This window comes from Microbacterium esteraromaticum (genome assembly GCF_900163815.1).
GTDB classification, from domain to species: Bacteria; Actinomycetota; Actinomycetes; order Actinomycetales; family Microbacteriaceae; genus Microbacterium; species Microbacterium esteraromaticum_B.
In genome coordinates this window covers 1-57,671 of sequence record NZ_FUKO01000023.1, presented here as the reverse complement: position 1 = coordinate 57,671, position 57,671 = coordinate 1, and the positions used below count along the sequence as shown (strand labels likewise).

Sequence of the window (57,671 nt, the reverse complement as noted above, 5' to 3'; positions counted from 1 at the left end):
CTCGCTGCACACCGTGCACACCTTCTTCTGGCGTGCGCCGGCGGCGCTTGCCCCCTTCGCACCGCTGGTCTCGCGGGTGCACAGCACGCTGACCGGCATCCGCGGCGGCAACCGGAGCACCGACAGCCACCCGATGAACAACGCGCTGCGCACGATGACCCTGCGCATTGCACAGCGGGCTGACATCGTGCTGTCTCCGTCGCAGCACCAGGCCGAAGCACTGCGCCGTGCGGGCGCCGGCCGGGTCGAAGCCTTCTCGAATGTCGCGCAGCCGCTGCAGCTGTCCGCCCCGCGTGACGGGGGTGGCCGGCTGCACCTGCTCTGGGTGGCGCGCTTCGCGCCCGAGAAGAGGCTCGCTGTCGCGCTCGACGCGATGCGCCTCGTCGCCGAACGGATCGGACCGGACCGCGTGCACCTCGATGTCGCAGGCGGCACCCACCGACCGGTTCCGGGCGTGACGTTCCACGGCCCGGTTTCGGGCGAGCGGGTCGGCGAGTTGATGGATGCCGCAGACGCGGCGCTCATCACGTCTCTCGGCTTCGACAATCAGCCGATGGTGGCCCTGGAGGCGTTCGCTCACGGCCGCCCGGTGATCGTCAGCGACCCGGTGCTGGCGACGGAATTCGCGGATGCTGCGATCGGCTCGCCGACTCCGGATGCCGAGGGGCTCGCCGAACTGGTCATTCAGCTGGAAGCCGATCGCGCACTGCTGGCGGGGCCCCGCGACGGCGCGGTGGCCTACGCGCGCGAGCGACAGCCTGCCGCACACGTCGCCCGGCTGCAGGAGCTCATCGCGTCGGTGCAGCGCTGAGCGGCGGGCTCAGAACAGCGGTACCTCGGGCACGTACGCCCTCGCATCGGCACCCGGGTCGGCCGACAGCTCGGCGATCGTCGCGGGCTGCCACTTCGGCTGCCGATCCTTGTCGACCAGTTGCGCGCGAATGCCCTCGACCAGGTCGGGGTGGTGGTTCCCGAACCACATGACGCGGCGGTACTCGCCCTCGAGTGCGGGGCGGATACCGGTCATCTCGCGTGCTTCACGCACGGCGTCGAGGGTGACGGCCAGTCCCGTGGGTGCCAGTTCCCGCAGGGTGGCGAGGGTGGCTGCCGCATCCGGAGCATCCGATTCCTCCAATCGCTGCACGATCTCGCCGAGGGATGCCGCTGAGAACACGTCATCGATCCATGCGCGCGCTTCGGGCAGAGTCGATGGGTCGGGTGTCTCATCGAACAGCAGCGTCATCTCGTTCGGGGTCGCCGGATCCGCCCGGTACGCGAGCGCCTCGCGCAGTGCGTCGAGGTTCTCCGACGGCACGAAGTGGTCGGCGAAGCCGAGGTAGATGGCATCCGCTCCGTTCATGCTCTGACCGGTGAGCCCGAAGTACTCGCCCAGCCGACCAGGTGCGCGCCCGAGCAGCCAGGTGCCGCCGACATCGGGGGTGAAGCCGATGCGCGTCTCGGGCATCGCGAGCCGCGAGCGCTCAGTGACGATGCGCACCGCGGCGTGGCCGGCGAGGCCGATGCCGCCGCCCATCGTGATGCCGTCCGCGAAGACGACGATCGGCTTCGGGTACTCGGCGATGAGGGCGTTCATCGCGTACTCAGCGCGGAAGAAGTCGCTGATCTGCTCCGGCCGCCCCGCGGTGATCTCGTCGTACAACGCGCGCACATCACCGCCCGCGCACAGGCCGCGATCGCCCTCGCCGTCGATGAGCACGGTCTGAATATCGCTGTCGTCGACCCAGGCGGTGAGCGCGGCGATGACCTGCTCGATCATGCTGAGATCGAGTGCATTGATCGCCCGCGGGCGGTTCAACGTGATGCGTCCGAGCGAGTTCTCGGTACGGACAAGGACGGTGGCAGCTTCGACATCGGTCACGCTGGCCAGGCTACTCTGCTTCGCGACCGGGCATGTCACACCCGATTTCCGCACGAGGATCCCGTTTTTCGGCAGGTGAAGCCAGGATTCCGGCGGATTTCCGGGAAGATGGTAGGAACTGCCCCGAACAGGAGAGGTCGCCATGCCTAAAGGACAGGTGCTCGAGTTCAGCCGGGTCACGAAGCGCTTCGGCGCCGTGACCGCGGTCTCTGATCTCTCCGTGCGCGTCGAGCCAGGAGTCGTCACCGGCTTTCTCGGCCCGAACGGCGCCGGCAAGACCACAACTCTGCGGATGCTGCTCGGCCAGATCCGCCCCTCATCGGGAACCGCCACGATCGGCGGCGTCAGCTACGCCGAACTGCGCAACCCGCTGCGCACCATCGGCGCCGTGCTCGAAGAGGTCTCGTACCGCCCCCGCCGATCCGCTGCCCGCCAGCTGCTGATCGCGGCGAAGGCGAACGGCATCCCCACTGAGCGCGTCGATGAGGTGCTGCGCCTGGTGGGCCTGCACGGCGACGCCGACACGCGTATCGGCGGCTACTCGCTCGGCATGCGGCAGCGGCTCAGCGTCGCCACAGCGCTTCTCGGAGACCCGGGTGCGGTCGTTCTCGATGAGCCCGCCAATGGTCTCGATCCCGAGGGCATCCGCTGGATGCGCATGCTCATGCGGCGCCTCGCCGATGAAGGCCGCACTGTTCTCGTCTCGTCGCACGTGCTCAGCGAGATCGAGCAGGTCGCCGACAACGTCGTGGTGCTCTCGAAGGGCCGCGCGGTATATTCCGGGAGCATCGATGACCTCGCCGACCCGACGGGCGGCGCGGTGGTGGTGGATGCCGACGATCGCGACGCCCTCGCAAACGCGCTGACCGCGGCGGGACTCTCGTTCGATCTGCTGCGCTCCGGCGTGACGGTACGGGGTTCGGATGCTGCCTCTGTCGGTGCGATCGCCGCCGCGGCCGGTATCGCGCTGACCATGCTGCAGCAGCGCAGCCCCAGCCTCGAAGAGGTCTTCCTCGATCTCGTCTACGGTCGTCGTTCGGACAGCCCTCGGCTCGACCAGGTCGCGAACCCGGTGGCGCACGCGCCGCTGAGTCAGGCGACGGATGGAACCGCCGAAGATGCCGAGCTCGTTGCCGGCACCGTCGCGCTGACCGGCGCGATAGCCGTCATCAGCGACGGCGGTCCGGTCGCAGCCGCCACCGGTGCTGCTGCCGCTGGTGCCGCCGCGGTGGACGTGGATACTGCGGATGCGGTCGGCACGGACGCTGAGGGCACGGATGTCGGTGCGAGCGCGAACGATGCTGACGCCGACGCTGCACCGGAGGACTCGAATGCCGCACAGGCAGATACCGACAGTGCTGATACCGACAGTGCTGACACCGAGGCTGCCCCCGCGGAGCCTGACGCCCCGCAGGCAGATGTCGACGGTGCGGATGCTGACGAGACAGATGCTGGCGCGACAGCTGCCGATGACACGGTCGCCACGGCAGGAGACCCGGATGCGGCGCACGCAGAAACCGAAGAGGCGAACGCCGAACCTCTGAACGCTGACGACGCTGATATCACTGACGACGCCGGAGAGGTCGAGGCCGCAGAGATTCCGCAGACGGAGCCGGCCGAGCCCGTCGCGGACGCGGCTGATTCGGATCTGGGCTCTGAATCCGACGAAATTTCCGCCGCTGGCCTGTGGGCGCCACGTCGCGCTGAGTCCCTGGCTCCCGACGGTGACGAACAATCAGACTCTTACGAGCAGTCCGACTCGGAGGATTCCGACTCTGAGGAATCCGACTCCGACTCCGAACAGCCGGGTGGCAGCGATGAGGCTGAAGTCGAAGCCCGCATCCTGCCGCTGGCGACCGAGGCCGTGTCACTCCCGACAACGATCGATCACACGAGCTTCACCGCGCTGATCACCGGCATCCCGGCAGTGAACCCGATCGATCCCACCGATGATTCCTCTCCGGCGACCGAGGCGATCCCGGTCTTCTCGCCGAAGTTCGCACACGACGACGATGACGATTCTGCTGTCGACGACGACGAGGACCCGCGCCTGGCGGCGATGCGCACGTCGCTTTCCAGCGCGGCGAGCCGGTTCTTCGACGGGCCCGCTCCGGACTACCCGTATGGCACGCTCTCTTCGAGCGCGCTCCGCGGCGACATTCGCCGGGGTGACGACGCCGCAGCCGCCGGTGACGCCACGGAGGACGACGAAAACGCTGAGCCCGCCGACGCCGCTGGTCACGACGACACGGCTGAGGCGAGCGACACTGCTGAGGCGAGCGAGAACACCGAACACGAGAACACCGAGCACGACGACAATCACCAGGGCTGACCCGCCGATCGCTCCGAACCGTCCGGACAACCCCGAACGGGGTTACTGGCGGGGCGTCAGGCGGGGCGCGGGCGAATAACCGGGCGGGAACGGGGCTTCTGCACGGGGATAGGTGCGGTCGACGCGATGTCGACGACATCGGCCGGCCGGTCCGAGACCTCCAGTCGCAGTGCCTGCGTGAGCGAGAGACCGTGCCGCGTGGTGAGAATCAGCCGCTGATACTGCTCGTCGCCGTCGAGGTCGATGACCACGCTCGGCCGCCGTCGGCGGATCAGCACGAAATCGGTGGTGCCAGCACCCTTCCACGTACCTGCGGCGAGAACGCCGGGAATGTACGTGCCCGGCCCCGGAACACCGCGCAGCCATGTCCAGGCATCGTCGGTGAGCTGCACCTTCGTGATGTGCTTGCGCACGATGCGAAGGTTCCTGCGATGGAACGTCGACGCCCGCTCGATCGGCGACAGCACGATCTCGAGCTGCGTCTGATCCAGCAGGAGCGTCACCATGCACCTAGTCTGCCAGCGCACCCCTGCAAGATGCCTGCGACTTGCTCACAGGACCACAACGATCCTTCTGTTCAGCCTCCACAACACCGCGGAGTCATGCCGTGACGGATGCGGATGCTGCCGCAGCAGCGGCCAGCGGAAGCGCCGCCTCGATCGCGGAAAGCTCTTCATCGCCATGCGCTGCGGTGAGGAACCAGGCCTCGAACACACTCGGGGGCAGCGCGATCCCCTGCTCGCGCATGGCGTGGAAGAACGGCGCGTAGCGGAGCGATTCCTGCGCCTGAGCGGCCGCATAGTCGCGCGGGGTCTCAGGTGCGAAGACGACGCCGAACAGGCTGCCCGCTCTGGGCACGGCGTGCACGACGCCGGCGTCGGTCAGGGCAGCATCCAGCGCATCCGCCAGGCGGTCGGCGGCAGCATCCACCCGCGCGTAGACCTCAGGCGTCGCGAGCCGCAGCGTCGCGATGCCCGCGGCGACCGACAGCGGGTTTCCCGACAGCGTGCCCGCTTGATAGACCGGGCCGAGCGGGGCGAGCTGGTCCATGATCTCGGCGCGACCGCCGAGGGCTGCCAGCGGCATGCCGCCGCCGATGACCTTGCCGAAAGTGATGATGTCGGGCAGGTACTGCTCGCCTGCCTCCTGCTGCAGGCCCCAGAACCCGGCAGCATGCACGCGGAACCCCGTCAGCACCTCGTCGAGGATCATCAGCGCGCCATGCGCGTGCGCGGTCTCGGCGATGAGCCTGTTGAAGCCGGGCAGCGGCGGCACGACGCCCATGTTCGCGGATGCCGCCTCGACAATGACCGCCGCGATGCGATCACCGTGCTCGGCGAAGACCGCCGCGAGAGCGTCCGGGTCGTTGTAGTCGATCACGAGCGTCTGAGCGGCGATCGGAGCAGGCACGCCGGCCGAACCGGGCAGCGCGAGCGTCGCAACACCCGAGCCTGCCGCGGCCAGCAGCCCGTCGGAGTGCCCGTGGTAGTGACCGGCGAACTTGACGAGCAGATCACGGCCCGTGGCGCCGCGAGCGAGCCGGATCGCGGTCATCGTCGCCTCGGTGCCGGTGGAGACCAGGCGCACGCGTTCGACCGGGCGGGCTTCGCCATGACGCACCCGCTCGGCGATCATCTGGGCGAGCTCGACTTCGCCCTCGGTCGGCGCTCCGAACGAGAGTCCGCGCGTCGCAGCATCCTGCACAGCCTGCACGACCTCGGGGTGCGTGTGCCCGAGCAGTGCCGGCCCCCACGACGCGACCAGGTCGATGTACTCGCGGCCGGCGGCGTCAGTCACCCGCGCGCCGGAAGCGGATGCCAGGAAGCGCGGTGTTCCGCCCACCGAACCGTAGGCGCGCACCGGCGAGTTCACTCCCCCGGGGATCACCGCACGCGCGGAGTCGAACAGGGCAACGTTGCGGTCAGTCATGCGTTCAAAAGTACGTGAACGACCTATGAGCAGGGAGCGAGAAGCGGGTGGGTCAGCGGAGCCAGCGGGCGGCCTCGACAGCCCAGTAGCTGAGCACGACGTCGGCGCCGGCGCGACGAATCGACAGCAGCGACTCGAGCACCGACACACGGCGATCGATCCAGCCGTTGGCCGCCGCGGCCTCGATCATCGCGTATTCACCCGACACCTGGTACGCCCAGACCGGCAGGTCGACCGCGTTGCGCACCTCGCGCAGCACATCGAGGAACGCCATCGCCGGCTTCACCATGACGATGTCGGCGCCCTCGTCTTGATCGAGGAGCGCTTCGCGCACGCCTTCGCGCCGGTTGCCCGGATCCATCTGATAGGCGCGACGATCGCCCTGCAGTTGCGAATCGACGGCCTCGCGAAATGGGCCGTAGAACGCACTGGCGTACTTCGCCGAGTAGGCCAGCAGCAGTGTGTCCTGGAAGCCCTCGGCATCCAGCGTCTCTCGCGCCGCCGCCACCTGGCCGTCCATCATGCCGCTGAGCCCCAGCACCTGCGAGCCGGCGCGCGCCTGCGCGAGCGCCATCGAGCAGTAGCGCTCGAGGGTGGCATCGTTGTCGACTGCTCCGGATGCCGAAAGCACGCCGCAGTGGCCATGGTCGGTGAATTCGTCCAGACACAGATCGGTCTGCACGACCAGCGCGTCGCCGACCTCGGCTGCGACGGCCCTCGTTGCGACATTGAGGATGCCATCGGGATCATCTGCCCCGGAGCCGATCGCGTCGCGCGCCGACGGCACCCCGAAGAGCATCACTCCACCGACGCCAGCTTCAGCAGCATCCGCTGCCGCGCGCTTCAGCGAATCGAGCGAGTGCTGCACGACCCCGGGCAGCGAGCCGATCGCCGCGGGTTCGGCGAGTCCCTCGCGGACGAACATCGGCAGCACGAGATGCCGGGCTTCGAGCGAGGTCTCGCGAGCGAGTTCCCGCAGCGGCGCCGACTGACGCAACCGCCGAAGGCGCGTCTGGGGAAAGCGATTCACGGAGCGAACTCGTCGGCGGCGTGCGGCAGCGTGAAGTGCGAGACGGTGTCGATCAGTGCATCGACGGTCTGCTTGTTTGCGATAGCGGCGATCGGAAGGCCCGCCTTGCGCGCATCCTTCGCGGTACGCGGCCCGATCGCTGCCAACAGGGTTGTGTCGGGGATCTCCGGGAACTGTTCGCGCACCTGGCTGGCCACCGAACCGCTCGTGATCAGGATCGCGTTGATGCGGCCGTTCTCGACGTCGCGGCGAATGCGCTCGGTGACCGGAACACCGACGGTGCGGTACGCGATGACGCTGTCCACATCGTGCCCGGCCTCAGTGAGCATCACCGAGAGCACCGGCTTGGCGATCTCGCTGCGCAGCGACAGCACCCGCCGGGCATCGGGCTCAAGCGCGATCATCTGCTCGGCCATACCCGCCGCCGAATTATCGAGTTCGGGCACGAGCGCGACCTCGTAGCCGACAGCCTGCAGGGCCGCCGCCGTGGTCTCGCCCACTGCGGCGATCTTCGTCTTGCGCGGCACCTCGACGCGGTGCGCGAAGAGCACATCGACCGTCGTGGCGCTGGTGACGGTGAGCCAGTCGTAGTGACCGGACTGCAGGCGATCCAGCGCAGCATCCAGCGTCTCTTGGTCTGTCGTCGGCGCGAAGTTGATCAGCGGTGCGACGACGGGCACAGCGCCCTGCGCGCGCAGACTGGCGGCGACGCCGTCGCCCCAGGGGCCGCCACGGGGCACAAGAACTCGCCAGCCGTCCAGCGGCCGTTCCGTTTTCGATTCGGTAGCAGTCATCAGGATCACTCTCGCGGGAGGAAGTCGGCCGCTCCCTGTTCGAGCAGCCGATGGGCTGCAGAGTCGCCGATGTCACGGGCCGTGCGCATCGGGTCTGCACCATCGGCAGCATTCGCTTCGTTGCCGCTGCCGTTCCGTCGAATATACCCCCGGTTCAGGGACTCCGTGACGTCGAGGCCGATTCGGCCCTCTCCGTTGGGCTCGTATACGACGGCGCGGACGCGGACGCTGTCGCCGCTGACGACCGCGTGCGCAGCCATCGGCGCCTGGCATCCGACGTCGAGTCCGGCGAGGATCGCACGCTCGACGGTGATGGCCAATCGGGTGTCTTCGTCTTCGAGTTCGGCGAGCGCTGCGAGCAGTTCGGCAGGGGCGTCCACCGTGGTCTCGACGGCGAGTGCACCCTGTCCGGGGGCTGTGGGCCACTCGGCGAGCCCGAGCTCCTCACGGTGCAATGTCGATTCGGAGCCGAGGCGCGACAGCCCGGCAGCGGCGAGGATCACAGCATCCAGATCTCCGGATTCGACGCGCGCCAGACGCGAGTCGACGTTGCCGCGGATATCGACGACCTTGGCGTGCGGTGCACGGCGACGCACCTGCGCGATGCGGCGCGGCGCCCCGGTGCCGATCGCGCTGCCGGTGCGCAATTCGTGCAGTGGGGTGCCGTCACGCGTGATGACGACATCACGCGCATCGACGCGGGCGGGTGTGGCGGCGATCACGAGTTCGGGCGGCATCGCGGTGGGCAGATCCTTCAGCGAGTGCACGAGGATGTCGCACTTCCCTGCGACGAGCGCCTCCCGGAGCAGGTTGGCGAAGATGCCCGTGCCACCGATCTCCGACAGCGATGCCCGGTTGGTATCGCCCTCGGAGACGATCGGAACCAACTCGACCGGTCGGCCGGCGATCGCGGAGAGCGCTTCGGCCACATGGCCGGACTGCGCCTGGGCGAGAGCGCTGCGACGCGTGCCGAGGCGGATCGGAGCGGTCGTGCTCACTGCAGCACGTCGGCAATCTCGTCGAACCGCAGGCGTCGTCCCGTGTAGAACGGAACCTCTTCCTTCACGAATCGGCGCGCTTCGGTGTAGCGCAGGTCACGCATCAGGTCGACGAGCTCGGTCGGGTCATCGGCCTCGAGCGGCAGCAGCCACTCGTAGTCGCCCAGCGCGAAAGCGGCGACCGTGTTGGCGGTGACGCCCTTGAACGCGGCACCGCGACGACCGTGGTCGGCGAGCATGCGGCGTCGGTCGGCATCTTCGATGAGATACCACTCGGGGGTGCGCACGAACGGGTACAGGCACAGCCAGCCCTTCGGCTCGATGCCGCGCAGGAAACCAGGCACATGCGCGCGGTTGAACTCCGCGTCGCGGTGCACGCCCATGACGTTCCACACCGGCAGCAGCGAACGCAGCATCTCGGTGCGGCGCAGGCGGCGCAGCGCGCGCTGCAGTTCTTCTGCCGTGGGGCCGTGCAGCCAGATCATCAGATCGGCGTCTGCCTTCAGACCGCTGACGTCGTAGAAGCCGCGGATGGAGACGCCGGAATCTTCGATGTAGCCGGCGATCGTCTCGAGCTCCGTCGCATCGGCCTCAGCGACCGGCGAATCGGGGTTTCGTCGCCACACAGCCCACAGGGTGAATCCGGACGGGTTTTCTTCAGAAACTTCCGACATGATTCCAGTCTGCCTCTTCTGTGCGAAGACGGCGAACCGTGAGTCAGCGGGCGGTGCGTTCGCTGTTCAGCACTCGCTGTTCAGCGTGCGACGGCGCGGGCGATGACCCAGACGAGTCCGCCGACAGCCGCAGCGACCCCCGCGACGGCGCCAGCGGCAGCAACCGGATTGCGCCGCGCGAAGGTGCGCGCACGCACGATGCCCCGCTGCGACGCCTTCTCGATGCGACGCGGGAAATTGCCGCGCACCTCGATGGCGGCGAGAGCGGCCTTCAGCTCCGCACGGGCGGATGCCACAGGATCGACGATCCCCGGAGGCACAGCAGTGCGGGGCAGCGCGGTGCCGCTCACGAGTTCCTGGTTCGAACGCGGGTCAGAGCTGGTCATCGCCGGCCTCCTTCACAAGTCGAACGTCGGTCGCCACAGCCTGTCCTGGATTCTCGCGTTTGGAGAGTCTGCGGAATCGCATCACACCCAGCAGCGCGAAGATGGCGATGATGAGGAGCAGGATGCCGACCGTCGCCAGTGCCGCAAGCCACGCCGGCCACCACGAGGCGAGACCGATGATGGTGAACGCGAGCAGCGCGGGAATCATCCAGAACAGGAAGAACAGCGCGAGGACGAACCAGACGCTGCCGATCCCGGCATCTTTCGCCGTGCGCGATACCCAGGCCTTCGCCGCGTTGATCTCGGCCGTGACGAGATTGCGCACCAGCTCGGGCAGATCGCCCAGCAGCGTCAGCAGGCTGTCATCGGCGCGATCGCGGTATCCGCGGGGCATCTCAGGCACCGCTCTTCTTCGGCGTGCTCTTCGACGAGGCCTTCGATGCCGTCTTCGACGACGAAGAGGCCGTCTTCGCGGCGGGCTTCTTCGTCGTCGCGGAGTTCGATGACGAGCCCGTCGAGGCCGAGTTCGTTGCTGCGGTCGACTCTGCGGCGTCCTTCGCGGCATCCTTCACCGCATCGGCGACATCGCCAGCGGCATCCTTCGTCGCGTCGACCGCGGTCTCCAGACGCTCACCGGGTGCGCCAGTGGAGTTGGCGGCCGCCTTGACCACCTTGACGGCGCCATTCCAGAGCGCGCCTGGTACGGCTGCCGCCTGGGCCTTCGCGAAGTCCTGCACGCGAACGACCTGGTGCTGGACGGGATCGAGGTGCCAGACCTTCAACCACTGCGTTTTGATCTGCTCATAGCGCGCTCGTCCTGCACGCGTGCCGAGCACATACCCTGCGCCGAGTCCGACGACGAGTCCGATCTTCCCCTTCATGGGAGCCTCCTGACGTTGTTGCGGCGTCTGCGCCCGGGTCCGGAACTGTTCCGCTCCCGCACGATTGACTTCTCAGGGTAGTCGCATATTCCGAATTGGGCATCTACCCTTGTGCGCGCCACTGATCAGAGGTAAGGAGCGGCGAGCGCTCAGTCCCAGAGCAGTTGGCCGCGCAACCGGTCGGCTTCAGCCGCAGCATCCGGGATCACCTGGGCCAATCCCGTGCCGGAAACCCACGCGCCCACGACCGCCAGGCCCGGCGTCTTCTGCACCGCCTGCCTGGCCGCCGTGCGACGCTCTGCGGCACCGATCAGCGATGTCGGCTGCGCCTGCACGAAGCGCGCACGGTGGGCCGCGACAAGCTGCTGCGGCCGCAGATCGACGCCGAGCAGAGCGGATGCCTCGGAAAGGCCGAGCTGGGCCGCGGCGTCGTCGTCCAGCGTCGCTGTGGCGGCTGCCTCACCCTGAGTGCCGAACGAGACGCGCACGAGGTGTCGGCCGCCAGCTGCACCTCGCAGCCACCCCCATTTCGCGGTGGAGTGGGTGAGCGCCTTGGCGATATGGCTGCCCGGCACCGTCAGCACACCGCTTCCGCGAGGGGCGGGGTCGAGCTCGGGGGCATCCAGCAGCAGGGTGACGATCTCGATCTCGGGCGCGGGCGACGCATCTCCGAGATCCGTGACGTGCGGGTCGAGCAGCATCCGCGCGGCGGGCTCGGCCGTGGCGACGATGACGGCGGTGGCACTCAGCGGGGGCGGGGTCTCGTCCGCTGGTTCGGGTTCGGACTCGGGCTCGAGTGCGGGCTCCGCAGCATCCGCTTCCGACGTGCACTGCACCATCCAGTTCGTGCCCGCACGGACGAGAGCGGTCGCGCGGGTCGCTGTGCGCACCTCGACGCCGTACTTCTGCAGGTCTTCGCGCAGTGCGTCGACCAGGCGGCCCATGCCGCCATTCAGACCCAGCACCGCTGAGCCGGGAGCCTTGCCCGTCTTCTCGGCGCGGTCACCGAGCAGCGCCATGACCGCACCGCTGAGCGAGCCCACTCGGGTGAGCGCCGCGTTCAACCCGGGGGCGGCGACGTCGGTGTCGACGTCGCCGGGGAGTGCCGAGTAGACGCCGGCTGTCACCGGTGCGACGAGCCTGTCGTGCACGCGAGAGCCCATGCGGGTGCGCACGAGCTTGCCGAGGCTGCGCTCGTGGCCGATCGTGAGCGGCGGGCGCAGCCGATCGAGGTAGGCTCGCCAGACTCCGCGCCAGCCGATGATCGCGCGCACATCTTCTTGGAAGGGATTCGCGGGGATGCCGAGCAGCCCGCCGACGGGGAGCGGAGAGTCCGGGGCATCCGGATTTCCGCTGAGCCACGCCCCGCCGCCTTCGGGTGCGACCACCCGATCGCCGAGACCGAGTTGGTCGATCAGTGCGCGCACGTGGCCGCCACGGGTGGCGAAGCTCTCGGCGCCCGCGTCGACGATGATCCCGTCGAGTTCAGCCGAGCGGATGCTGCCGCCCAGGGCCGTCTCGGCCTCGATCAGCGTCACGCGCATGCCGACCTTCGCGCACTCGCGTGCCGCGATCAGGCCGCCGATGCCGCCGCCGATGACGACGATGTGCTGCTCTGCGGCGCGGGCGGCGAGTTCAGCCGATGGCTCTGCGGTCATGTGTCGATTCTTTCATCGCGCGGCTCCGGGGTCGGCTGGGATCAGCGCTCGCCGTGCGCGACCTCGACGATGCGGGTGAGCTGATCGGGGTCGGTGTCCGGCGGCACGCCGTGACCGAGGTTGAGGATGTGCCCCTTCGCGCCGCGACCGCGGGCGATCACATCGCGCACGTGCGCTTCGAGGATCGGCCACGGCGCCTGCAGCATCGCCGGATCGATGTTGCCCTGCACGGCGGTGTCCGGTCCGACGACCGAGATCGCCTCGTCGAGCGGCATCCGCCAGTCGACGCCGACAGCATCCGCAACACCGTCGAGACGCATGTCACCGAGGAACGGCCCCGTCCCGACACCGAAGTGGATGCTGGGCAGCCCGATCCCCTCGAGCGCGGCGTGCGAGTGCGGGGCGATGTGCGTGCGGTAATCAGCAGGGTTCAGCGAACCCGCCCAGGAGTCGAAGAGCTGCACGACGGATGCTCCGGCATCGCGCTGGATCTCGAGGAAGCGACGAGAGATGCGTGACAGCCACCCAGCAAGGCGATGCCAGGATTCGGGGTCGGCGTGCATCATGGCGCGGGCGCGCATGTGCTCCTTCGAGGGGCCGCCTTCGATCAGGTACGCCGCGAGCGTGAAGGGTGCTCCGGCGAAGCCGATCAGCGGGGTGTCGCCGAGCTCAGCTGTGGTGAGACGCACGGCCTCGGTGATCGCGGTGCCGTCGAGGTCGGCGGGGTCGATCTGCGTGATGCGCGCGACATCGTCGGCCGTGCGGATCGGGCTTGCGAACACCGGTCCGCGGCCCGGCTCGATCACGACGTCGACCCCGGCGAGGCGCAGCGGAATCACGATGTCGCTGAAGAACACTGCCGCGTCGACCTTGTGCCGGCGCACCGGTTGCAGGGTGATCTCGGAGGCGAGCTCGGGAGTGAGGCAGGCATCCAGCATCTGCGTGCCGACACGCAGCTCGCGATACTCGGGCAGCGACCTGCCCGCCTGACGCATGAACCAAACAGGGGTGCGCTCGGGGGTCTCACCGGCGAGCGCGCGCAGCAGATCACTCATGTGCACATCGTGTCATCGCTGGCTATGGGTCTTCCGGTCACGACGCTGGGGTGCGCTTCATATGACCCTCATAGCCACCGGCCTTATCATCGGTGCGTGCTGCTCTGCGTAACGGCGAGTCATAAGACTGCCTCCTTCGACCTGCTCGAACGCCTCAGCCGCCACCCCGAAACCGTTGCGCCCAAGCTCGTGGATGCGGGCGCTGACGGCGCTGTCGTGCTCGCGACGTGCAACCGGTTCGAGGCCTACATCCAGTTCTCCGATGAGTTCGGGCCGGATGCCGTCATGGATGCTGTCGCTCAGTCCACCGATATTCCCGCAGCCGACCTCGACGGCTCGTACCGGATCGTCAACGACCGCCATGTCGCCGAGCACCTCTTCGCGGTCGCGTCGGGCCTGGAATCGGTCGTCTCCGGTGAGGGCGAGATCGCCGGGCAGGTGCGGCGCGCGTTGACCGATGCCCGCGAACAAGGCACCACGTCACCCGAACTCGAGCGCCTTTTTCAGCGGGCGAGCCAGGCGCAGCGCAAGGTGAAGAACGTCACCGCGCTGCACCGCGCAGGCCGATCACTGGTGCGGCTCTCGCTGGAGCTGGCCGACAGCCGCATCGCCGACTGGTCTGCCGAACGCGTGCTGCTGGTCGGTACCGGCGCCTACGCGGCAGTCACCCTCGCGACGCTGCGTGAACGCGGAGCCATCGACATCTCGGTCTATTCGCCGTCGGGGCGCGCTGAACTGTTCGCCAAGAAGCACGGCATCCGATCGGTGGATGCTGAGGAGTACGCGAATGTCGCCCAGCGCTCATCCCTGCTGATCACATGCACGACGGCGACCGAGCCGGTGCTGGGCCCCGTGCAGCTGCAGCGACAGGAGCGCGCAGCCAGCGCGGGCTGCCCGATGGGCAGTGCGCCTTCGCAGCTGGTGATCGACCTGGGCATGCCGCGCAACGTCGACCCCGCCGTTGCGAACCTCGAAGGCGTCGCGCTTCTCGACCTCGAGACGATCCGTCTGCACGCTCCGCTCGAAGAGCTGCAGGCGACGGATGCCGCCCGCACGGTCGTGCGCGAGGCCGCGGAGAGCTTTCACCTCGACGGATCCCGCCTGAGCGTGACGCCTGCCGTGGTGGAGCTTCGCACGCACATCTTCGGCCTCCTCGAAGCAGAGATCGAGCGCGCCCGGCGACGTGGCGACGATGGCGGACTCGTCGAGCAGGCGATGCGTCACCTCGCCGGCGTGCTGCTGCATACCCCTACTACTCGCGCACATGAACTCGCCGCCGCGGGTCGGGCGGATGAGTTCATCACTGCCCTCGAGACGCTGTACGGGCTGTCGCCGGATGCTGGCGACGCCGCATCCGACCAGGCCACCGCCTGAGGCTCGTACCCAGCAACAGCTTCTAAGCGCTCTCAGAAGGCTGACTATTGCCGTCGACCCTCAACTCATAGTCACTTTCCCGATAGGGAAGAGTCACTGGCGTTAGTAGTACTGGACGCTTGTGAGCAGCGGCGTACTCTGACTGAAACTCGTAGGCGTCTTCTTCAACATCAAACACCCCAACGAATCCCGGTTCGTCTTCCAGATAAACAATCCATACCTGCATAACGCGAAGATACCCGTTCTGAATCGTGCCCCGTCTGCGCGAGCCGGGCCCCGCCTGCGAGACTGTCCCCATGGCCCTTCACATCACCGGAGACCCCGCGGCCGACGAACTGCTGACCGAGAACCCGCTCGCACTCCTGGTCGGCATGCTGCTGGACCAGCATGTTGGCTAACCACCTACAGGACTGGAGCCTTAGAAGTCTCTACAGCTGAGCTTTTCTAGCTGCGAACAACCGCAGAAGAGCGCCCAGACACCTGCCATTGCCACACTCTCTTCGCGAGCGATGCGCCCGTCGCTATCGCATGCTTCTCCACGAGGTGCCAGGACAAGTACCCGAGCGCCGCGCTCAGAGCGAGCACCACAACGATGTTGCTCCAGAGCGGCAGCACTCCGAATTGCCCGATGATGATCTGTTGAACCAGGAACGCCCAGAGGTACATCCCGTACGACGGATCACCACCCCGGTGGAACCACGTCGCAAATCGAGAGCGTTTCCCGCCCAGGGTTACGATCGCGATCGGCAGAAGAAGCCACGTGGCGATCACACCGATGGCGCTCTCGAAGAACAGTGGCACGACCACCAAAATCGGAATCATCCACGCCGGGATACGGAACTTCGCCGGCAACTCGGCCATCAAGGAGCCGATCGCGAAGAAGACGACCGCGATCAATGTTGTGCGCAACGTACCGGTGATCGGAACAGCGAAGATCGCCACTGCGAGGCCAACAGCGGTCCCTACGCGCATCACCGCGCTCACGCGATGCGTCAATAGTCCAAGCGCAACCAATGCGAGGTAGCAGCAGAACTCGGGGCCGAGACTCCACAGTGATCCGTTGACCGCCGGCGATGGATTGCTGTGGAAGACGCCCGGCAGCTCATAAGTCGGCATCAGGGCGACACCTTGTAGGTAGCCCCACGCTTGCGGGTTGCCCCAATAGTCCTTCGCCGACATTGCGGTCGCAACGGGGCCGATGGCGAAGGTCGTGAGCACGACGGTCACCACAAGCGCGGGAAAGATCCGAAAGACGCGCCGCGTCAAAAACGGAAGAGGTTGCGGCGCCCGCGACCAACTCCGAGCGAGGAGATAACCGCTGATCGTGAAGAACACATATACGCCAAGGTGATGGATGCTGATCCCCGCGTAGGTCGGAACGCCGCCGATTCCGAGGAGGGGCCAAGCGTGGCCGACGACTACGGCAGCAGCGGCGACCACGCGAAGCAAATCGAAGAAGTTTGCTTCACGCCGCATCGTCATCGCCTCACCTTATCGTTCTGCCGCGCGTAGCCGACGCCTGCGAGACTGTCCTCATGGCCCTGCACATCACCGGAGACGACGCCGCCGACACGCTGCTCACCGACAACCCGCTCGCGCTGCTCCTAGGCATGCTCCTCGACCAGCAGATACCCATGGAGACCGCGTTCGCGGGTCCGCTCAAGATCGCGCAGCGCACGGGTTCGGTCGAGGCCGAGGCGATCGCCGGGATGGATCCGGAGGCGTTCCTCGAAGCTTTCCGCCAGACACCGGCGGTGCATCGTTTTCCCGGATCGATGGCCACCCGCGTGCAGACACTGTGCCAGACCCTCGTCGACGAGTGGGATGGTGATGCGGCGGGGCTGTGGACGCGCCCTTCGCCCGGCTCAGGGACCCACCCGGATGGCCCCGAGGTGCTGAAGCGGCTGAAGAAGCTGCCCGGATTCGGCGAGCAGAAGGCGAAGATCTTCCTTGCCCTGCTCGGCAAGCAGTACGGTTTCACGGGCGAGGGATGGCGAGAGGCTTCCGCTCCCTACGGCGAGGCCGATGCCTACCGCAGCGTCGCCGACATCGTCTCTCCGGAGTCTCTGACGAGAGTGCGCGAGCACAAGAAGGCAATGAAGGCCGCCGCTGCCGCGGCGAAGAGCAGCACGTCAGACAGTTAGGACTGAGATGCAGACTCCGACTCACCGGCCCCTTCGCTTCGGCGCGAACTACACGCCGTCGAAGAACTGGATGCACTCCTGGCACAACCTCAACCTCGACGACGTGCGCCGCGACTTCGCGGGGCTGGCAGAGCTGGGTCTCGACCACGTGCGGATCTTCCCGCTGTGGCCGGTGCTGCAGCCGAACCGCACTCTGATCCGTCCTGAGGCGGTCGCTGACGTGCGCGCGGTCGTCGATGTGGCCGCGGAGTTCGGGATGGATGCCAGCGTCGACGTCATCCAGGGGCATCTGTCGAGCTTCGATTTCATTCCGTCGTGGCTGTTCACGTGGCACGACAAGAACATGTTCACGCACCCCGAGGCGCTGAGCGGCCAGGTCGCGCTCGTTGAGAAGCTGGGCGAGTCGCTGCGCGGGGCGGACAACTTCCTCGGCTTCACGCTCGGCAACGAGACCAATCAGTTCTCGGCTGAGACGCACCCGTCGCCGTGGCCGGTGACCGAAGCCGAGGCGGCCAACTGGATCACCACGCTGCTCGATGCCGCCGACCGTTCGGCGCCGGGCCTCGACCACCTGCACAGCGAATACGACGCCGCCTGGTACATGGACGGGCACGGGTTCACCCCGGCGCTCGCATCGCGCCTGGGCGCGATGACGACGATCCACTCGTGGATCTTCAACGGCACCGCCCAGCGCTACGGCGGGCGTTCGGTGGCATCCGACCGGCACGCCGAGTACATGATCGAGCTCTCGCGCGCATTTCAGACCGATGCGAATCGACCGATCTGGCTGCAGGAGGTGGGCGCGCCGTCGAATTGTCTGACGCCAGACGAGATGCCCGGCTTCCTCGAGGCGACCGTGCGCTCTGCCGCCCGCACCGCCAATCTGTGGGGCGTCACCTGGTGGTGCTCGCATGATGTCAGCCGGTCGCTCGCCGACTACCCCGAACTCGAGTACTCCCTCGGTCTGATCGACAACGATGGCACAACGAAGGCGATCGGACAGCGGTTCGCCGAGATCATCCCAGAGCTGCGTGAGCGCCGTGCGGTGCCGGCGCGCTCGCTGGGCATCGTCATCGACGTCGATGACGTCGATGTGCCTCTCAGCCGCGCCGCGCTGAGCCCGGGTGGGGCGGTCTTCCAGGCCTGGGTGGATGCGTGCGCAGACGGCGCCGATCCCACGTTCGTGACCTCGACGGACGCGGCGGATGCTGACCGGCTGACCACCCGCGGCATCAGCGACCTCGTCCGGCCCGACCTCTCCACCGGTGTCGGCGTCTACTCGTCGAACAACACCGTCGTCTGACCTCCCGCGCAAGGAGCCCTGCTGTGCACGAAGAGACCTCGCTCACCGTCGGACGCGTCAACCGCGTTCTCACAGAGCGGGTGCGCCCCGCGATCCATTCCGCGCGGATGCCGCTCGATATCGCCGTGCACGCGCTGCCCGGCGAGCCCATCGCCCCCGCCGACGGCCTCGCCCTGACCTACGAGCCCTTCTCAGCCGGCAGCATGTGGGGTCCGGCCTGGGGCACGACCTGGTTCCGCGTGCGCGGCGAGGTGCCTGCCGAATGGGCTGGCAAGCGCGTCGAAGCGATCATCGACCTCGGCTTCGACATCAACATGCCGGGCTTCCAATGCGAGGCGCTCGCGTACCGCCCCGATGGCACTCCCCTGAAGAGCATCAACCCACGCAACCAGTGGGTGGCGATCGAGGCCGAGCCCGCCGGTGCGGTCGAGTTCTACCTCGAGGGCGCAGCGAACCCGGTGCTGCTCGACTACCACCCGTTCCTGCCGACGCAGGACGGTGGCATCCAGACCTCCTCGCCCGAACCGCTGTACCGCGTGCGGCATATGGATCTCGCCGTCTTCGAGCAGGACGTCTTCGACCTGTCACTCGACCTCGAAGTGCTCATCGAGCTACAGGCAGAGCTCCCCGAGACAGCACCGCGCCGCATGCGCATCCTCAAGGCGCTCGATGACGCGCTCGACGTGCTCGACCTGCAGCGCATCGTCGAGACCGCCGCAGACGCGCGCGCGCAGATGGCCGATGTGCTGGCATCCCCCGCAGAGGCGAGCGCTCACCGCATCGCGGCGATCGGGCACGCCCACATCGACTCGGCGTGGCTGTGGCCGGTGCGCGAGACGATCCGCAAGGTCGCCCGCACCACCTCGTCGATGACGACGCTGCTGGATGAGCAGCCCGAATTCAAGTACGGCATGTCCAGCGCACAGCAATACGCGTGGATCAAGGAGCACCGCCCCGAGGTCTGGGAGCGAGTGAAGGCCGCGGTCGCCGACGGACGCTTCCTGCCCCTGGGCGGCATGTGGGTCGAGTCCGACACCGTCATGCCCACCGGAGAGTCGCTGGTGCGCCAGTTCTCGCACGGTCAGCGCTTCTTCGAGCGCGAATTCGGCATCCGCTCGAAGGGTGTCTGGCTGCCCGACAGCTTCGGGTACTCCCCCGCACTGCCGCAACTGATGCGCCGGGCCGGGTTCGAGTGGTTCTTCACGCAGAAGATCTCGTGGAACCAGCGCAATGTCTTCCCGCACCACTCCTTCCTCTGGGAGGGGATCGACGGGTCGCGGATGTTCACACACTTCCCCTCGATGGACACCTACAACTCTCAGCTTTCCGGCATGGAGGTCGCCAAGGCCAGCCGCCAGTTCAAGGAGAACCGCGTAGGCACGATGTCGATCGCCCCGGTCGGCTGGGGAGATGGCGGCGGCGGCACCACCCGCGAGATGACGGGCAAGGCCGCGCGCCTGGCCGACCTCGAGGGCTCGGCGAAGGTCGAGTGGAAGCATCCGGATGCCTTCTTCGACGACGCCCAGGCCGAACTCACTGACCCTGCCGTCTGGGTCGGCGAGCTGTATCTCGAGCTGCACCGCGGCACCCTGACCAGCCAGCACGCCACCAAGGCGCTGCACCGCTGGGCGGAGCAGGCGCTGATCGAGGCCGAGCTGTGGGCGGCGACCGCAGCTGTGCAGACCGGCGCCGAGTACCCGCACGACGAGTTCGACCGGCTGTGGCAGGTCGTGCTGCTGCAGGAGTTCCACGACATCCTGCCCGGCACGTCGATCGCGTGGGTGCATCGCGAAGCGGTCGCGATGCTGACCGCTGTGGTGACGGATGCGGAAGCACTGTCGGATGCTGCGCGCACGGCGCTGGCCGGCGAGGGTGATGAGCTGCTGCGCTTCACGCCGACCTCGGTGATCGCCGGTGCCGGTCGAGGGCGCGCGCTCGGTGCGGAGCTGGTGCCCACCGAGTCGTACGTGCCGCTGCCGGCGGCCGTCACCGAGCTCGACGACGGCTTCCTGCTGGAGAACGGCACGGTCTCGGTCACGGTGTCAGCTGCGGGCTTGATCACCTCGGCGATCGACCGCGAGACCGGGCGCGAGACGATCCCGGCGGGCCGGCCTGCGAACCTGTTCCAGCTGCACCAGGACTTCCCCAATATGTGGGACGCCTGGGACATCGACCGCTACTACCGCAACCGAGTCGAAGACCTCACCGCGGTGTCGTCGACCACGGCATCCGCCACCGACGGCGTCGCCACGGTGGTCGTCACCCGCGAGTTCTCGGAATCGACGATCGAGCAGACGATCACTCTGCGGCCCGGTTCGCGGACGGTACTGCTGCGCAATGACATCGATTGGCATGAGACCGAGAAGCTGCTCAAGCTCGCCTTCCCGCTCGATCTCTTCGCCCGCGAGACGCTGGCCGAGACGCAGTTCGGTTTCCAGCGCCGGGTCACGCATGTGAACACCAGCTGGGAGGCGGCGAAGTTCGAGACCTCGATGCACCGCTTCGTGCTCGCGCAGGAAGACGACGGCTTCGGCGCGGCCCTGGTCAACGACTCGATCTACGGCTATGACACCTCACGCGAGGTCGATGGCGACGACGTCACCACCACGATCCGGCTGTCGCTGCTGCGCGCTCCGCGGTTCCCCGACCCCGACACCGATCACGGCAGTCACGTGATCACGGTGGGTCTCGTGATCGGAGCGGATGCTGCGACCGCCACCACCGAGGGAATCGGCCTGAACGCTCCGGCGAAGCTGGTGCGCGGCGCGAACGAGGTCGAGCCGCTGGTGTCTGTGAGCGGCGACGGCATGCTCGTATCGTCGGTGAAGCTGGCTGATGACCGTTCGGGTGATGTGATCGTGCGCGTGTACGAGGCGCTCGGCCGGCGCGCACGCGGCGTGCTGAACGTGGGCTTCGCGCACAGCAGCATCCGCGAGGTGTCACTGCTGGAAGATGACCTCGACGATGCGCGCACGGGCGACGAGCTCGTGCTGAAGCCGTTCGAGGTGCGGACGGTGCGCATCACGCGCGGCTGATACTCGGCATCCGCATCTTCTGAATTCAGGCGATCCGGCGAGAACAGGACGATTCCCTGGGGAAACGTCCTGATTCCGCCGGATCGCCTGTTCTCGTGAGCCGCGCTGCGCCGGCGTGGATGCTGCGTGGGGCGGGTCAGTCCCCGTAGCGGGTGACGATCTCGTCGGTGAGTGCTGGCCAGATGCGCTTGTGGTCGTCGCCGAAGGGCACGCCGGACAGGAACGCGGCGGCGAGGTCGCGCGAGCGGTCGATGAACAGGAAGCTGCCCAGCGCCCCGAAGTGGCCGGCGGTCTGCGCGGGCAGCGAGTCGCCCATCCAGTGCGGATGCTTCGTGCCCCTCACCTCGAAGCCCAGACCCCACTGGTTGTCGTCGAACGACCCGTAGCCGGGAACGACGCCGCGCAGCCCAGGCTGCGAGACGTCAAGCGCGAGATTGCGCAGCTCTACGGGAATGAGCGTGGGGCGCAGCACCTCGCGGGCGAAGATCAGCAGGTCGCCGATCGAGGCTCTGGCTCCGGCGGAGGGGCGCCCTGTAGCATCCGTCTCGCTCATGCCCAATGGTCCGGTGACCTCACTTGCCATCCATTCCGGAAAGGTCATGCCGACCGCCTCGGCGACATGAGCACCGAGCGCGTCGAACCCGACATTGGAGTAGATGCGGCGCTCACCGGGCGCGCGCTGCGGCTGGTCGCCCTCGAAGGGCAGGCCGCTGGTGTGATCGAGCAGGTTGAGCACGGTCGCCCCGGAAGGTCCCGCTGGTCCGTCGAGGTCGACCAGGCCGCGTTCGATCGCGATCAGCGCACCCCACGCGGTGAGCGGCTTCGTCACGGAGGCGAGCGGCATCACCGAATGCGAATCACCCTGCACTGCGAGGGATGCGTCGGGGCCGGTGACACCGACCAGGGCTGTGTGCGGGAAGTCTGCCGTTGCGGCGAATGTCGTCGTATCCACCGAGCCATCGTCCCATGGTGGGCAGTCGGCCGTCAGCGGCATCAGTGCACGAGCGACGGTTCGGATGCCGGAGCGACCGCCCGTGATCTCTCCACCACCGAGAACACGACGACAGCGATGCCGACGATCACCGCACCCGCCACCTGGATGTCGCCGAACAGTTCGGACCATTCAGCGCTGAACGGACTGTCCCAGATGTAAAGTCCCGCGCCGACTGCGACTATCTTGGCCGCGGCGATCAGAACACTGCCAGACATGAACACCAGCAGCACCCACGCCCAGAGTCGAGGCAGCACGCCCGCACGCCCCACGCTTACGGCCGCGACAAGGGCGGTGAGGAGCCCCACGGCTACGAAGCCGATGATGATCGACTTGATCGTGGCGACGCCCGGGTCCGTGCCGAAAAGACCGGCGAACATCAGATCGCCCAGGGCGCGCTCGATCGGTGCTGGTGCCGCTGCGAGCAGCACGGCGCACACCAGGATGGCGACAGTGCCCGCCGGGCGGCGTCGTGTGATGCTCGCCCCGTGTGTCGGACCGATGGCGAAGACCGCTGCCGCGACGACGGACAGGATGCCAGGGCCCAGCCCCGCCTCTCGAGAGACGTCGTCGAGCTGAGGCAGCAGGAGCAGGCCCGAGATGATCAGCAATGCGCCGCCGATCGCCCAGGCGATCCAGCGAAAACGAGCCGTGGCTACCTCAGAGCGGGCCATCAGCGGCGTGCCGGGGCGCGCACCGTGCGGATGGGCTGCTTCGGCCGGCACGCGCGGCGCAGCATCCGGCGCCCGAAAGTACTCGCGTGCGCCGAGACCCAGCGCCACGAGGCCGAGCATCACCGTGCCACCGATCTGAACCATGCTCAGCACTGCGTACTCCTGACTGAACGCGGCCATCCACGACAGGGCCGAGACGCTCGTGATCGCGGCTTTGAGCAGCGACGCGACGACACCACCCAGTAGCAGGGGCAGGGGCAGCCATGCCCAGGGCCGCGGCACGACGCCAGCCCGGCCGATGCGCACTCCCGCGATGCTCGCGAGTGCGATGCCGATGATGGCCAGGAGAAGCAACAGCACTCCCGAAACAACGAGGATGACCTCGGGGTGGATGTTGCCTCGATAGCTGAGGAACATCGACGCGACGGCCAGCTGCTCCAGCCCGGGGGCGACGAAGGCGATCAACACAGCAACGGTGATGAGCGCCACCCGTCCCAGCGGCGTCGTGCCGACCACGCTCCCGCCGCGGCCGATGCCCACGGCGAAGACCACGGCACTGGCGACGGCGAGAAGCGGCGCGAGCCAGCTCAGCGGCGAGAATATGAGCAGCCCTGCGACCGTGAGCAGGCCCCCGCCGATCGCCCACGTCCGCCACCGAAAGCGTGCGATTTCTGCATCCATCGTCTGATCCATGCCGGTGACGCTACGCATTCCTCGCCGACTGCCACGGAAGTTATCCACAGCCCGGCGAAGGCCTTTGGCGGCGCTTGGTCGCAAAAGATTGAGAAAGACGAAGGATCTTGTATTCTTTCGCTTGCTCCGGACGGTAAAAGCCGCGATGCCTGAGGGATGCTGAAGATGACATCGTTCACCGACGCAAAGGAGCTCCCATGGAACGCACTGACAGCAACGTTCTGGTCGACTGCGATGCGCATCAGCACATCGGTCGCCCTTACTGGTTCGACAAGCACCCCTCGCAGGCCGAGGGCGAAGATTTCTGACGGTCACTGACGACGACAGCGGGTTCCTGATTCACTCAGCGTGAATCAGGAACCCGCTTCGCGTTCGGGGTGCGCCCGGGGCGGGTTCGGTCAAGCCCCGCGCAGGCGCTCCGTCAGGTACTGCTCAAGGTTCTCGAGCGGCACGCGCTCCTGTGCCATCGTGTCGCGGTCCCGCACGGTGATGGCGCGGTCATCGAGCGAGTCGAAGTCGACCGTGACGCAGAACCTCACGCGTGTCGTTCCCGATCCGAGGGAAGCCTGGTGACAGCTGGTGCGTCACCGAAACAGGATCGTTACCGAGGACAGGGTGCGTTTCCGGCATCCGTCCTGTTCCGGGCAACGATCCTGTCGTGGACAACGGCCGCGGGCAGCCGCTACCCGAGATCAGGCCCCGCGCAGGCGCTCCGTCAGGTACTGCTCGAGGCTCTCGAGCGGCACGCGCTCCTGTGCCATCGTGTCGCGGTCCCGCACAGTGACGGCGCGGTCATCGAGCGAGTCGAAGTCGACCGTCACACAGAACGGCGTGCCGACCTCGTCCTGGCGGCGGTAGCGACGACCGATGGCGCCGGCGTCGTCGAAGTCAATGTTCCACTTGCCGCGGAGAGTGTCGGCCACCTCGCGCGCCAGCGGCGAGAGCCGCTCGTTGCGCGACAGCGGCAGCACCGCAACCTTGACCGGAGCCAGGCGCGGGTCGAGCTTGAGCACCGTGCGCACGTCGGTGCCGCCCTTGGCATTCGGCACCTCTTCTTCGACATACGCGTCGACGAGGAACGCCATCATCGAGCGGGTCAGACCGAACGACGGCTCGATGACATAAGGCGTGTAGCGCTCACCCGAGGCCTGATCGAAGTAGGTCAGGCTCTGACCGGATGCCTCGGTGTGGCTCGACAGGTCGTAGTCGGTGCGGTTGGCGACGCCCATCAGCTCGCCCCACTCCGAGCCCTGGAACCCGAACTTGTACTCGAAATCGATGGTCGCGGCCGAGTAGTGCGCGCGCTCATCTTCGGGAACGTCGAACTGGCGCATGTTCTCGGGGGTCACCCCCAGATCGATGTACCAGTCCCAGCAGGCCTGGACCCAGTGATCGAACCACTCCTGTGCTTCGGCAGGCGGCACGAAGAACTCGATCTCCATCTGCTCGAACTCGCGGGTGCGGAAGATGAAGTTTCCGGGCGTGATCTCGTTGCGGAACGCCTTGCCGACCTGGCCGATGCCGAACGGCGGCTTCTTGCGCGACGCGGTGAGCACGTTCGAGAAGTTCACGAAAATGCCCTGTGCGGTCTCGGGGCGCATGAAGTGCAGCCCCGATTCGTCGTCGACAACGCCGAGGTAGGTCTTGATCAAGCCCGAGAACGACTTCGGCTCGGTCCACTGACCGCGGGTACCGCAGTCAGGGCATGCGATGTCGGCCATCCCGTTTTCGGGAGCACGGCCCTTCTTCGTCTCAAAGGCTTCGATGAGGTGGTCTTCGCGGTGACGCTTGTGGCACTGCAGGCATTCCACCAGCGGGTCGGTGAAGGTGGCGACGTGGCCGGAGGCCTCCCACACGCGCTTGGGCAAGATGATGCTCGAGTCGAGACCGACCATGTCTCCGCGGCCGCGCACGAACGTCTGCCACCACTGCCGACGGATGTTCTCCTTCAGCTCGGTGCCGAGGGGGCCGTAGTCCCATGCCGAACGCGAACCGCCGTAGATCTCACCCGCTTGGAAGACGAACCCGCGGTGGCGGGCGAGGGCGATGACCTTGTCAAGACGGGACTGTTCGGCCACGGTGGCTCCAATGGTCGGATGCTACGGGGAGAGGCCCGTGATCACGGGCACGTTCAATCCTACCGTCGCCCCCGTTCCTGCAACTCGGCGCCCGCTGGGCGGCCGCGCGCACGCCGAGTGCGCTCGGTGACGGCAAGCGGCTTAGGCGGTGAAGAGGTAGCCGCGGCCGGCCTCGAAGCCGGCGATGCGACGACCCTCAGCGAGCTGCTGCTCGATGTCGGCGCGCAGGCGCAGGCGCCACTCGTGCGCAGCATCCGGATCCGTGGTTCGCATCGACTCGACGTCGGAAGGGATCTCGACGGTCGCGACGACGGCATCGGATGCCGGTGGCTTGGCGATGTCGGCCAGCGCCCATTCGACGTCGAGCCGGTCGCTCTCATCGCCCGCGTCACCGCCGCCGAAGATGCCGTAGCGGTTGATCGTGTAGCCGGTCACCCGGGCTCCGAGCACGGTGAGGAAGAAGTGCGCGTTGCGCGCGACGAGCGGATCAAAGGTCCACGTGATGCGACCGACCTCGCGGGAGAACGCCCACTGGCGCTGGTGCTCCTTGAGCTCACGGCCCCAGCCGCGGCCGCGATACTCGGGCAGCAGTGCGGTGATGTGCGAGTGCATGGTGCGCTTGCCCGGCTCGCCGAAGAAGGCGACGGATGCTCCGACCATGCGCGCCGCATCGTCGTCACCGCCCTCATCGTCGTACAGCCCGACGACATAGTTACCCGATTGCTCCAGGGCACGCAGGGTGCCGGCGTCGATGACCCGTTCGGGCCCGCGGATGGAGTCGAACAGCGCCTGGGCGTCGAGGATTTGTTCAACGGTGTCGAGATCACGGATAGTGCGCACGCACCCAGTCTGCCCCCGATCCGGTCGTCTGAGGGAATCGCGGCCGATATCCGTCACACTGCGCGCAGTGCATCCCGGTCGAGTTCGCCGATGGAGGTCAGCCCGGCGAGCCCGAGCGTGGTGTCGAGCTCGGCGAGCACGTTGCGGATCACCTCGCGCACCCCCTGCTCCCCGGCGAGCGCCAGCCCGTAAGCGTAGGGACGGCCGAGGGCCACGACATCCGCGCCGAGCGCGAGGGCTATCGCGGCATCCGCACCGCTGCGCACGCCGGAGTCGAAGATCACCGGCACGCGTTCGCCGACCCGCTCGGAAATCTCCGGGAGCACTGCGAGAGTGGGCACCGATCTGTCGATCTGCCGCCCGCCGTGGTTCGACACCCAGACTCCGTCAAGGCCGGCATCCACAGCTCGCTCCGCGTCGTCGGGGTGCACGATGCCCTTCAGGATGATCGGCAGCGAGGTCCACTCCCGCGCCTTGGCCAGGTCGTCCCAGGTGAGCGTCGGCGTCGAGAACACGTCGAGGAAAGTCTCGACCGCCGCGCGCGGCAGCGGCGAGCGCAGGTTGTCTCGCAGGCTGCGGCTACCGGTGAGGGTTGCGCCCTTGCGCGCGATCGAGACGCCGGCGGCGATGGCCTTCGGCGTCACTTTCACGCTCGCCGCTGCCGCGGAGCCCTCCGACGCGTCGGCCCGTTCCGTCACCAACCCCTGGAACACCGGATCAGATGTGTACTGCGCGATGCCCATGCCGCGCGTGAACGGCAGATACGCCAGGTCGAGATCGCGGGTGCGCCAGCCGAGCAGGTGGGTGTCGAGGGTGACGACGATGGCCTCGCATCCGGCCGCTTCGGCGCGGCCCAGCAGAGAAGCATTCAGCTCATCGGATGCCGACCAGTACAGCTGGAAGAGTCGCGGTGCTCCCGGCGCCGACTGCGCGATGCGCTCCACCGGAAACGACGCCTGGTTCGAGACGGTGTAGGGCACCCCGGCGGATGCTGCCGCGCGCGCGACCGCGAGATCGGCCTCAGGATGCACGAGTTCCATCACCCCGAGCGGAGCCAGGAGCAGCGGAGTCGGCCGCGTTCTTCCGAGGAACGTGACCGACAGATCACGGTCGGTCACGTCGCGCAGCGGACGCGGCCAGAGCTGCCACCTGTCGAATGCCGAACGGTTCGCGGCGACCGTCGCTTCAGTGCCTGCCCCGCCGGCGATGTACGCATAGGCCTCTTTCGACAGGACTGATGCGGCGGCAGCATCCAGAGCATGCACGTCGACGGGAACCGCCGGGCGCTCACCGCTGATACCGGCACGGAAGATGTTGGACTGCGTGCGGCGCGAGATTCCCCGCGCGGCCGCCGGATCGTTCGGAGCCACGTTGCTCATGCCGCCACCCTACCGAGCGCCGCGGACACCCGCATGCGGTCGCGGTTCAGCGGCTGAGCGTGCGGCCATCCGGGTCGTCCGCATGAGCGGGTCGCAGGCGCGCCGGAGCGGGCCAGGGCAGCGTGAACTGCTCTGCAGACGGCCGTTGCATGTCACCGAAGTCATCCAGCTTCACCACCACACGCCCTGCACGGTCAGCATCCGACGGCGTCACCTCGACGAAGCGCACGCGAAGCGGGTCAGCGGTCTCCCCCTCCAGCATCCACACATCAGCGAGCCAGCTGAGACCGACGGCCTCGAGCGCCGCTTCGGCTTCAAGCCAGTCGACCGGATCGGATGCCACGCGGCCGAGCACATCGACGGCGACCCGGTCGTTACCTTCGGGGCGAATCCAGCCGACCAGCTCGCCGTCGTCGCGGCGGTGCGGGGTCCAGTCGTCAGGGAGCATCCCCCAACGCTATCCCGTGCACTCGGCGGGGTGGGGAGCGGGGACGGGGAGCGGGAGCGGGCCGCGGAGGGTGCCCAGCCCGATAGCCTGCTCTGATGGGCAATTCGGATGACAGAGCGCGAAAACGGCTGTCTCGAGCCCCACGAAAAGGCGCCATCGTCGCTGTTCTCGCGTTCGTCGGTCTCTGCTCTGCGTTCATGTTCACCCTCGTCGTGCCGCTGCAGGCCGAGCTGCCGGTGCTGCTGAACGCCTCGCGGGAAGACACCTCGTGGGTGGTCACCATCACCCTGCTCGTCGCCGCCATCGCCACCCCCATCTCGGGGCGCCTGGGCGACATGTACGGCAAGCGCCGCGTGGTGATCGCGCTGCTGATCATCCTGATCATCGGCTCGGTGATCGCGGCGATGTCGGGCTCCATCGTCGGAGTCATCATCGGTCGCGGCCTGCAGGGTGCGACGACGGGCGTCGTGCCGCTGGGCATCGCGATCATGCGCGACGTGCTGCCGCCCGAGCGCCTCGGCACCTCGGTCGCCCTGATGAGCGCGACCATGGGCGTCGGCGGTGCAGTCGGGATGCCGGTGGCCGCGTTCCTCGCGCAGAATGCCGACTGGCATGCACTGTTCTGGCTGGCCGCCGGCCTCGGCGCGATCGGCGCGGTGCTGGTGCTGCTCGTCGTGCCGGACGACGTGCTGCTCTCACCCGGACGACTCGATCTGCTCGGAGTGCTCGGCCTCGCAGTCGGCCTCACCGGCCTGCTGCTCTACGTCTCGCGCGGCGCAGAGTGGGGCTGGACTGCGCCCGTCCCGCTGGCCTGCCTGCTCGGCGGCGTCGTCGTGCTGCTCGTATGGGGCTGGTACCAGCTGAAGACCACCGATCCACTGCTCGATCTGCGCGTCGCCGCCCGACCCGCTGTGCTGTTCACCAATATCGCGGCCATCTGCATGGGCTTCGCACTGTTCGCATCCAACGTGACCTTCCCACAGCTGCTCGAACTGCCCACGGCGACCGGTTCGGGGCTGGGTCTGGATATGTTCTCGGCGGCGCTCGTCGTCGCCACCTCGGGCGTCGTCATGATGGTAATCTCGCCGCTCTCGGGCTTTCTGGAGCGCACGGTCGGACCCCGCCCGCTGTTCACCGTCGGCACGGCCGCGATCGTGCTGGCATTCTTCTTCGTGCTGCTGTGGTCGAGCGAGGTCTGGCACCTGATCGTGGCCAACCTGCTCATCGGCGTCGGCATCGGCTTCTCGTTCGCCGCAATGCCGATGATCATCATGCGCGCCGTGCCCTCGCATGAGACCGGCGCGTCGAACGGCCTGAATGCACTCTTCCGCTCGGTCGGCACCTCGGCAGCATCCGCGGTGATGGGCGCCGTTCTCGCGTCGATGAGCATCCAGGTCGACGGCATCGCAGTGCCCACCCGCAGCGCATTCGAGATCTGCTTCTGGCTGGCGATCATCGTCGGCATCATCGCCTTCGTGCTGACGTTCTTCATCCCCCGGCATCCGCACGCCGAGCAGCACCCCGCCCTGCCTCGCTGACCCGCATCCGACAGGGCCGCGTGCCATCGTGGCCGCACCCGTGCGCGTACTCTGGAACCCATGACATCGTCGCCGAGCGCCGCTGAAACGACCTCCCCCGACACGCGCTTCTTCGGACAGCCGCTGGCGCTCGCGCACCTCTTCGGCGTCGAGATGTGGGAGCGGTTCAGCTTCTACGGCATGCAGGGCATCCTGCTGATCTATTTGTACTTCTCGGTCAGCGAAGGCGGCCTCGGCGTGCCGGCCGCGATCGCTGGCGGCATCGTCGGCGCGTACGGCGGCGCGGTGTATCTCTCCACGATCCTCGGGGCGTGGCTCGCCGACCGACTGTTCGGCTCGGAACGCGTGCTGTTCGGCAGCGCGATCGTCATCGTCGCCGGGCACCTCTCGTTGGCGCTGCTGCCCGGCCTCATCGGCGTCGGAGTCGGCCTCATCCTGATCGCGCTCGGCTCGGGCGGGTTGAAGGCGAACGCCACCTCGGTCGTCGGCACCCTTTACAGCGCGGAAGACACCAGGCGGGATGCCGGATTCTCGCTGTTCTACCTCGGCATCAACCTCGGCGCCTTCTTCGGCCCGATCCTCACCGGCCTGCTGCAGTCGACGGCGGGATTCCATTGGGGCTTCGGCCTCGCCGCGGTCGGCATGGTCGCCGGGCTCATCCAGTACTCGTTCGGCCGCAAGAAGCTGCCTGAGAGTGCGCACACGGTGCACAACCCACTGCCGCGCAATCGCTACCCGCTGGTGGTCATCATCGCGATCGCCGCGGTCGCGCTCATCATCGTGCTAATGCTGATCGGATTCGTGCGCGCAGACAACCTCTCGACCATCGTCATCGTCAGCGCGCTCGGCGCGACGATCGCATATTTCGCGGTGATCCTCTCCAGCCGGCACATCGAAGCGCAGGAGCGCTCGCGGGTATGGGCGTTCGTGCCGCTGTTCATCACGAGCGTGGCCTTCTGGTCGCTGTACCAGCAGCAGTTCACCGTGCTCACCGTCTACTCCGACAAGCGGCTCGACCGACACATCTTCGGTTGGGAGATGCCGGTGTCGTGGGTGCAGTCGATCAACCCGATCTTCATCATCGTGCTCTCCGGCGTCTTCGCAGTGATCTGGTCGCGTCTGGGCAAGCGTCAGCCGTCGACGCCGGTGAAATTCGCACTCGGTGCGATCGTGATGGGCGGGGCATTCCTGCTGTTCCTGCTCTTCGCCGATGGCGGCCCGGGATCGACGCCGCTGCTCGCCATCGTCGGCATTCTGTTCGTGTTCACGGTCGCCGAGCTGCTGATCTCGCCGATCGGGCTGTCGGCTGCCACGAAACTCGCGCCCGCACGCTTCCAGACGCAGATGGTGGCGCTGTTTTTCCTCTCGGTCGCCCTCGGCACCGCCATCTCGGGCTGGCTCGTGCAGTTCTACGACCCGAGCAACGAGTTGCCGTACTTCTCGATGCTCGGGGCCATCGCGATCGTCGTCGGCCTGGGTCTGCTGCTATTCGTGCGTCCTGTGCTCGCACTCATGCGGGGCGTGCGCTGACACCAGCGCACGCCGCGCGCACTCCTCAGTGCGTGTACTCCATGAGGTCGGTGCCGAGCACGCGGAAGGCGTCGTGCGCTCGCAGCCGGTGGCTGATCGAGAGGTCGTCGAAGCACACAGTCATCGCGTAGGCGACTCCCGCGCGGGGGCCGGCCAGCACCCCGGCCTCGGCGCGCACGCCGCGATCACGACCGGTCTTGTTGATGAACAGCAGCCCGTGCGCATCGTGCTCATGCGCAAACGGGTCCAGCCCCGTCGCCGACGCCACCAGGGTGAGATCCTGATTCAGGCTCAGCCATTCCGAGACCTGTGCACTGACCGCAGCATCCACGACCGAGGAATTGACCAGGCCGGCGAACAGCTCTGCGAACTCGCGCGTCGTGCCGACGGCGACATGCGGGGCGTCATCCGGTCCGCGCCGATCGCGGAAGCAATCGAGCACGGCGCTGCGCGGCATCCCGATGGCGACCATCCGCGCGCGCACGCGTTCATGTCCCACGGCAGCGAGCAGCGCATTGGCGGCATTCGGGTCGCCAGCGGTCGCGGCGAACACGGCGAGGTCGATCAGCGGCAGGGCCGGCGCACGCAGGTTGCGCCAGAGCCCGGAACCGGCGACGAAGTCTTCACTGTCGCGGTCGATGATCTCCAGCGGGTCGAGCCCGCCGGCATCCAGCCCGGCTGCCGTCTCGACGAGCACCGGGACGACGCCGAGGCCCGCGATCGGAAGCGACACATGATCATCACCGGCGAGCACCGAGCGCCCCGAGTCCAGGTCGTTCACGCGCACGGACACCTGAGCGCCCGACTGAGCGAGCTCGTCCAGCGCGCGCCAGGTGGAGCTGAACGACCGCCGCCCGACCGCCGCCCGGCGCGGAGCGCGCCGACCACCGCGCTGAGACCGGCGTCGAGCGGCGCGCGCGCCCTCGACAGGCTCAGGGACAGAAGCGGAGTGCGAGACCACGCATGTTCCTATTCGGGGGAGGTGGGGGAGGTGTGGGCGACCAAGACCTCATGCGCAATGCACGCGGCCCGGATCACCCCGTTATCGTAACCCCGCCCCCGCTCCCCCTTCTAGGGCATTCACCAGATAGTGACGCGCTGGTCGCCGGGAAGATACAAGCTGTCGCCTTCTGTCACATCGAAGGCCTCGTAGAACGCATCGATGTTGCTGAGAATCTGGTTGCAGCGGAACTCGTTCGGCGAGTGCGGGTCGATCGCCAACAGGCGGATCGTCTCGGCCTCGCGGCTCTTCTGCTGCCAGACCTGCGCCCACGACAGCAGCAGTCGCTGCACACCGGTGTACCCGTCGATGACGGGCGCTTCCGCTCCGTCGAGCGACAGCTCATATGCCTTCAGTGCGATGCCGAGTCCGCCGAGGTCGCCGATATTCTCGCCGATCGTGAGCGCGCCGTTGACGTGGTTGTCGTCACCGAGACCCAGCGGCACGAGCGCGTCGTACTGCGCGATGAGCGCCGTGGTGCGCTGCTCGAAGGCGGCGCGGTCGTCGTCGGTCCACCAGTCCTGCAGGCGACCGTCGCCGTCGTAGCGGCTGCCCTGGTCGTCGAAGCCATGGCCGATCTCGTGGCCGATCACCGCACCGATGCCGCCGTAGTTCGCTGCCGCGTCGCGCTCGGCGTCGAAGAACGGATGCTGCAGAATCGCCGCCGGGAACACGATCTCGTTCATCAGCGGGTTGTAGTAGGCGTTGACCATCTGCGGCGGCATGAACCACTCATCGCGGTCGATGGGGTTGCCGACCTTCGAGATCTGACGGTCGTGCTCGAAGACTGTCGCGCGGCGCGCGTTGCCGATCAGGTCGGATGCCGAGATCTCGACCCCGTCGTAGTCGCGCCACACATCGGGGTGGCCGATCTTCGGACGGAAGGTGTCGAGCTTCGCCAGCGCCTTCTGCCGAGTCTCGGGGCTCATCCATTCGAGTTTCTCGATGCTCTGCCGGTAGGCCTCGATGAGGTTGGCGACCAGGTCGTCCATCGCGGCCTTCGATGAGGCCGGGAAGTGCCGCTCGACGTAGATTTTGCCGACGGCATCACCCAGCGAGCCCTCGACGAGCGAGACGCCGCGCTTCCAGCGCTCGCGGATCGACGGGGTTCCGGTGAGCTCGGTGCCGTAGAACGAGAAGTTCTCGTCGATGAAGTCATCGGTCAGGAATGCGGCGAGGCCGTGCACGACCTTCGCGGTCAGCCAGGCTTTCCACTCGTCGAGGCGGTCTTCGACGAGCAGCGCACCGAGGCCCTCGAAGAAGCTCGGCTGGAAGACGACGAGCTCGTCGAACGCGGTCGGGTTGGCGGCCGCCACAGCATCCCGCCACGGGGCCATGTCGACGCCGACCAGCGCCTGGAACTCATCCCAGCTCTTCAGGTTGTAGGTCTTGACCGCGTCGCGCGAGGCGACGTTGTCCCAGTGGCTGCCCGCGATGTCGTGCTCGAGCGCGAAGGCGCGGTCGGCGACAGCGTCGGCGTCTTCGACCGCGGCGAGCGCGAGCAGACGCTCGAGGTGCGCCCGGTATGCGGCGCGCGTCTCGGCAAAGCTGTCGAGTCGGTAGTAGCTCTCGTCGGGCAGCGACAGCCCGCCCTGCACGGCAAACGGCACGTAGCGCTCGGGATTGCCGGGGTCGGGCTCGACGAACACGCCGATGAGGGCGGCGATGCCGTCACGGTCGAGTTCGCCGACGGTGGCGAGGAAGGCGGGGATGCTGTCGATCCGGTCGACCTTCGCGAGCTGCTCGATCAGCGGCGCGGTGCCGCGGGTGGCGATGCGGTCGGTGTCCATGAAGCTGGTGAACAGGTCGCCGACCTTGCGGGCGAGGGTGCCCGGGTCAGCATCCTGGGACTCCTCGATGATCGCCCGAACGTCTTTCTCGGCCTGCTCGGCGAGCAGGTGGAAGGAGCCCCAGCGCGCCTTGTCGGAGGGAATCTCGGCGGCCGCGAGCCACGGGCCGTTCACGTGGCGGTAGAGGTCGTCCTGCGGACGGATGGCGGAGTCGAACTCGGAGACGGCAAGGCCGGAGGGCAGTACGTCAGTCATGCATCCAGCCTATGCGCCGTCACCGACACGTGCTGTAGGGCTCGGTCCCGGCGAAGCGGTCGGAGGTCCATGCGACTGCCTCTTCCATGGCCGGAGAATCGGCCTCGATCAGCGAGTGATGCCTCAGTCCGCCATAGGCGCGGAAGTCGATCGTGGCGCCATCCGCGCACAGCTGGTTCGCGTAGTCGGACTGCATGCCGAAGAGCACGAGTTCGTCATCACCGCCCTGCCCGATCAGCACGGGTACCGCAGCCGCTGGCGGGACATTCTGCGCCAGACGCGCACCGAGAGGGCCGGCGTCGGGATCGCGAGCGATCATGCTCGGGTCTTGGCTGAGCGCGAAGAGGGTGAGAATCGAGACGAGCGTGGGCGGTTCATCAAGGCAGCGTGAGACTAGCTCGCGCACGCTCACCTCGGCATCTGCGCGGACATAGCGGCTGAACGAGACATCGGGATATATCTCGCTGTAAGCGCTGATCACGAAGGCGGCGAACACGCTTCCCTCGGGCACGTCGAATACACCGTCGACCATGCTGGTGAGATCGCTGGCGGGTGCGAGAGCCACCGCGCCGTCGAGCGGCACGTCCGGGGCGTAGTCGGACTCGATGGCCGCTGACCACAGGCTCGCCGCTCCACCTTGCGAATGCCCCCATGCGACGGTCTGACCCCCGAGCTTCGCGTCATCGAGCTGACGCGCTGCTCGGACGGCATCGAGTTCGGCGCGGGCACTGTCTTCACCGACCATGTACGGGTGCGGGCCTTCGGTACCGAGGCCGATGTAGTCGGTCGCTACGAGCGCCCAACCGTGCTCGAGCACGTCATCGAGCACGTAGAGCCCACCCGACTTGAAAGGCTGGGGTGCCAACGACGGCGCACATGCTCGGTCGAAGCCGGTGCTGCCGTGGTGCCACGCGACGACCGGATGCTGCTCACCAGCATCCGGCACTACGACGATTCCACTCGCGATGGCCGCGCGGCCGTCGCCATGCGTAGTCGTGTACAGAATGCGCCACGCTGAAGCACCCGACGGAACGCCCGTCGCGAACTCCTCAGCGCGGATCAGCTGCCCGGGCTCACCCGCCACTGTCCGCGGCGCGGCGTAGAAGTCGTCGGTCACACGCGTGCCTTCGCGCAGCGTGGCACTGGCGACGACCGTGCCTGCGACCAACGCGACCGCGCAGACCGCCGCGATCGTGCGCACCCAGCGGCGCGTGATCGTCTCCCGGCTGGCTTTCAACTCACGACGCCCGTGCAGCATCCGGATCAGACCCGCGATGCCGGCGATCGCCAGCGTCGCGCCGAAGACGACCGACACGATGAGCAGCGTGATGTCGGGCCAGACGATGGCGAGGATGCCGAAGGCGATGCCCGCCAGCCCCAGCAGCGACTCGGCGATGCGGCGGTCGAGCGTGCGGTCGCGGCGGATGATGAGAGCGCCGGCGCCGACCGCCCCGCGGACGATGAGCGCGACGCCGACGACCTGCGCGAGAACGCGCACGGTCAGCCCCGGCAGCACGAGCACGACCACACCCGTGATGACGAGAGCGGATGCCAGCAGCACCCGCATCCGCTCGCTGCCGGCGACCGGAAACAGCAGTTCGAGCAGTCCCGCCAGCACGAGACCCGCGCCGATCAGCAGCGCCAGCACGCCGAGCGCGGTGGTCGGGTGGATGATCAGAACCACGCCGACGGCGATGGCCGCCGCGGCGAGGAAAGCGGTGACTGCGCGGGGCAGGCGCTGCGCGTATCGGATCAGCAGGTTCACCGCGCCAGCCTATCCAGACGCGGCATCGACCCGACGACGCCATAGGCTCGACGCGTGGCCTCCTCCGCACCCTCGACGTTGAACCGAGAAATTCTGCACCTCGCCGTGCCGGCGCTCGGTGCGCTCGTCGCCGAACCCGCGTTCCTCATCCTCGATGCGGCGATGGTCGGTCACCTCGGCACGATCCCGCTGGCCGGACTCGGCATCGCGAGCGCAGTCCTGCAGACGATCGTCGGGTTGATGATCTTCCTCGCCTACTCGACCACGCCCGCCGTCGCCCGCCGATTCGGAGCGGGCAAGCCGGGCGATGCGGTCTCCGTCGGCATCGACGGCATGTGGCTCGCTCTCGGGCTCGGCGCGGTGCTCGCCATCATCGGCGCCCTCTCCACCCCGTGGCTGGTCGCGATGTTCGGGCCCACCGACATCGTCGCCACCGAAGCCCGCACCTACCTGATGATCTCGATGTGGGGTCTGCCGGCGATGCTGATCGTCTTCGCCGCCACCGGACTGCTGCGCGGCATGCAGAACACCATGACCCCGCTGTGGATCGCCGGCCTCGGCTTCACGGCGAACGCGCTGCTCAACTGGATCTTCATCTACGGGTTCGGCTGGGGTATCGCCGGCTCCGCGTTCGGCACGGTTGTCGCGCAGTGGGGAATGGTCGCCGCCTACGCCGCGGTGATCACCCGCCTCGCCCGTCGCCACGGCGCATCACTGAAAGCGCAGCGCAACGGCATCCGCGGCAATGCCCGCTCGGGCGGCTGGCTGTTTCTGCGCACCGTCAGTCTGCGCGTCGCCCTGCTCATGACCGTGGGGGTCGCCACCGGCATCGGCACGCAGGAACTCGCCGGCTGGCAGATCGCCTTCACGATTTTCTCGACTGCGGCCTTCGCCCTCGACGCCCTCGCGATCGCCGCGCAGGCTCTCATCGGCAAGAGTCTCGGTTCCGGCGACATGGACCAGGTGCACCGGGTGCTGCGCCGCACCGTCGCGTGGGGCGTGTGGTTCGGCGTGCTCGTCGGGGTCGTGATCGGCGCACTGTCGGGCGTGATCGGGATCGTCTTCACGGGGGATGCCGCCGTCGCGGCACTCGTGCAGCCGGCGTTCATCGTGCTCGCCATCGCCCAGCCGTTCGCGGGCATCGTCTTCGTGCTCGATGGCGTGTTGATGGGCGCCAACGACGCCCGCTACCTTGCGGTCGCCGGTCTGCTCAACCTCGTGCCGTTCCTGCCGGCGCTGTGGATCATCTCCGCCACCGGAGTGGACGGAGCGGCAGGTCTCGTCTGGCTCGCCGTCGCGTTCTTCGGCGTCTACATGCTCGCCCGCCTCGCCACCCTCGGCTGGCGCGTGCGCACCGACCGCTGGACGACGGTGGCGGCATGACGCGGCGCGGGCCATGGAGTGACGACACCCCGCCTGCAGCGGCGGGCTGGGTCCCCGCATCCTGGCCGGGGGATGCCTCAACGGTCGAGCGCTGGATCCGCGAAGAACTGCTCTCGAGCGTGGCGAGCACCGGCGACGTGCGATACGACGGCATCGATGGCATCCGTGTCGCCGCTCAGCTCGACGGAAACGACCTCGAGCACGTGCTCATCGACGCGACCGGGGTCGATCTCACCGCCCGGATGACCGAGGACGGCCAGTCGGCAGGGGCGGACACGACGCCCGCCGAGCCGCCTGCGATCGTCTCCCGCACATCCGGGATGCTGCGCACCGCCCGCATCGTCGCCGGCCCCGCCACCGTGCAGGGCTACGCCGTGCATCTCGACGTGACGGTGTCCGATGCCGCCTTCGACTGGGTCGAGTACGTATCGGCGCGGGATGCCGGACGCTCTGCGTCGGCTTTCGGAATCGAGGATTCGCCCGAGACGGCGAGGCTGTCCGGCAGCTTCTCGGCGCGGATGCGGGCGTCGGACATCGCGCCGCTCATCCGGGCGGTCGCCACCCCGATGCTGGCGACGACCGGCGTGCGGCTGCGGCGACTGGAGGGCACGGTCACCGTTTCGCGACGCCAGGTCGTCAAGGTGCGGGCTCTGGCGTCCGTGCGGTGGAAGATCTTCGGCGCGACGGTGCGCGCGGCGGTGTCGGTCCAGATCACCCCGGCGGCGATCGTCGATGTCAAGCGGGTGCGGCTGCGCAGCTGGAATCCGATCGTCGCGATCGCGCTGCTCGCGGCTCGTCGCCAAGTTCGTGCGGTCGAAGGCCAGAGGTTCGACCTCAACGAGGAAGCCGGAGCGACAGCGCCCCGCATCAGCAACCTGCGCCTGAGTGCCGGCGACGATCTGGCGATCTCAGCTCGCTTCGGCTGAGCGCGCCGCGCGCCCCAGCGGCTCCCGCGCCAGCATCCGCTGCAGAGATTCGCATCCGCTGCATCGATCAATGGCGCGGATGCCGCAAAGTGCAGCGGATACGGGGCGGGGCGCCGGAGCGGGACGCCGGAGCCGGATGCCGAGTACCAGCTACGAGCGGCCAGCCGGCCCGAGCCTCAGACGACCTCGCCGGCGGCGACGGTCTCGGCGAGCATGTGCACGCGCGGCAGGTGATGCGCCGCGTAGAAGTCCGCGGCGCGCAGGCGCGCAGCATCGGCTTCGTCAGCGCCGTCGTGACCGAGCACCGCGGCGACCGCGAGCGCGTGCATCCACCCACCGGCGAGCGTGCCCAGCAGCATCAGGTACGGCACGCTGACGCCGTACGCGTCGCGCGTCTGCCCGAATCCGACGACGGATGCTGTCGCCGCGCGTGCCGCAGCGATCGAACGCTCGAGCCGCTCGGCCATACGGGTTGCAACGGCGTCGTCGTGTTCGCGCAGTGCCGCGACCGTCGCGGTCATCTCGACGAACAGGCTCTCGGCGGTCGCGCCACCATCGCGCACCACCTTGCGGCCGATCAGATCATTCGACTGGATCGCCGTCGTGCCCTCGTAGATCGTCATGATGCGCGCATCGCGATAGTGCTGCGCGATGCCGGTCTCTTCGATGTAGCCCATGCCGCCGTGCACCTGGATCGCATCGCTCGTGATCGCGATCGCGTCTTCGGTGGCCCAGCCCTTCAGCACCGGCACCAGGAACTCGGCGAGCGCGAGCGTGCCGTCGGTGTCGGCGCGGTCGAAGAGGTCGCCGAGATACACGCCCAGCGCGCGCATCGCGAAGATGCGGCTCTGCATCGACAGCAGCAGACGCCGCACATCGGGGTGCTCGGCGATCGGCGTGCCTGCGGGGCGGTCGAGCACGGATCCCTGCAGTCGGCCGCCCGCGTATTCCACGGCCTGCTGGTAAGCCCGGTCCGAGATGCCGGTGGCCTGGAACCCCATTCCCGCGCGCGCCGAATTCATCATCACGAACATGCCGGCTAGCCCACTGCCGACCTCTCCGACGAGGTAGCCAGTCGCGTCTTCGTAGGCGAGCACGCAGGTCGGGCTGCCGTGGATGCCGAGCTTGTGCTCGATCGCAACCGTCGTGACCGCGTTGCGATCGCCCAGCGTTCCATCGTCACCGACGAGAAGCTTGGGCACGACGAAGAGCGACAACCCCTTTGCACCGGCAGGAGCGTCGGGAGTGCGCGCGAGCACGAGATGCACGATGTTCTCGGCCACATCGTGGTCGCCCCAGGTGATGAAGATCTTCTGCCCGCTGATGCCCCACGAACCATCCGCCCGAGGCATGCCGACGGTGCGAATCGCGCCGAGATCGGTGCCTGCCTCCGGCTCGGTCAGGTTCATCGTTCCGGTCCACTCGCCCGAGACGAGCTTGGTCAGGTACGTCTCGCGAATCTCCTCGGAGGCGATGGCGTCGAGCGCGTGGATCTGGCCGGCGGTGAGCAGCCAGCACAGGGCGAAGGCGGCATTCGAACCGTTCCAGATCTCACCGAGGCCCGCACGGATCGAGCCGGGCAGTCCGTCGCCGCCGGCAGATTCCGGCGCCTCGGCGGTGATCCACCCTGCCTCGACGAACGCTCGGTAGGCTTCCGCGAAGCCGTCCGGCATCCGCACCTGACCGTCTTCGAGACGCGCGCCCTCGCGGTCGCCGATCACCTCGAGCGGGGCGAGCACGGAGGCCGCGAATTCACCGGCGCCGGCGACGATCTCGGTGGCGTCTTCGGCGCTGAAGGCCCCACCCGTTCCGCGCGCGACGAGGTCGAGGCCGAAGGCCTCGCCGAAGAGGAAAGCGTAGTCCGCGACCGGGGGGATGTAATCGGATGCCATCGTGCACTCCATTCTGAGACTGAGGCTCAGTCTACGCGAGACTGCGTCCCAAGGGAATGCCTGCCGGCCGCCCGCTCAGGCGTGCCGACGACACCATTCGTACATCACGACGGCTCCAGCCGCGCTCGCGTTGATCGAGCGGGTGGAGCCGTACTGCGTGATCTCGATGTGGCCGGATGCTGCGGCGAGCGCCTCCTCGGACAAACCCGGCCCCTCCTGCCCGAACAGCAGCACGCATCGCTCGGGCAGGTCGGCCTGATCGACCGGCACCGCTTCGCCGACATTGTCCACGGCGATGATCGGGAGGCCTGCCTCCGCCGCCCACGCCGCGAATGTCTCCACATCGGGGTGATGCACGACGTGCTGATAGCGGTCGGTGACCATCGCGCCGCGCTTGTTCCACCGGCGGCGACCGATGATGTGCACGGTGTCGGCGAGGAACGCATTCGCACTGCGCACGATGGAGCCGATGTTCATGTCGTGCTGCCAGTTCTCGATGGCGACGTGAAACGCGTGCCGCTTGGTGTCGAGGTCGGCGATGATGGCATCCATCCGCCAGTACCGGTAGCGGTCGATCACGTTGCGCGTATCGCCGTGCTCGAGCAGTTCAGGGTCGAAATACTCCTCGATGGGCCACGCGTCGCGGCCGCCGGGATAGGGACCGACCCCGTGGGTGGTGCGCTCTGGGGTCTGCTCGTCCATCCCGTCAGGTTATCGCTCGCCCCCGCACCGGATGCCGACGACCACGGTATTTAGGTGCACCGAAATCTCGTTATGCTCTGCGTATGTCGAAAAGCGAGCTGAGCGACATCGGGGCCGTTCGGCCGCGCCCGCCGCTGCGCGGCATCTGGCTGCTCGGGCCGGCACTCGTCGCGGGCGTCGCATACCTCGACCCCGGCAACGTCGCCAGCAACATGACTGCCGGCGCGCAGTACGGCTACCTTCTGGTGTGGATCGTCGTCGCCGGAAACGTGATGGCCTGGCTGGTGCAGTACCTCTCGGCCAAACTCGGCATCGTCACCGGGCAGAGTCTGCCCGAGCTGCTCGGCACCCGCATCCGCCACCGCTGGGCGCGTCGCGCGTACTGGCTGCAGGCAGAGCTCGTCGCGATGGCCACCGACATCGCCGAGGTGCTCGGCGGCGCGGTGGCGCTGAACCTGCTGTTCGGCATCCCGCTGCTGTGGGGCGGAGTGATCACCGGCCTCATCTCGATCGTGCTGCTGATGGTGCACACCCGACGCGGCCCACGGCATTTCGAGTTCGTCATCATCGGCCTGATGGCGATGATCGTCGTCGGGTTCGTCGCCGGGCTCTTCGTCGGCCCGCCCGACCCGGCCGGTGTCATCGGCGGCATGCTGCCCCGCTTCACCGACAGCGGTTCGGTGCTGCTGGCGGCATCCATCCTCGGCGCGACCATCATGCCGCACGCGATCTACGCGCACAGCGCTCTCACCCGCGACCGGTTCAGCGCCACCAACGGATCGAGTCGACCGTCGATCCGGACGCTGCTGACCGCGACGCGCTGGGATGTCACGATCGCGATGGCGATCGCCGGTTCGGTGAACCTCGCAATCCTGCTGCTCGCCGCCGCGAACCTCCCAGGCGTCGAGGGCACCGACTCGCTCGAAGGCGCTTACGCCGCGATCTCGGCGAACCTCGGCGGTGTGATCGCGACGCTGTTCGCCGTCGGACTGCTCGCCTCGGGTCTGGCTTCCACCTCGGTGGGCGCCTACGCGGGAGCCGAGATCATGCACGGCCTGCTCGCCGTGCGCGTGCCGCTGCTCGCCCGGCGTCTGGTCACGCTCATCCCCGCCCTCATCATTCTGGGCGTCGGGTTCGATCCGACCCTCGCGCTGGTGCTCAGCCAGGTGGTGCTGTCCTTCGGCATCCCGTTCGCGCTGGTGCCTCTGGTCGTGCTCACCGCACAGCGGCGCACGCTCGGCACCCACGTCAACATGCTCGCCACAACCGTCGTCGGTGCGCTGTTCGCGGTGCTGCTGATCGCACTGAACGCCGTGCTGCTCTGGCTGATCGCCACGGGCGCATAACGCCTCAGGGCGTGATCGTCACGGTCGCGTCGGTCGGCACGGTCAGGGTGAGGATGCCGGATGCCGCGTCCCATGACCGCACCTGGCCACCGTCCACCTTCGGCTTCGCAGTGAATACCGTCGGCGGCAGGTACACCTCGGCAGAGCCCTTTCCGGCATCGACGTCACCGACCGTGAAGGTGAGCTTCTTCGGCTCGGACTCCCAGGATTGCAGCCCCGCAACGGCCCGCGGGTACGGCCGCACCAGCCAGTCGACGAGGGTGCGCGCCGTGCCATCCGTCTCGTAGGGACCCCAGCTGCCGGCGTCGCGCGACCAGTAGGCGACGCCCATGCCTGCGGCATCCGCCGTCTCGTAGACGAGCCGCACATACTCTTCGGCGCCCTCGCTCGTGGTGTCTAGGCCGAACTCGCCGAGGATCACCGGCACGGCCCCCTCGCCCTTGCCGAGCACCTCGGCGGTGCGCAGCACGTTGAAGGTCCATTGCGTGACCGTGCCCTCGACCAGCCCCTTCGACGAGCCGGCGAATCCCTCGCCGAGGTCCATCGGCAGCGGGTACAGGTGCGGGCAGAACGCGATGCGGGGGTCGCCGTCACGGGCGTCATCGATGGCGCCAAGGGCGCTGGGCAGCCCCCAGTTGAAGCCGAACGCCTGCGGTTCGACGCATACCCAGGTGCTCTGATCGACCTCGCGGATGGCGTCGGTCGCCCGCTGGTAGAGCGTCGTGAGCGGCCCCGACTCGAACGCGACGCCCTGCAGCGTGCCTCCGTAGGGCTCGTTCATCAGGTCGTACGCAACGACCGCGTCATTGTCGGCGAAGTGCTCGGCGACGGCTTTCCACGCGGAAACATAGTGATCAGTGAGCTCGGGGTGCGCGCCAGTGGTGTTCCAGAAGTTGTCGAATGCACGGATGGTCCCGGGTTCGAGATAGACCAGCTCCCACATGTCGCCGACCTCGACCGGCAGCTCATCGAGATGCGTCGCCCATGCGGGCGCGCCGTTGCCCGAGGTGCCGCTGGGCGTGATTGCCGAGCCCCACAGGTCTTGATGCATGTCGAGCATGACGTGGTAGCCGCGGTCGGCGTACCAGCCGACGCGCTCTTCGACGGCATCCAGATAACCCTCGTCGATGACGCCCTTCTCGGGTTCAACGGCACGCCACGAGATGAGAAAGCGCACGAAGTTCGTCCCCATATCGACGTGCTCGCGGTCGAGATCCTGCACGGTGAAGTCGGGAAGGCCGTCCGGGGATCCCTTTGCGCTGCCCGCCGTAGAGAAACCGTGCTGCACGAGGTCGCGTCCGGCAGCATCCGTGATGAACTGCGTCGTCGCCTCGGGCGCGACGCGGGTCGACGACGCCGCCGCCCCCACCGCCACGATGATCACGAGAGCACCTGTGAGCTGCCAGCGGCTCGGACTGCGCATGCAATTCCTTTCGGCGTCATTGCCAGGGAGTCTTCGACGGATGCTAGCATCACGCCCATGGCATCGGAGCCTTCTCTCGTCGCATCCGACCGACCCGCCGCGTCGATGGGCCGGGTGGGCTGGAGCGTTCTGCTCGCCCTGTTCGTGCTCGCTCTTCTCGGCGGATTCCGGCCCTTCATCGGCTGGCTGTCGACCTGGGTCGTGGCGCTTCTGTTCCCGCCCGCCGCGGGCCTTCCTTCGCTGTGGCCCCCGCTGCGGCTCACGCCTCTGGGCGATACGAGCGTCACGGTGTGGCTGATCGATCTGCTCGGCGCCGCGGTGATGCTGATCACCGCTTGGGTCTGGCTGCGCACAGCGTCGATCCGCCGGCCCTTCCCCGGCAGGGCACGCGCGTTCGGGCGCGGTCTGAGCGTGACGATCGTCGCGGTCATCGCCGGGAATGTCGTCCGTGGTGTGGCGCAGAGCTTCCTGCTGCATGCTGACCTCGGCACCTATCTCGGGCAGTTGCTCGGCAATTTGATCGTCTCCGCGCTCACCGGTCTGCTCCTCGGCGTGATCGTCGGGGCCGTCGCCGCGCTGGCCGCGCGGCAGGACGATACCCCGCAGATGGTCGGCATCGCCTCCGGTTCCGACGCTGCGGCGAAGCTGAGCACACAGGAGCCGCATCTCGACCGCCGGTAAGCTCGAACCATGCCCTCAGACCGCACCGATCGGCCCTCCCGCTCCGATTCCGAGGCCCGCCACGCCACACGGCTGAGCACCTGGTTCGCCCTCGTCGCCGCCGCCCTCGGCGTCGTGCTCGTCATCTGGCCCTACCTGCTGCCGGTCGGCGGCCCCTGGGTGCAGCTCGCACTCGGCGCGATGACACTCTTCTTCGCGTTCCGCGCGCGTGCCATCGGCATGCGCGGTGTCAAAGACTACGACGGGCGCCTCTCGCTGCTGGCCGCGCTCGCCGGATTCGGTATCCTCTTCTTCGCCGGCAACGCGGCCTTCAAGGTCCTGATGTCACTGGCGGGCTGACATGCGCTCCCCCGCGTTCGACGATTACCTGAAGACGGTCTACGCGCACACCGAGTGGCAGGATGCGCCGATCACCCCCTCGCAGCTCGCGGCGGCCCTCGGGATCGCGCCGTCGAGCGTCACCGAGATGGTGAAGAAACTCGCCGCCGCCGGCCTCGTCTCCCATGTGCCGTACGGCGCGGTTCGGCTGACTGATGCCGGGCGCGACCGAGCCCTGGCGATGGTGCGCCGCCACCGGTTGATCGAGACGTGGCTCGTGCGCGAGTTCGGCTACGCCTGGCACGAGGTGCACGATGAGGCCGAGGTGCTCGAGCACACCATCAGCGACCGGCTGCTCGAGGGCATCGATGCTCGTCTCGGTCGCCCGCGATTCGATCCGCACGGCGATGCGATTCCGGATGCTGCGGGCCACGTCGAGCGTGAGCCGTTCGTGCTGCTGGCCGATGCGGCATCCGGTCATTCCGGGCGCGTTCTGCGCGTCAGCGACCGCGACCCGGAACTGCTGCGCGAGCTGGAAGCCGCGGGTATCGCCGTGGGCCGCTCGCTCCAGGTGATGGCTTCCGGCATCCTGCTCGACGGCACGTCCGTGACGCTGCCCGACGGTGCGGCAGAAGCCATCTGGCTGACCGCATAGGCTGACCACGAAGGGGAAGACGATGACTCAGGACGATCTGCTGTTCATGGTGCTGATCGGCATCGGCCTCGCCACGCTGACGCTCATCGCGCTCCGCCTGCTGCGACCGCGCAAGCGCGACAACCGCGGCGAATGGTACGAGGGCCCCTGGGACGACGATGACCGCAAGCGCGGGCCGCGGCGCTGACCGCGCGGCGTCCTACGGGGCCGGCCGCGCCACCTCCCGTGATCGCTGTGGTCTCACCCGGCTCGAACTCGGCCGAGCCTCAGTGTCGCGTGTGCTCTTCCCCAGGATTCGGCACCCGGGTCCTTCGCATCAACCCGGTGTTTGTTGCCGACTGCCAGCGCCTACCATGAGCACATGGCACACCGCTCTGAGATCGAATGCTGGCTCACCGACATGGACGGTGTTCTCGTGCATGAGAACGACGCCGTCCCCGGAGCATCCGAACTGCTCGCGCAGTGGGAGGCCGACGACATCCCGTATCTGGTGCTGACGAACAACTCGATCTTCACCGCCCGCGATCTCTCCGCACGGCTGCGGTCGAGCGGACTGCACGTGCCCGAGGAGCGCATCTGGACCTCGGCGCTGGCCACGGCAGACTTCCTCAGCCAGCAGCTGCCCGGCGGCTCGGCCTTCGTCATCGGCGAGGCCGGGATCCTCACCGCGCTGCACGACGCCGGATTCATCATGACCGAGACCAACCCAGACTTCGTCGTGGTCGGCGAGACGCGCACGTATTCCTTCGAGGCGATCACCAGGGCGATTCGGCTCATCAACGCTGGCGCGCGGTTCATCATCACCAACCCGGATGCCACCGGCCCCAGCGCTGACGGGGCGCTGCCCGCGACGGGAGCGGTCGCCGCGCTGATCACCAAGGCCACCGGCCGGGAGCCCTATGTGGTCGGCAAGCCGAATCCGATGATGTTCCGCTCGGCGCTGAACAAGATCGGCGCACACTCGAAGCGCACCGGCATGATCGGCGACCGGATGGACACCGACATCGTCGCCGGCATCGAAGCGGGACTGCACACCGTGCTCGTGCTCACCGGAATCAGCGACCGCGCAGAGATCGAGAAGTACCCGTTCCGCCCCGACGAGGTCGTCGACTCGGTCGCCGACCTGCTGGCGACCGCGTCCGGCCGCGACTGACACTCGGTCGCGCACTCCACCAGTCGCGGTCGGTCGTTTACACGTCGATCAGGACTTGACGGAACCGCTCATCAGCCCGCCGATGAAGTACTTGCCGAGCACGATGTAGACCACCAGGGTCGGCAGCGACGCGATGAGTGCACCAGCCATCGAGGCGCCGTAGTTCGACAGCTGCGCGCCCTGTGACAGGTTCACCAGCGACAGCGAGACCGGCCCCTGGTTGGCATCCGAGAGGAACAGCGCGAACAGGTAGTCATTCCACGCCGAGGTGAACTGCCAGATGATCGTGACGACGAACCCGGGCAGCGACAGCGGCAGGATGATGCGCCAGTACGAGGCGAGCATGCCCGCCCCATCCATGCGCGAGGCCTCCATCAGCTCTTCGGGAACGCCTTCGTAGTAGTTGCGGAAGATCAGCGTGCAGATCGGCAGCCCGTAGATGATGTGCACCATCAGCAGAGTCGCGATGGTGCTGGGCAGGCCGAGCGACGTCTTCATCTGCACCAGCGGCACCATGATCGCCTGGTACGGGATGAACATGCCGAACAGGATCAGCGTGAAGACGAGGTTCGCGTACGGGAACTTCCAGCGCGACAGCACGAAGCCGTTCATCGATCCGAGCGTCGCCGAGATGAGCGCTGCGGGGATCGCGAGCAGGAAGGTGCGGCCGAGCGGTGCAGCCAGCGCCTCCCAGGCGGTGCCCCAGTTGTCGAAGCCGGTGACGCCATCGGCATCCGCCTGCCACGGCCACAGCGACGGCAGCGACCACGACGTCACGGCGCTGACGTCCGACGGCGGTTTGAAGCTCGTGACCACGAGCACGTACACGGGCATCAGCACGATGACGATGAACAGCAGCAGCAGCGCGTACTTCGCCGTGCGCCCGATGCGCGCCCGGGTCTTGTGTCCGGTCGGGATGTTGCCGCCGGTGCTGACCTTGCGCTCGATACCGGTTGCGACGCTCATTTGCGTGCCTTCCTCTCGGCGCGAGATGTGGAGATCAGGTACGGCACGATGAAGATGCACACCAGCAGCAGCAGAATCGTGGCGATGGCGGATGCCTTGCCGTATTCACCGCCGGTGAGAGCGATCCACATGTACGTGGCGGGAACCTCAGTGACGTAGACCGGGCCGGTGACCGCCATGATCAGGTCGAAGACCTTGAGCGACATGTGTGCGACGATCACCAGGGCCGACAGTGCGACGGGGCTCAGCTGCGGGAAGACGACGTAGCGGTACAGCTTCCACTCGCTGGCGCCGTCCATGCGGGCGGCCTCGCGGAGCTCTTCGGGGATGCCGCGAAACCCGGAGAGGAACAGCGCCATCACGTATCCGGAGAGCTGCCAGATCGCCGGCATCGCCATCGCGGCCATGCCCCACAGCGGCTGGTTGTACCAGTCGTTCTGCAGCGCACCGAGGCCGATCGAGTCGAGGATGCGGTTCAGACCCGAGGCGCGATCGCCGGTGGCGGAGCTGAGCAGCCAGCGCCAGACGACACCGGATGCCACGAACGACACCGCCATCGGGAAGAGGTAGATCGAGCGGAACACGCCCTCGGCGGTCACGCCCTTGTCGAGCAACCATGCCCACAGGAACCCGAAGAGCATGGTGCCGACCATGAAGAAGAGGGTGAAGATGCCGAGGTTGACCAGCGAGTGCAGGAACCGCGGCTCGGTGAGCAGATCAGTGAAGTTCTGGAGTCCGACGAACTCAGAGGCGCTGAGCGCGGAGTCCTTCGTCATCGCGGTGGAGAAGTTCACGCCGATCAGCACGTAGACGAAGATGCCCAGCAGCACGATCGTCGGTGAGATGAGCAGCAGCGGCGGCCCCCAGTTGCGGATGCCCTTGCGCATCGCCGTCCTCCTTCACGCGGGGATGTGTGCGGGGCGACGCGTTTCGCGTCGCCCCGCTCACGGTACGGATATTACTTGCCGAGGCCCTTGGTCTGCGCCTGGACGAGTGCGTCCTGCAGAACGCCGGCGTCCTTGGTGGAGACGAACTGACCGATCGACGAGGTGATGTCGTTCAGCCAGGAGACCTTCACTGCGGCGCCGTGTGCCAGCGAGCTGACCACGGTGTCCTTCGCGAAGGATGCCATGGCACCCTGCTGGTACTCCGGGTAGTCAGCCGAGTCGGCGTCGGTGCGAGCCGGGATCGAGCCCTTGGCGAGATTGAACGCCTTCTGGCCGTCAGCCGAGCTGATCGCCTTCAGCCAGTTCTTCGCTCCACCGGCGTGCGGAGCGCCCACCGGGAGAGTGAAGGAGTCGGCGAGGAAGTCGAACATGCCGTCGGTTCCGGGTGTCGGCCAGGTGATGTAGTCGGTGCCGTAGGTCTTGCCCTTGGCATCGAACTCGGCCAGCGCCCAGTCGCCCATCACGTTGTACGCGGCGGTGCCGTCGATGACCATGTCGGTCGCGACCGGCCAGTCCTGACCGGTGCCGTCGGTGTTCGCGTAGGACAGCAGCTCGGTGTAAGAGTCGATCGCGTCGGTGACCTTGGCGTCATCGAACTTCGTCGAGCCGTCCCACAGACCCTGGTAGCCCTCGGCCCCGAGGGTCGCGAGCAGCACGTTCTCGAACAGCTGCACCTGGGTCCAGTCGGTCGCCACGGAAAGCGGCGTTGCGACGCCGGCCGCCTTGAGCTTCTTCATGTCTGCGAGCCAGGCGTCCAGATCGGCGGGTCCCGTCTTCGGGTCGATACCGGCTTTAGTCAGCAGGTCGGTGTTGACCCAGACGACGTTGGCGCGGTGGACGTTGCTGGGCACCGAGTAGATCTTGTCGTCGACGGTCAGCCGGTCGATCAGAGTCGACGGGAACACGTCGTTCAGACCGTTCTCCTCGTAGAAGGAGCTGAGGTCCTCGATCTTGTCTGCCTCGATGTAGTCGGTGAGTTCAGCACCGGCGTGCGCCTGGAACGAGTCCGGCGGGTTGTTCGCCTTGAGACGGGATGCCAATGCGTTCTTGGCGTTCGATCCCGCACCACCGGCGACAGCGGCGTTGACGAACTTGGTGTCGGGGTACTGCTCGTTGAAGACCTTGACGAGCGCGTCAAGGCCGGTCTTCTCGGAGCCGGATGCCCACCAGGTGAACACCTCTACTTCGCTGGCGTCGTTCGATCCGGCCTTGTCACCGTCGTCCGCGCTGCTGGAGCACCCAGCGAGGACGAGACCGGCAACGGCAAGACCTGCGACTGCGGCAAGTGGTTTGCGCATGTGATCCTCCATTGGAACTGTGCTCCGCGGAAGCCCGCGGACCTCATGCCATGAAATATGAAAACGTTGCCAGAATCAACATGGCGCGTGTCACAAGCCCGTAACGGCCTGAATCCGGCATCCCCGCACTGGCCGCAGCAGTCACGCCGGCGGCAGCTCGCCGGACCCTCTCGTGATCAGCCGAGTGCCCAGCACGACGCGACGCTCCGGCCCGCCACGACCGGCGATCCGCTCGAACAGCAGCTCGGCCGCTGCTTCGCCGCTGGCCCACGGATCCTGCGCGATCGTCGTCACCGGCGGCGTCATCAGGTCGGCGAGCTCGAAGTCGTCGAAGCCGATCAGAGCCGGGTGCACGCCCATCAGGCGCATCGCGCCGAGCACCGCTTTCGTGGTGCGGCTGTTCGTCGTGAACAGCGCGGTGGGCGGATCGGGCAGTGAGAAGAGCTCGCGCAATGCTTCCACGCACGCATCGATCTCGTCCTCGACCTCGACGATCAGCTCGGCGCGATCGGGCAGACCGGCCTGCCTCACGCCTGCCCGGAAGCCGATCTGCCGCTGCTCTGAGGTGTACCGGCCGACGGTGTGCGCGATGCAGGCGATGCTGCGGTGCCCCGCTCGCACCAGCTGCCGCACAGCATCCGCCGCGCCGCGCTCGTTGTCGACGATCACGACATCCGAATGCAGGCCGACCGGCGGGCGGTCGACGAACACGATCGGCGTCCCGGCCGCGGGCTCCGCCGCGAGAAAGGCCACGTCGGATTCCTCATGCGCCACCACGATCAACCCGTCCAGGCGGCGACTCAGCATCCGCTTCAGCACGCGCTCGCTCTCGGCGGCATCGTCACCCGACGACGCGACGAGCACCAGCAGATCGCGCTCCTGCGCGCGGCTCTCGATGGCGCCGATGAGCTGCGAGTAGAACGGGTCCGAGATGCGCGTCACGACCACGCCGATCGTGCGCGCCGACCCGGTGCGCAGTGTGTGCGCGAAGTCGTTGCGGCTGTAGCCGAGCTCGGCGATCGCCCGTTCGACCGCGTTGCGCTTGGCCAGGCTTACGCCCGCCTTGCCCGACACGACGCGAGACACAGTCGACAGCCCGACGCGGGCATGCGCCGCGACGTCGTGCATCGTCGGGCGCGCGGTCACGTCAGCGCCTTCACTGGTCTTCTTCGTCACACCAGGAGATTTCCATGAAAACGTTGCCATGTCCAGCGCGGTATGCGCTGCGACCCGCGCCGTCAACGCACCAGACAGCCTGTTACTGCGGGTCGAGCCCCAGGTCATCGAGGTCGAACGCAGCCAGCCACTGCAGCCCCTCGGCCTCGATGGCTGCCTGGGCGCCGGTGTTGCGGTCGACGATCACGGCGACGGCGACGACTTCGGCGCCTTCTCGGCGCAGCACCTCTACGGCCTTGAGTGCCGACTGCCCGGTGGTGGAGGTGTCTTCGAGCACGATGACGCGCTTGCCCGAGACGTCGGCGCCCTCCACCTGGCGGCCGCGGCCGTGGTCCTTCGGCTCCTTGCGCACGACGAACGCGTCCAGCGGCCGGTCGGTCGCAACCGACGCGTGCAGCACCGAGTTCGCGATGGGGTCGGCACCGAGGGTGAGCCCGCCTACGGCGGAGATGTCGTGCCCGCCGATCAGATCGAGCATGATGCGCCCGATCGCGGGGGCTGCCCGGTGGTCGAGGGTGAGTCTGCGCATGTCGACGTAGTACGTCGCCTGCTTGCCGCTGGAGAGCGTGAAGTCGCCGTGGAACACGGCTTCTGCGGTGATCAGGTCGAGCAGGGCCTGGCGGTCTTCGGCGAGTTTCGTCACGGCATCCAGTGTATTCCCGGTGACGTCGACCCACGGATGCCACGAGCTGGCATAGCGTTGAGACAGGAGGCCACACATGTTCTCGTACGATCCCTATGCCGCCCTCGCCGAGCTGCGCCCCGTGCCCACGCTCGAACTGACCAGCCCGGATTTCACGGCTGGCGGGCCGCTCCCGAGTTTCGCCTGGTCGTCTGACCGGGCCGGCGAAGACCGGCATCCGGCCCTGGAATGGTCCGACCCGCCCGCCGGCACACTCAGCTTCGCAATCTCGTGCTTCGACCCGGATGCCCCGACGGGCTCGGGCTTCTGGCACTGGGCGGCCTACAACCTGCCTCCCGACTTGCGTGCCCTCCCCGCCGGAGACGGCACTGCGAAGAGCCTGCCGGAAGGGTCTGTCGTGCTCCCCAATGAGGCACGGCTCGAGCGCTACATCGGCGCCGCACCGCCCATGGGCACCGGCGTGCACCGCTACTTCTATGTGATTGACGCGCTCGATGTCGACCAGCTCGACCTCGAGATCGGCTCGACGCCGGCCGTGCTGGGCTTCAACCGGCACTTCCACACGCTCGCGCGCGGCGTCCTCATCGGCACCGGGGACCCCTCCGAGCGGTGACCGGCGCGAAGGCCAGCAGCGTCGGCGGCCCCGAATAGGCTGGATGCATGCGTCTGGCCACCTGGAACATCAACTCGATCCGCACGCGCGTCGGTCGCGCCGTCGACTTCGCCGTGCGCGAGGACATCGACGTGCTCGCCTTTCAGGAGATCAAGTGCAAGCCCGAGCAGTTCCCGTACGAGCCGTTCGAGGCTGCGGGGTACCACGTCGAGGTGCACGGGCTGAATCAGTGGAACGGCGTCGCGATCGCGAGCCGCCTGCCGATGACCGAGGTGAGCACGGGCTTCGATGGCATGCCCGGTTTCGAGAAGGGGCATGAGGGCCCGGATGCTCCGCTTGAGGCCCGCGCGCTCGGCGTGACCGTCGACGGTGTGCGGGTGTGGAGCCTGTACGTGCCCAACGGCCGTGCACTCGGCGACCCGCACCTGGCCTACAAGCTGCATTGGCTCGAGGCGCTTCGCACGGCCACTGCCGCCGAGATCGCCGCGAACCCGAGCCGGCCGCTGGCCCTCGTCGGCGACTTCAACATCATCCCGTTCGACCATGACAACGGCGACCCCGGCATCGTCGAAGGGCAGTCGACCCACGTCTCGCCGGAGGAGCGCGCGGCGTTCTTCGCATTCGAATCAGCCGGACTGACCGACGTGGTCCGTCCGCTGATCCCCGAAGGATTCACCTATTGGGACTATCAACGGCTGAAGTTCCCCCGCAACGAGGGGGTGCGCATCGACTTCATCCTCGGTTCGCAGCCCTTCGCGGATGCGGTGACCGGAGCATCCATCCACCGCAATGAGCGCAAGGGCGAGCAGCCCAGCGACCACGTGCCGGTGGTGGTCGACCTCGACCTTGGCAGCGACGGGGACGACGACGATCTGCCGATGATCTTCGCGTGAGCAGCGTGGGCGGTGGCGGCACGGGTGCGTTGCGCGACCTCTCCGGCATCCGTCTCATCGCGACGGATCTCGACGGCACGCTGCTCGATGCCTCGGGCGGGATCTCCCCGCGCACTCGCGCGGCGCTAGACGCGGCGCGCGACGCTGGCATCGCCACGATTCCGGTGACGGCGCGGCAGCCGATCGGGCTGCGGCCGATCGCCGTCCAGGCCGGATTCGACGACTGGGCGCTGTGCGGAAACGGCGCCTACGGCGTGCACTTGACCACCGGTGAGCACCTGTTCGCCGCTGAGATTCCGCCAGATATTCAGCGCGAGCTGGCCGATGCGCTGCTCGCCGTCATGCCTGACCTGGTCTTCGCGAGTGTGCGCGACGCCGGTGAGGGCTTCATCGCTCAGGACGGATACGCGGCGCTCGCGCAGCTGAACGACCACAAGCGCGATCCATCGACCATGGGCGGCGTGCCGCTCGCACAGGTGCTGGGCGATCCGAGTCTGAAGCTGGTGATCCGGCATCCGTCTGTCCCGATCGCCGAGATCTTCGACGCGCTGCAGGCGCTCGGGCTGACCGGCTTCGAATCGACGCTCTCGGGGGCGCCCTTCGTCGAGGTGATGGCAGAGGGCGTCACCAAGGCGACCGGGCTCGCGCAGGTCGCCACCCGGCTTGGCGTCGACCGCTCCGAGGTGCTCGCCTTCGGCGACGCGCTGAACGATTTGGAGATGCTCGAGTGGGCCGGCCACGGTGTCGCTGTCGCCAACGCCACCGACGTGGTCGCCGAGGCCGCAGATGAAGTCACGACGTCACACGTCGACGACGGCGTCGCGCAGGTCATCGAGCGGATGCTGGCGCGCTGACGCGCGACCGGCGACCCGCGACCCGGATCGGCGACCGCGCGACCCGGATCGGCCACGCGCGACCCGCGCGAAGTCCCCCACGGGGTGGATGTGAGAGTGCCCGCTCCGCCGTACGGTGGAGGGATGTCGGCATCCGCACCCTTTTCGCGCTCCCTCAGCGCGCGCGACCTGCGTCAGGATCTGCTGCTCGCGGGGATCATCTTTCTCGGCGGCATCATCAGCGCCGGGTTGTCGACCGTCGCGCAGCTGTACGGCAAGGACCAGGCGCCGATGTGGACCGCTCTGCTCGTCGTGCTCGGCGTCTCGGCGCCGCTTGCCGTACGACGGCGGTGGCCGGCCCCGGCGGCGATCTTCATCTCGGTCGTGTTCTTCGCCAGCGTCTCGCTGCATGTGCCCGAGGTCTACGTCGTCAACATCGCCATGTTCATCGCGCTGTACTCCGCCGGCGCGTGGATGAACAACCGCCGGGCGGCGTTCTTCGTCCGGGTCGGAATCATCATCGGTATGTTCATCTGGCTGCTCATCATCATGTACGGCGAGGCGATCAGCGAGGCCCATGAAGCAGAGGTCGCGGCGGGCGCCTTCTCGCCGTACCTGGCGTTCATGATGATCCAGCTGCTGCTGAACGGGCTCTACTTCGGTGGCGCGTACTACTTCGGCGAGCGGTCGTGGCATGCTGCGCAGGAGAAGGCGGCGCTCATCGAGCGCACGCATGAGCTCGAGCAGGAGCGCGAGGTGACTGCGGCCCAGGCCGTCGCCCTCGATCGGGTGAGCATCGCCCGCGAGTTGCATGACGTGGTCGCCCACCACGTGTCCGTGATGGGCGTGCAGGCCGGAGCCGCGCGACTCGTCATCGACCAGGACGCGGAGAAGGCGAAGCAGATGCTCGCCGGAGTGGAGGATGCCTCGCGTGATGCGATCCGTGACTTCCGCCAGCTGCTGGAGACGCTGCGGGCTCCTGGTGGATCAGGCGATGATGCGGCATCCACTCTTGGTCTCGACGACATTCAGCACCTCGCGCAGTCTTCCCGCGATGCGGGTCTGCCCACCGACTACTCGGTGATCGGCACTCCCGTGGCGGTCTCGAACACCGTGGGCGTGAACCTGTACCGGATCGCCCAAGAAGCGCTGACCAACGCCCGCCGTCACGCGGGCGCCGGCGCCACCGCCGATGTGCGGCTGCGCTACGAGCCGGATGCTGTCGAGCTGGAGATCGTCAACACCGGCCGCGCCATCTCGGCACTGCGCCCTGGGCTCGGCCAGTTGGGCATGCGCGAGCGCGCCGCAGCATCCGGCGGCACGATCGAGCTTCTTCCACGCCCACAGGGCGGCTTCCGGGTGCGTGTGAACGTGCCCTTGTCTGCCCCTTCGCTCCAGATCTAGAAAGCCGATATGACAGACTCGCCCACCCGCGTGCTGCTGGTCGACGACCACGCGATGCTGCGCGCCGGGTTCCGCACGATCCTTGAGACGCAGCCCGACATTGAGGTGATCGGCGAGGCGGCGACCGGCGCCGAGGGTGTGCAGCTCGCACAGCAGCTGCATCCGGATGTCATCACCATGGACGTGCAGATGCCCGATATGGATGGTCTGGAGGCGACCCGTCGCATCATCGCCGATGAGTCGCTCTCGGGTGCTGTCGCGATCGTGACGACGTTCGATCGCGACGACTACCTGTTCGACGCGCTCGACGCCGGCGCGAGCGGGTTCCTCTTGAAGAACGCCGGGCCCGAAGAGCTCATCGCGGCGGTGCGCGCGCTGGCCTCCGGCGAGGGGATGCTGGCGCCAGAAGTGACGCGCCGCGTGCTGCAGCGGTTCCGCCGCTCCGCGGCACCCGCCCCCACGGCACCCACTCCCGCAGCATCCGCCTCACCATCGGTCCCGTCACTCGATCGCGTTCCCAGCGAGCCGTTCACGGGGCGTGAATACGAGGTGCTGGCGCTCATCGCCGATGCTCGCAGCAACGCCGAGATCGCCGCGGCGCTGTTCATCGGCGAGGCGACTGTGAAGACGCACGTGTCTCGGATCCTGCAGAAGCTCGGCGCCCGTGACCGGGTTCAGGCCGTCGTGCTCGCGCACCGCCACGGCCTCACCTGACCCGGGGCCTATCCCCACCAAGCACCTTCCATCGATGAGGAGACGATGACCGACGTCGCCCGCACCTCTCTGTCGCGCCCGATCACGGCGGGAGTCGTCACCGCGCTGGTGGGATTCACCAGCTCATTCGCCGTCGTGCTCACCGGCCTCGACAAGGTCGGGGCAACACCGGCTCAGGCTGCCAGCGGGCTGCTCGCCCTGAGCATCACGATGGGCGTCGCCTGCGTCGTACTGGCATGGCGATATCGGATGCCGATCACCGCCGCCTGGTCGACGCCGGGCGCCGCGCTGCTCGCCGCGACCAGCGCCGTCGAAGGCGGATGGCCCGCCGCAGTCGGGGCGTTTCTCGTCGTGGCCGCGCTGATCCTGCTCACGGCTCTCGTGCCGAGGATCGGCGCTCTGATCGCGGCCATCCCGCCCTCGATCGCACAGGCGATGCTCGCCGGAGTGCTGCTGCCGCTGTGCCTCGCTCCGATCACCGGAATCGTCGCCAATCCGTGGGGCGTTGTGCCGGTGGTCATCACCTGGCTGCTCTTCGCGCGCCTCGCTCCGCGGTGGGCGGTGCCTGCGGCGTTCGTCGCTGCCACCATCGTCGTCGTCATCGGCGTCGCGTCCACCGGAACCGATGTCGACCCGGCGCTGCTGATGCCGACCTTCGTCTTCACCGCACCCACCTTCACGGTCGGATCGATCGTGGGCATCGCCCTGCCGCTGTTCATCGTCACGATGGCCTCGCAGAACGTGCCCGGCATCGCTGTCATGCGCAGCTTCGGATACGAGGTGCCATGGCGCCCGGCGATGCTGGTCACCGGCATCGGCTCAGCCCTCAGCGCCCCTGCGGGAGGCCACGCCATCAACCTCGCCGCCATCAGCGCCGCTCTGGCAGCATCCCCCGACGCCGAGCCCGACCCGAAGCGCCGCTGGGTGGCAGGGGTCTCGACGGGCGTCTCGTACATCGTGCTCGGCGGTTTCTCGGCGGTGTTCGCAGCCCTCGTGCTGCTCGCTCCCGCCGCGGTCATCCCCGCGGTCGCCGGGCTCGCGCTGTTCGCGGCATTCGGCGCATCCGTGCAACAGGCGATCGACGACCCCGGAGAGCGGATGCCGGCAGTCGTCACCTTTCTGGTCGCCGCATCCGGTGTGGCGCTGCTCGGCATCAGCGCCGCGTTCTGGGCCCTCGTCGCCGGTCTGCTCGTGCGGGGCGTGCTGCACCTCCGTCGCCCCTGACCCCCAGCATCCACCCCCATCTCTTTTC

52 protein-coding genes and 2 pseudogenes (1 of these 54 running past the window's edge) are annotated in these 57,671 nt (G+C 67.7%); 23 read left to right on the top strand and 31 right to left on the bottom strand.

Annotation, left to right across the window (positions count from 1 at the left end):
• A protein-coding gene (locus tag FM104_RS10455) for a glycosyltransferase family 4 protein (protein ID WP_087132186.1) crosses the window boundary here: on the top strand, positions 1–811 show its 3' portion. 389 nt of this gene lie to the left of the window's left edge; 811 of the gene's 1,200 nt are visible here — the last part of the coding sequence; its start codon lies off the left edge, out of view; it ends in the stop codon at positions 809–811.
• 9 nt (positions 812–820) lie between these two features.
• Here the strand turns inward: FM104_RS10455 and FM104_RS10450 are convergent, their stop codons facing one another.
• Positions 821–1,879 carry an enoyl-CoA hydratase/isomerase family protein gene (locus FM104_RS10450; protein WP_087132277.1) on the bottom strand — a complete coding sequence of 353 codons (1,059 nt, stop codon included), beginning with the start codon at positions 1,877–1,879 and terminating at the stop codon, positions 821–823.
• Positions 1,880–2,021: 142 nt separating this feature from the next.
• Between FM104_RS10450 and FM104_RS10445 the strand changes: the two genes are divergently transcribed.
• Positions 2,022–4,211: an ATP-binding cassette domain-containing protein gene (locus FM104_RS10445; protein ID WP_087132185.1), complete on the top strand. Its 2,190-nt coding sequence runs from the start codon at positions 2,022–2,024 to the stop codon at positions 4,209–4,211.
• A 56-nt stretch (positions 4,212–4,267) separates the two neighbouring features.
• On the opposite strand, the gene FM104_RS10440 is transcribed toward FM104_RS10445, so the two are convergent.
• The 11 genes from FM104_RS10440 to hemE form a co-directional block, all read right to left on the bottom strand.
• The gene (locus FM104_RS10440; RefSeq protein ID WP_087132184.1) at positions 4,268–4,717 is read right to left on the bottom strand and encodes a hypothetical protein; all 450 of its coding nucleotides are present in this window, start codon (positions 4,715–4,717) and stop codon (positions 4,268–4,270) included.
• Between the two features lie 94 nt (positions 4,718–4,811).
• Positions 4,812–6,140 (bottom strand): glutamate-1-semialdehyde 2,1-aminomutase, encoded by a 1,329-nt coding sequence (gene hemL, locus FM104_RS10435; RefSeq protein ID WP_087132183.1) that lies wholly within the window; start codon positions 6,138–6,140, stop codon positions 4,812–4,814.
• Between the two features lie 52 nt (positions 6,141–6,192).
• A complete protein-coding gene (gene hemB / locus FM104_RS10430) occupies positions 6,193–7,170 on the bottom strand; it encodes a porphobilinogen synthase (protein ID WP_087132182.1) in 978 nt (325 codons plus the stop codon).
• Complete coding sequence (locus FM104_RS10425) at positions 7,167–7,964, bottom strand: uroporphyrinogen-III synthase (protein WP_087132276.1); 798 nt, start codon at positions 7,962–7,964, stop codon at positions 7,167–7,169. Before FM104_RS10425 ends, hemB begins: the two co-directional genes overlap by 4 nt.
• A gap of 5 nt (positions 7,965–7,969) precedes the next feature.
• Positions 7,970–8,962: a hydroxymethylbilane synthase gene (gene hemC / locus FM104_RS10420; RefSeq protein WP_087132181.1), complete on the bottom strand. Its 993-nt coding sequence runs from the start codon at positions 8,960–8,962 to the stop codon at positions 7,970–7,972.
• On the bottom strand, positions 8,959–9,636 hold the full coding sequence (gene hemQ / locus FM104_RS10415) for a hydrogen peroxide-dependent heme synthase (RefSeq protein ID WP_179206763.1): 678 nt from the start codon (positions 9,634–9,636) through the stop codon (positions 8,959–8,961). Before hemQ ends, hemC begins: the two co-directional genes overlap by 4 nt.
• A gap of 80 nt (positions 9,637–9,716) precedes the next feature.
• Entirely contained in the window at positions 9,717–10,022 is a 306-nt protein-coding gene (locus tag FM104_RS10410) for a hypothetical protein (RefSeq protein ID WP_087132179.1), read from the bottom strand.
• On the bottom strand, positions 10,009–10,416 hold the full coding sequence (locus FM104_RS10405) for a phage holin family protein (protein ID WP_087132178.1): 408 nt from the start codon (positions 10,414–10,416) through the stop codon (positions 10,009–10,011). Before FM104_RS10405 ends, FM104_RS10410 begins: the two co-directional genes overlap by 14 nt.
• Before the next feature lies 1 nt (position 10,417).
• Positions 10,418–10,903 carry a hypothetical protein gene (locus tag FM104_RS10400; protein WP_087132177.1) on the bottom strand — a complete coding sequence of 162 codons (486 nt, stop codon included), beginning with the start codon at positions 10,901–10,903 and terminating at the stop codon, positions 10,418–10,420.
• A 149-nt stretch (positions 10,904–11,052) separates the two neighbouring features.
• Positions 11,053–12,561: a protoporphyrinogen/coproporphyrinogen oxidase gene (locus FM104_RS10395; RefSeq protein ID WP_087132176.1), complete on the bottom strand. Its 1,509-nt coding sequence runs from the start codon at positions 12,559–12,561 to the stop codon at positions 11,053–11,055.
• 41 nt (positions 12,562–12,602) lie between these two features.
• Positions 12,603–13,616 (bottom strand): uroporphyrinogen decarboxylase, encoded by a 1,014-nt coding sequence (gene hemE / locus FM104_RS10390; RefSeq protein WP_087132175.1) that lies wholly within the window; start codon positions 13,614–13,616, stop codon positions 12,603–12,605.
• A gap of 96 nt (positions 13,617–13,712) precedes the next feature.
• Between hemE and FM104_RS10385 the strand changes: the two genes are divergently transcribed.
• A complete protein-coding gene (locus tag FM104_RS10385; RefSeq protein WP_087132174.1) occupies positions 13,713–14,990 on the top strand; it encodes a glutamyl-tRNA reductase in 1,278 nt (425 codons plus the stop codon).
• A 296-nt stretch (positions 14,991–15,286) separates the two neighbouring features.
• Positions 15,287–15,382, top strand: a pseudogene (locus tag FM104_RS16295) (HhH-GPD-type base excision DNA repair protein); the annotation flags it as partial.
• Between the two features lie 52 nt (positions 15,383–15,434).
• On the opposite strand, the gene FM104_RS10380 reads toward FM104_RS16295, so the two are convergent.
• Positions 15,435–16,472 (bottom strand): acyltransferase family protein, encoded by a 1,038-nt coding sequence (locus tag FM104_RS10380; RefSeq protein WP_087132173.1) that lies wholly within the window; start codon positions 16,470–16,472, stop codon positions 15,435–15,437.
• Positions 16,473–16,525: 53 nt separating this feature from the next.
• Here FM104_RS10380 and FM104_RS10375 point away from each other — a divergent pair, with 53 nt between their 5' ends.
• From FM104_RS10375 to FM104_RS10365, 3 genes are read left to right on the top strand one after another with little or no spacing between them, the layout of a single operon-like run.
• On the top strand, positions 16,526–17,134 hold the full coding sequence (locus FM104_RS10375; protein ID WP_087132172.1) for an HhH-GPD-type base excision DNA repair protein: 609 nt from the start codon (positions 16,526–16,528) through the stop codon (positions 17,132–17,134).
• A 7-nt stretch (positions 17,135–17,141) separates the two neighbouring features.
• Positions 17,142–18,437 (top strand): glycoside hydrolase 5 family protein, encoded by a 1,296-nt coding sequence (locus FM104_RS16525; protein WP_087132171.1) that lies wholly within the window; start codon positions 17,142–17,144, stop codon positions 18,435–18,437.
• A gap of 23 nt (positions 18,438–18,460) precedes the next feature.
• Positions 18,461–21,472: an alpha-mannosidase gene (locus FM104_RS10365; protein ID WP_087132170.1), complete on the top strand. Its 3,012-nt coding sequence runs from the start codon at positions 18,461–18,463 to the stop codon at positions 21,470–21,472.
• Positions 21,473–21,608: 136 nt separating this feature from the next.
• On the opposite strand, the gene FM104_RS10360 is transcribed toward FM104_RS10365, so the two are convergent.
• The 7 genes and pseudogenes from FM104_RS10360 to FM104_RS10330 all read right to left on the bottom strand — a co-directional run bounded on the left by FM104_RS10360 (position 21,609) and on the right by FM104_RS10330 (position 28,575).
• Entirely contained in the window at positions 21,609–22,424 is an 816-nt protein-coding gene (locus tag FM104_RS10360) for a serine hydrolase domain-containing protein (protein ID WP_256971616.1), read from the bottom strand.
• 41 nt (positions 22,425–22,465) lie between these two features.
• On the bottom strand, positions 22,466–23,818 hold the full coding sequence (locus FM104_RS10355) for a hypothetical protein (protein ID WP_143738340.1): 1,353 nt from the start codon (positions 23,816–23,818) through the stop codon (positions 22,466–22,468).
• 410 nt (positions 23,819–24,228) lie between these two features.
• A pseudogene (locus FM104_RS10350) lies at positions 24,229–24,363 on the bottom strand (His/Gly/Thr/Pro-type tRNA ligase C-terminal domain-containing protein); the annotation flags it as partial.
• A gap of 159 nt (positions 24,364–24,522) precedes the next feature.
• Positions 24,523–25,908, bottom strand: coding sequence for a glycine--tRNA ligase (locus FM104_RS10345; RefSeq protein ID WP_087132166.1), 1,386 nt, complete (start codon positions 25,906–25,908; stop codon positions 24,523–24,525).
• A 141-nt stretch (positions 25,909–26,049) separates the two neighbouring features.
• A complete protein-coding gene (locus FM104_RS10340) occupies positions 26,050–26,748 on the bottom strand; it encodes a GNAT family N-acetyltransferase (RefSeq protein ID WP_087132165.1) in 699 nt (232 codons plus the stop codon).
• A 53-nt stretch (positions 26,749–26,801) separates the two neighbouring features.
• Positions 26,802–28,127, bottom strand: a complete 1,326-nt coding sequence (locus FM104_RS10335) for an alpha-hydroxy-acid oxidizing protein (RefSeq protein WP_087132164.1) — start codon at positions 28,125–28,127, stop codon at positions 26,802–26,804.
• Between the two features lie 46 nt (positions 28,128–28,173).
• The gene (locus FM104_RS10330) at positions 28,174–28,575 is read right to left on the bottom strand and encodes a hypothetical protein (protein WP_087132163.1); all 402 of its coding nucleotides are present in this window, start codon (positions 28,573–28,575) and stop codon (positions 28,174–28,176) included.
• A 95-nt stretch (positions 28,576–28,670) separates the two neighbouring features.
• Here FM104_RS10330 and FM104_RS10325 point away from each other — a divergent pair, with 95 nt between their 5' ends.
• On the top strand, positions 28,671–30,113 hold the full coding sequence (locus FM104_RS10325) for an MFS transporter (RefSeq protein WP_087132162.1): 1,443 nt from the start codon (positions 28,671–28,673) through the stop codon (positions 30,111–30,113).
• Between the two features lie 60 nt (positions 30,114–30,173).
• Positions 30,174–31,643, top strand: coding sequence for a peptide MFS transporter (locus tag FM104_RS10320; RefSeq protein ID WP_087132161.1), 1,470 nt, complete (start codon positions 30,174–30,176; stop codon positions 31,641–31,643).
• A 25-nt stretch (positions 31,644–31,668) separates the two neighbouring features.
• Here FM104_RS10320 and FM104_RS10315 read toward each other — a convergent pair whose 3' ends face one another.
• From FM104_RS10315 to FM104_RS10305, 3 genes are all read right to left on the bottom strand, one after another.
• Positions 31,669–32,604, bottom strand: a complete 936-nt coding sequence (locus FM104_RS10315) for a serine hydrolase (RefSeq protein ID WP_179206762.1) — start codon at positions 32,602–32,604, stop codon at positions 31,669–31,671.
• Positions 32,605–32,723: 119 nt separating this feature from the next.
• Entirely contained in the window at positions 32,724–34,688 is a 1,965-nt protein-coding gene (locus tag FM104_RS10310; protein ID WP_087132159.1) for a M13 family metallopeptidase, read from the bottom strand.
• Positions 34,689–34,707: 19 nt separating this feature from the next.
• Positions 34,708–36,453 carry a lipase family protein gene (locus FM104_RS10305; RefSeq protein WP_087132158.1) on the bottom strand — a complete coding sequence of 582 codons (1,746 nt, stop codon included), beginning with the start codon at positions 36,451–36,453 and terminating at the stop codon, positions 34,708–34,710.
• A 54-nt stretch (positions 36,454–36,507) separates the two neighbouring features.
• On the opposite strand from FM104_RS10305, the gene FM104_RS10300 reads away from it, so the two are divergent.
• Together FM104_RS10300 and FM104_RS10295 are read left to right on the top strand one after the other, a co-directional pair.
• Complete coding sequence (locus FM104_RS10300; RefSeq protein WP_087132157.1) at positions 36,508–37,836, top strand: MATE family efflux transporter; 1,329 nt, start codon at positions 36,508–36,510, stop codon at positions 37,834–37,836.
• A complete protein-coding gene (locus FM104_RS10295) occupies positions 37,833–38,762 on the top strand; it encodes a hypothetical protein (protein WP_087132156.1) in 930 nt (309 codons plus the stop codon). The genes FM104_RS10300 and FM104_RS10295 overlap by 4 nt, the downstream gene beginning before the upstream one ends.
• 176 nt (positions 38,763–38,938) lie before the next feature.
• Here the strand turns inward: FM104_RS10295 and FM104_RS10290 are convergent, their stop codons facing one another.
• A complete protein-coding gene (locus tag FM104_RS10290) occupies positions 38,939–40,654 on the bottom strand; it encodes an acyl-CoA dehydrogenase (RefSeq protein WP_087132155.1) in 1,716 nt (571 codons plus the stop codon).
• Positions 40,655–40,729: 75 nt separating this feature from the next.
• Positions 40,730–41,356 carry a TrmH family RNA methyltransferase gene (locus tag FM104_RS10285; RefSeq protein WP_087132154.1) on the bottom strand — a complete coding sequence of 209 codons (627 nt, stop codon included), beginning with the start codon at positions 41,354–41,356 and terminating at the stop codon, positions 40,730–40,732.
• An 83-nt stretch (positions 41,357–41,439) separates the two neighbouring features.
• Between FM104_RS10285 and FM104_RS10280 the strand changes: the two genes are divergently transcribed.
• On the top strand, positions 41,440–42,702 hold the full coding sequence (locus FM104_RS10280; protein WP_087132153.1) for an Nramp family divalent metal transporter: 1,263 nt from the start codon (positions 41,440–41,442) through the stop codon (positions 42,700–42,702).
• 4 nt (positions 42,703–42,706) lie between these two features.
• On the opposite strand, the gene FM104_RS10275 is transcribed toward FM104_RS10280, so the two are convergent.
• Positions 42,707–44,125, bottom strand: coding sequence for a cellulase family glycosylhydrolase (locus FM104_RS10275; RefSeq protein WP_087132152.1), 1,419 nt, complete (start codon positions 44,123–44,125; stop codon positions 42,707–42,709).
• 57 nt (positions 44,126–44,182) lie between these two features.
• Between FM104_RS10275 and FM104_RS10270 the strand changes: the two genes are divergently transcribed.
• The 5 genes from FM104_RS10270 (at position 44,183) to FM104_RS10255 (ending at position 46,932) form a co-directional block, all read left to right on the top strand.
• Positions 44,183–44,806 carry a hypothetical protein gene (locus tag FM104_RS10270; protein ID WP_087132151.1) on the top strand — a complete coding sequence of 208 codons (624 nt, stop codon included), beginning with the start codon at positions 44,183–44,185 and terminating at the stop codon, positions 44,804–44,806.
• Positions 44,807–44,815: 9 nt separating this feature from the next.
• The gene (locus FM104_RS10265; protein WP_087132150.1) at positions 44,816–45,145 is read left to right on the top strand and encodes a hypothetical protein; all 330 of its coding nucleotides are present in this window, start codon (positions 44,816–44,818) and stop codon (positions 45,143–45,145) included.
• Between the two features lies 1 nt (position 45,146).
• Complete coding sequence (locus FM104_RS10260; protein ID WP_087132149.1) at positions 45,147–45,779, top strand: metal-dependent transcriptional regulator; 633 nt, start codon at positions 45,147–45,149, stop codon at positions 45,777–45,779.
• A 22-nt stretch (positions 45,780–45,801) separates the two neighbouring features.
• Positions 45,802–45,966, top strand: coding sequence for a hypothetical protein (locus tag FM104_RS16520; protein WP_179206761.1), 165 nt, complete (start codon positions 45,802–45,804; stop codon positions 45,964–45,966).
• A gap of 174 nt (positions 45,967–46,140) precedes the next feature.
• Complete coding sequence (locus FM104_RS10255) at positions 46,141–46,932, top strand: HAD-IIA family hydrolase (protein ID WP_087132148.1); 792 nt, start codon at positions 46,141–46,143, stop codon at positions 46,930–46,932.
• Between the two features lie 48 nt (positions 46,933–46,980).
• Here the strand turns inward: FM104_RS10255 and FM104_RS10250 are convergent, their stop codons facing one another.
• The 5 genes from FM104_RS10250 to pyrE form a co-directional block, all read right to left on the bottom strand.
• The gene (locus FM104_RS10250; protein ID WP_087132147.1) at positions 46,981–47,898 is read right to left on the bottom strand and encodes a carbohydrate ABC transporter permease; all 918 of its coding nucleotides are present in this window, start codon (positions 47,896–47,898) and stop codon (positions 46,981–46,983) included.
• On the bottom strand, positions 47,895–48,785 hold the full coding sequence (locus tag FM104_RS10245) for a carbohydrate ABC transporter permease (protein ID WP_087132146.1): 891 nt from the start codon (positions 48,783–48,785) through the stop codon (positions 47,895–47,897). Before FM104_RS10245 ends, FM104_RS10250 begins: the two co-directional genes overlap by 4 nt.
• Before the next feature lie 71 nt (positions 48,786–48,856).
• A complete protein-coding gene (locus tag FM104_RS10240; protein ID WP_087132275.1) occupies positions 48,857–50,143 on the bottom strand; it encodes an ABC transporter substrate-binding protein in 1,287 nt (428 codons plus the stop codon).
• Positions 50,144–50,284: 141 nt separating this feature from the next.
• Complete coding sequence (locus tag FM104_RS10235; protein WP_179206760.1) at positions 50,285–51,319, bottom strand: LacI family DNA-binding transcriptional regulator; 1,035 nt, start codon at positions 51,317–51,319, stop codon at positions 50,285–50,287.
• Between the two features lie 82 nt (positions 51,320–51,401).
• A complete protein-coding gene (gene pyrE / locus FM104_RS10230) occupies positions 51,402–51,962 on the bottom strand; it encodes an orotate phosphoribosyltransferase (protein ID WP_087132274.1) in 561 nt (186 codons plus the stop codon).
• Positions 51,963–52,038: 76 nt separating this feature from the next.
• Here pyrE and FM104_RS10225 point away from each other — a divergent pair, with 76 nt between their 5' ends.
• From FM104_RS10225 to FM104_RS10200, 6 genes are all read left to right on the top strand, one after another.
• A complete protein-coding gene (locus FM104_RS10225) occupies positions 52,039–52,575 on the top strand; it encodes a YbhB/YbcL family Raf kinase inhibitor-like protein (RefSeq protein ID WP_087132144.1) in 537 nt (178 codons plus the stop codon).
• Between the two features lie 47 nt (positions 52,576–52,622).
• A complete protein-coding gene (locus FM104_RS10220; protein WP_087132143.1) occupies positions 52,623–53,468 on the top strand; it encodes an exodeoxyribonuclease III in 846 nt (281 codons plus the stop codon).
• On the top strand, positions 53,465–54,322 hold the full coding sequence (locus FM104_RS10215; protein WP_256971614.1) for a Cof-type HAD-IIB family hydrolase: 858 nt from the start codon (positions 53,465–53,467) through the stop codon (positions 54,320–54,322). The genes FM104_RS10220 and FM104_RS10215 overlap by 4 nt, the downstream gene beginning before the upstream one ends.
• 123 nt (positions 54,323–54,445) lie before the next feature.
• On the top strand, positions 54,446–55,705 hold the full coding sequence (locus tag FM104_RS10210; protein WP_087132142.1) for a sensor histidine kinase: 1,260 nt from the start codon (positions 54,446–54,448) through the stop codon (positions 55,703–55,705).
• Positions 55,706–55,714: 9 nt separating this feature from the next.
• Entirely contained in the window at positions 55,715–56,419 is a 705-nt protein-coding gene (locus FM104_RS10205; RefSeq protein ID WP_087132141.1) for a response regulator, read from the top strand.
• Positions 56,420–56,464: 45 nt separating this feature from the next.
• Positions 56,465–57,643, top strand: coding sequence for a benzoate/H(+) symporter BenE family transporter (locus FM104_RS10200; protein ID WP_087132140.1), 1,179 nt, complete (start codon positions 56,465–56,467; stop codon positions 57,641–57,643).
• Positions 57,644–57,671 lie beyond the last annotated feature (28 nt).

Coding starts and splice junctions, on each gene's coding strand:
- FM104_RS16520 (WP_179206761.1), top strand. CDS start 45,802: ATGACTCAGGACGATCTGCTGTTCATGGTGCTGATCGGCATCGGCCTC.
- FM104_RS10285 (WP_087132154.1), bottom strand. CDS start 41,356: ATGGACGAGCAGACCCCAGAGCGCACCACCCACGGGGTCGGTCCCTAT.
- FM104_RS10440 (WP_087132184.1), bottom strand. CDS start 4,717: ATGGTGACGCTCCTGCTGGATCAGACGCAGCTCGAGATCGTGCTGTCG.
- FM104_RS10210 (WP_087132142.1), top strand. CDS start 54,446: ATGTCGGCATCCGCACCCTTTTCGCGCTCCCTCAGCGCGCGCGACCTG.
- FM104_RS10220 (WP_087132143.1), top strand. CDS start 52,623: ATGCGTCTGGCCACCTGGAACATCAACTCGATCCGCACGCGCGTCGGT.
- FM104_RS10320 (WP_087132161.1), top strand. CDS start 30,174: ATGACATCGTCGCCGAGCGCCGCTGAAACGACCTCCCCCGACACGCGC.
- FM104_RS10405 (WP_087132178.1), bottom strand. CDS start 10,416: ATGCCCCGCGGATACCGCGATCGCGCCGATGACAGCCTGCTGACGCTG.
- hemQ (WP_179206763.1), bottom strand. CDS start 9,636: ATGTCGGAAGTTTCTGAAGAAAACCCGTCCGGATTCACCCTGTGGGCT.
- FM104_RS10275 (WP_087132152.1), bottom strand. CDS start 44,125: ATGCGCAGTCCGAGCCGCTGGCAGCTCACAGGTGCTCTCGTGATCATC.
- FM104_RS10265 (WP_087132150.1), top strand. CDS start 44,816: ATGCCCTCAGACCGCACCGATCGGCCCTCCCGCTCCGATTCCGAGGCC.
- FM104_RS10410 (WP_087132179.1), bottom strand. CDS start 10,022: ATGACCAGCTCTGACCCGCGTTCGAACCAGGAACTCGTGAGCGGCACC.
- FM104_RS10355 (WP_143738340.1), bottom strand. CDS start 23,818: ATGGATGCAGAAATCGCACGCTTTCGGTGGCGGACGTGGGCGATCGGC.
- FM104_RS10255 (WP_087132148.1), top strand. CDS start 46,141: ATGGCACACCGCTCTGAGATCGAATGCTGGCTCACCGACATGGACGGT.
- FM104_RS10295 (WP_087132156.1), top strand. CDS start 37,833: ATGACGCGGCGCGGGCCATGGAGTGACGACACCCCGCCTGCAGCGGCG.
- FM104_RS10380 (WP_087132173.1), bottom strand. CDS start 16,472: ATGACGATGCGGCGTGAAGCAAACTTCTTCGATTTGCTTCGCGTGGTC.
- FM104_RS10260 (WP_087132149.1), top strand. CDS start 45,147: ATGCGCTCCCCCGCGTTCGACGATTACCTGAAGACGGTCTACGCGCAC.
- FM104_RS10335 (WP_087132164.1), bottom strand. CDS start 28,127: ATGAGCAACGTGGCTCCGAACGATCCGGCGGCCGCGCGGGGAATCTCG.
- FM104_RS10200 (WP_087132140.1), top strand. CDS start 56,465: ATGACCGACGTCGCCCGCACCTCTCTGTCGCGCCCGATCACGGCGGGA.
- FM104_RS10310 (WP_087132159.1), bottom strand. CDS start 34,688: ATGACTGACGTACTGCCCTCCGGCCTTGCCGTCTCCGAGTTCGACTCC.
- FM104_RS10225 (WP_087132144.1), top strand. CDS start 52,039: ATGTTCTCGTACGATCCCTATGCCGCCCTCGCCGAGCTGCGCCCCGTG.
- FM104_RS10325 (WP_087132162.1), top strand. CDS start 28,671: ATGGGCAATTCGGATGACAGAGCGCGAAAACGGCTGTCTCGAGCCCCA.
- FM104_RS10270 (WP_087132151.1), top strand. CDS start 44,183: ATGGCATCGGAGCCTTCTCTCGTCGCATCCGACCGACCCGCCGCGTCG.
- FM104_RS10445 (WP_087132185.1), top strand. CDS start 2,022: ATGCCTAAAGGACAGGTGCTCGAGTTCAGCCGGGTCACGAAGCGCTTC.
- FM104_RS16525 (WP_087132171.1), top strand. CDS start 17,142: ATGCAGACTCCGACTCACCGGCCCCTTCGCTTCGGCGCGAACTACACG.
- FM104_RS10250 (WP_087132147.1), bottom strand. CDS start 47,898: ATGAGCGTCGCAACCGGTATCGAGCGCAAGGTCAGCACCGGCGGCAAC.
- hemE (WP_087132175.1), bottom strand. CDS start 13,616: ATGAGTGATCTGCTGCGCGCGCTCGCCGGTGAGACCCCCGAGCGCACC.
- FM104_RS10395 (WP_087132176.1), bottom strand. CDS start 12,561: ATGACCGCAGAGCCATCGGCTGAACTCGCCGCCCGCGCCGCAGAGCAG.
- FM104_RS10240 (WP_087132275.1), bottom strand. CDS start 50,143: ATGCGCAAACCACTTGCCGCAGTCGCAGGTCTTGCCGTTGCCGGTCTC.
- FM104_RS10330 (WP_087132163.1), bottom strand. CDS start 28,575: ATGCTCCCTGACGACTGGACCCCGCACCGCCGCGACGACGGCGAGCTG.
- FM104_RS10205 (WP_087132141.1), top strand. CDS start 55,715: ATGACAGACTCGCCCACCCGCGTGCTGCTGGTCGACGACCACGCGATG.
- FM104_RS10375 (WP_087132172.1), top strand. CDS start 16,526: ATGGCCCTGCACATCACCGGAGACGACGCCGCCGACACGCTGCTCACC.
- FM104_RS10290 (WP_087132155.1), bottom strand. CDS start 40,654: ATGGCATCCGATTACATCCCCCCGGTCGCGGACTACGCTTTCCTCTTC.
- FM104_RS10400 (WP_087132177.1), bottom strand. CDS start 10,903: ATGAAGGGGAAGATCGGACTCGTCGTCGGACTCGGCGCAGGGTATGTG.
- FM104_RS10245 (WP_087132146.1), bottom strand. CDS start 48,785: ATGCGCAAGGGCATCCGCAACTGGGGGCCGCCGCTGCTGCTCATCTCA.
- FM104_RS10280 (WP_087132153.1), top strand. CDS start 41,440: ATGTCGAAAAGCGAGCTGAGCGACATCGGGGCCGTTCGGCCGCGCCCG.
- hemL (WP_087132183.1), bottom strand. CDS start 6,140: ATGACTGACCGCAACGTTGCCCTGTTCGACTCCGCGCGTGCGGTGATC.
- FM104_RS10425 (WP_087132276.1), bottom strand. CDS start 7,964: ATGACTGCTACCGAATCGAAAACGGAACGGCCGCTGGACGGCTGGCGA.